Consider the following 57,671-nt stretch of genomic DNA (forward strand, 5'->3'; position numbering starts at 1 on the left):
GTGTATCTGTTATGGCTTAACCGGGATAAGGTTAAAGTTTTCTAGTCGACCTTCCAGATTGCGGTGCGCTTCAATCTCAGCGAAGAACGCCTGACCATTGCGTGTCGCTGGTTTAACGACTGAGTAAAATACAAAGTTCAGACCTGCAACAACCTGTTGCTGTGCAGCCAGGATGTCATAGTGTACACCCACTAGCGACTCTATCTGCTCTGCAGCCGCTTGCTCTGCTTCAGTGAAATCATCACGCAGTGCAACACCGTCGAATGAACCAATAGGTGGCACCAGTACAGGGCGGCTTAATACGCGCTCTGCAGTTTCTGTGTACTTGCCATCCAGCGCGTGGATCACGATAACTTCAAGTTTGTTTACTTTTGCCACATCCGGTGCAACGACCGGCTCAACCAAACAATAAAAAGCATAGTTAGTGCCGTTCACCAATTGCGACTGACCAGCCAATGGGGTGATTTTAACACCGTCACGCTGGTTGATGTGCTCAAACGCATTGATAAAGTCTTTGCTGAAATCTTTCGCCAGTACAACTGCACCATAGGCACCCAGGTTATGAACTGTTTGAGACATAATAGTTTCCTTATTATTTCCAGTAATCCCGCACCATGCGGGGCTTATTTAACTGGCCCTCAGTGTAGATGCGAATGAACCGCTTTGTGGTATCAGTTTAGTATCAGTTTGGTATCAGTTACCCAACCTTGAAACCTAGGCCATTAGGGTGAAAAAAAGCTGACAGCCTGTAGCATAATCTGAACACCTGAAGTGTTAATGGTATGTGGCAAAAGGCACCAATGGCTGCTAGCCTTTGATCCCAAATTCAGTGAGGAGCACGTCAATGGACGGCAGAGTGAAACTCAATTGTCATCGGCTTAAGGAACTTAGAAAAAGCCTGGGCCTGAGCCAGGAAAAACTGGCCTGCGCATGCCAGGATCAGGCTTTGTGTGTGTCTATTGCTACACTGAAACGCGCCGAATGTGGCAGCCGCGTCTATTATCGCACCGCTGGTGACCTAGCGCGCTTTTATCAAATCCCGGTTGCAGAGTTGCTAAGTGAGCAATCCAGTTAGCCCTCTGCAAGCTCACAGTCGCCTGCAATAAAGACCCTGGCAAACAACAAAGGGTGACAAAAATTGCTATGTTGGGGTAAATCTTGTACTCTTCCGGCCCGCATTCTTCAGAGTACACAATCATGAGCTTCAGCAGTCTCGGCTTATCTCCAGAAATCAATCAAGCCGTAGCCGATCAGGGCTACTCAACGCCAACTCCCATTCAGGAGCAAGCGATCCCCGCTATCCTGCAAGGGCGAGACATCATGGCGGCAGCCCAAACCGGCACAGGTAAAACCGCAGGCTTTACCCTGCCAATGCTGGAACTACTCAGTAACAAGCCAAAGGTCCAGGCCAATCAGGTCAGAGCGTTAATCCTGACACCCACACGCGAGCTGGCCGATCAGGTATGGCAAAGTGTCGAGCTATACAGCAAACATCTGACCTTATCTTGTCAGGTTGTCTATGGTGGGGTCAAAATCAACCCACAAATGATGAAGTTACGCAAAGGTGCCGACGTGCTGGTTGCAACACCTGGTCGACTGCTCGATCTGTACCAGCAAAATGCAGTGAAGTTTGACCAACTGGAGATGTTTGTACTCGACGAAGCTGACAGAATGCTGGATATGGGATTTATTCATGATATCAAACGTCTGATCAAACTACTGCCGCAGCGCCGTCAGAACCTGCTGTTTTCAGCCACCTTTTCTGATGAGATCCGCAATCTGGCAAAAGGCCTGATCCAGGATCCGGTTGAGATTTCCGTGGCACCGGCAAACAGCACCGCCAAAAGCGTGACCCAATGGGTTTACCCGGTTGATAAAAGCCGCCGCACCGCACTGCTCAAACACTTGCTAACCACCCATGACTGGCAACAGGTACTGGTCTTTACGCGCACTAAACATGGTGCCAATCGCCTGGTACGGGATCTGGAGAAAAGCAAAATTAACGCGGCTGCCATTCATGGTAACAAGAGTCAGAGTGCTCGTATGAAAGCACTTGCGGGCTTTAAGAGTGGCGAGTTGCGAGTGCTGGTGGCCACCGACATCGTCGCGCGAGGCCTGGATATTCAGGAGCTGCCACACGTTGTCAACTTTGACTTGCCAAATGTGTATGAAGATTACGTGCATCGTATTGGTCGTACAGGCCGTGCTGGCGCGACAGGCGAAGCCGTTTCCTTTGTCAGCGAAGACGTCGCCAGTGACCTGTTTGGCATTGAGAGACTGATCCAACAACTGATCCCTCGCGTTGTTGAGCCGGGCTTCGAACCACAAAATCCGGTACCTGAATCTAAGTTGGACACGCGCCCCATTAAACCCAAAAAACCTAAAAAACCCAAGAAGCCAAAAACCGACACGGCTCAGCAAGGTGGGCAAAACGGCCAGGCCAACAAACCAAAAAGCAACCACAAAGCGCACTCTGGAAATGACAAACAAGGCGCGCCAAAACGCCGCAGAAGACGACCGGCTAACAGCCAGAATAAACCAACGAGCCACAAACCGGCTGCACAGAAAAAGTCCAGCCCGGATAGCGGAGCTAAGTAAGGCGTTTAGCACGCTAACTGTGAGCAAAACACGATGCCACCGCGCAAGACACACCGTCAGGTAGTCTGCCTCCGTGGCATGTTATACTTACCCTTTCAACCAAAAAGAAACCAGCTATGAGCACCTCTACGCCATTTTCCAGCATCAATTTGTCAGCTGCTTTGCAAGAAAACCTGACCTCTCTGGGTTATCACACCATGACCGACATCCAGGCTCAGACACTGCCACAGATCCTGGCCGGTAAAGACGTCATAGGTCAGGGAAAAACCGGCTCGGGAAAAACGGCAGCATTTGCCCTTGGCCTGCTCCATAACCTCAGGGTTAAGCGCTTTCGGGTGCAGGCACTGGTTGTTTGTCCCACCCGGGAGCTGGCAGATCAGGTCGCCGTGGAGATCCGTAAACTGGCACGAGCCATTCATAATATTAAAGTACTGACCTTGTGCGGCGGCGCTCCGATGGGACCACAAATAGGCTCTCTGGAGCACGGCGCACACATTGTGGTAGGCACACCCGGACGCATTGAAGAGCATTTGCGCAAAGGCCGCCTGTGCTTAGATGAGGTCAATACCTTTGTGCTGGATGAAGCCGATCGCATGCTGGAAATGGGCTTTGAAGAAGCCCTGGATTGTATCGTGTCGCACTGCCCACAACAGCGCCAGAATTTGCTATTTAGTGCCACTTACCCGGCGAAAATCGAACAGCTGGTTGGCCACATTATGCGGGACCCGGTTAAGGTCGAAGTCGTCGCACAACATGATCACAGTACCATAGAGCAGCATTTCTATGAGGTGGCCGATAACAACGAGCGTGACGCTACGCTGCATAAATTGTTAAGACAATTTCAACCCAACGCTGCAGTGGTATTTTGTAATACCAAAGCACAATGTCAGGACATCAGCGAGATGCTTCAAAGCTATGGTTTTGACTGCGCTGCCCTGCATGGCGACCTGGATCAGAAAGACCGGGACAAAACCCTGGTACGCTTTGCTAACCGTAGCTTAACTGTGCTCGTTGCGACCGATGTTGCAGCACGAGGCATAGATGTGGACCATGTAGACATGGTGATTAACTACCACATTGCCCACGACCCTGAGGTACATGTGCATCGTATTGGCCGTACCGGTCGCGCCGGGAAAACCGGAGTAGCCTGCTCGCTGATGAGCTACAAAGAATCCCACAAAGTGAATATGCTGGAAGACTACCTCGACTTGCGTATTGAACCCACGGCACTGCCGGGGGAACAGGTACTCTCAGCTCAGATTAATCGCGCGCCTATGGTCACGATACAAATTGATGGCGGCAAAAAAGCCAAGTTACGCCCGGGCGACATTCTTGGGGCACTGACTGCCAACCAGACCTTACAAGGCGATCAAATCGGTAAAATCAAAGTCACCGCCATGTCCTCCTATGTTGCGGTGGAACGCAAGTACGCCAATCAGGCAGTCAAAATGATCAGTGAAGGGAAAATGAAAGGCCGCAATTTCCGGGCCCGGAAGCTTACTCGCTAACGATAATATTGCTGCTAAGTGGTGGCGGCTCATCCATTGAAGCCGCCACCACTGTTTCAAATTTGGCCTAACCACAAAAACACGATTGCGAATTATTTTCATTTACTATTTCCATTACAGTTTTGTTATGATATAACACACGCACTGAATGATTGGAGAAGAAAATGAAGCCAGATATCCACCCTGATTACCACTTAGTTGCCTTTCACGATACCTCGGTAGACAAGTATTTCATTGTTGGCTCTACCATTAAAACCGACCGCACGGTAGAAGTAGACGGAGTGACTTATCCCTATGTGCCTATCGATGTGTCGAGCGAGTCTCACCCTTTCTACACAGGTAAACAGAAACTGGTTGCCAGCGATGGCCGTGTTGCACAGTTTAACCGCCGCTTTAAGAATCTGGCTGGTAAAAAAGGATAATCACCATGAAAGTACTCAGCTCACTAAAAAGTGCCAAGTCTCGTCCAGGCTGTCAGGTAGTTAAGCGTCGTGGCCGTGTGTACGTGATCTGTAAGGATAACCCGCGCTTTAAAGCAGTTCAGGGCAAGAAGAAAAAACGCTAACTAACAAGTTTGATACAGCCGGCTCGTCAAGCAGCCGGCTGCCTGCAACGCCCGCCAGTATCACTCACCACAGACATGAAACAAGCAATAGCAGCACGACAAAGCAACCACTCTAGCTGCGTAAATGGCAGTACCAGAACGCTTGCAACCTGACTTATGCAGCTGGCTGGTTTCCAGTTTCCCCAATAACATTGTGGACATAGCTTAGAGATAGGACTGCGCCATAGGTTCCTATGTACAACGAAATGGCAGTCCGTACTCAGCGCTGCGACCACTGCTCTTGAGCAAAGTAAAAGTTTGTAAACATTAACGGTACATTAAATCAAAACTAACAACCAGGGTCTACGCTGAAAGAGAAACAACAAAAAAGGACCTGTAATTATGGTAAAAACTGCACATAAACGTACTCCTTCTGACGTCACCGTAGACATGAACCCTATGCTGGATATCGTATTTATTCTGCTGATTTTCTTTATTGTCACCGCCAGTTTTGTCAGAGAAAGTGCTCTGCCGCTCAACCGAACGGAGCAAGCGGTCACCTCTGTGGTACCAAACCTGACACCGGTATTTTCAATCGATGCTAAGAATCAGATTTACCTGAACAATAGGCAAATCGACCTCGACAGTGTCAGTATTAACATTGCCCGTCTCGGCGCAGAAGGGGATATCACCAGCATTAGTTTGCGAGCACACCCTGACAGCCAGCATGCCACGCTGGTTAGTGTACTCGATGCCATCAAAGCCCAGACCAGTGCGCCCGTCTCTTTGGGTGAAACACTGAACTAGACTCAATGCTGACCCGGCAAACCTGCCGGGTCACCTCACTGCTTTGCGACCTGCATAAACTTAACGCGCTTCATAGCGCCTTCAGTACTACCATGGCCTTACTGTTAGCCTAGGGGCTCAGGTTATTATTGCAAATTACGCATCATTAAGTGCCGGATATGCTCATGTGACCAGGGTTACTGCACCTTCTTCCAGATTTCCCGCTCCACAAACTTGCCATTTTCGTACAGCTCATGGTGCCACAAATCACCTTCCACTTTATAACTGAAGGCCATCGTCCTGCCCAACAAAGAGGTGACGTTGCCGTACTCATAGGTCTCAATAAACCTGTCTCCCTTCAGCACATAGGTCCCGCCGCCAGCGTATTTGAACTTGCCCTGGCTCTGGGTGATATAGCTATGATGCGTGGGCGTGATTAACTTAACAGAGGTTAATTCCGGGGCTTTGGCAGACACAATGCCCTCTTCCGTGGCATATTGCCCTTCAACAAACTCCCAGCTACCCAGTAATGGATTAGCCAATGCCGAGCCGCTCAGCAGCGCCGTTAAGATCAGAGATTTCATAGTAGTTCCTTGAATAACATAATGTACTTATGAGTTTTACATACCTAAGCCGGAAAAACAGTTGAGGATCTCTCAAGTAGGTACACGTCGCGCATGGCCTGCTTACGGTATCAATCGTCCCGATGCACCAGGCTTGAAATGTACGTTTTTACTCAAACCATGAAATAGACCAGGTGGCGTTCAGGTCTTGTTTTCAGACCCTGACTCACACACGAGGCTGATATGAGCACAACAAACACATCTCTTTGCGCACTAATTCTCTTCACCCTGACGGCATGCGGTGGAGGCGGCGGCGGTGACACAACCCAAACCAGTGCCAGCAATAATACGAGCACTGAGACAAATACAGATACATCAAGCGATACAAACACCAATACGTCAGACAATAATGCAGGGAGTTCAGGCGACAACACGAGCACAGATACAAGTACAAACACCACTGACACTGTGCAAGCTGAAGATACGGTAACGTACCAGCTTACCTTTACCAGAACCTGGGAAGCCGACAACTTTCCGACCAATTACCCGGGGAATTCACACTTCTCCCCCCTCGTCGGCCTGACGCACAATGCAGACGGCTTCATCTTTAAGCCCAATACAGCGGCGTCAGCTGGCATCGTTAGCATGGCTGAAACCGGTTCCAAATTTCAGCTTAAAGAGGAAATTAGCGCTATTCAGAATGCCGGGAATTCCAACTACCTGATTGACGAGTCGGGTGTGTCAGGCAGTGCAAAAAGCGTGACCTTTACGTTTGAAGCAAGTCAGGCGTTTTCGTTACTCAGTGTCGTGTCTATGGTTGCCCCCAGTCCCGACTGGTTTATTGGCCTGGAAAGTTTGCCCTTGTTCACAGACAATCAATGGCTTGAAAGCCAGACGATCCAGCTGAAGGTCTATGATGCCGGCAGTGACAGTGGCACACGTTTTGGATCAGCCAATCAGGCTACCAGCCCGGCTGAGCTCATAATGCTGCTGACCAGTGACCCCACGGACAGCGACTTTTCTGCTGGTGTGCACAGCAACTCAGGCACCTATATTGGCATGATCGAACTAAAGCTAATGCAATAATGTCGCCAATGCCTTTTTCTCAGGCGGGCAGACTGTGATCTTTAACATCTGCCCGTCCCACCTTCCTAAAAAGATAAAATAAGCTTATTTTTTATATAGTTAAATAAATCACCTAGCTCTTATTGAAGAACATTCCTTGTTTATCCTTATCGATCAGGACACCTTTGTGCCAATGCGTTGTTATAACCGGGCTAAAACAACAAACGGCAACGCACTAAGGGGCAATATTATGAAACTCTCCTCTTTTATACTCTGTACCACCTGTCTGGCACTTACTGGATGTGGCAGTGATAACACCGTAACTCACGCCTCAAAACCTAAATCAGCAGCAATGCCCGTGTCGCTCAGTGAAACAAAAGAAACCATTCGCTTTGATATCAATACCGACTATCAAAGTTTGCTTGATCAAGTCGTCGCGGCCGGGCTAACGGGGGTATCTGTCTATGTTGCCACACCCGGCTGGTCCGCAACCTATACCAGCGGTCAGGCCAACCAGGACACTCAGGCCCCGCTGAATCCGCAGCATCTGTTCCGCATTGCCAGTAATACCAAGAGCTTTGTTGCTACACTCACTCACCTGATGGCAGCACAGGGGCAAATTGACCTGGATAGCAGTATCAACACCTATCTGCCAGACAGTATTGCAACCCGCCTGCCCAATACCAGCACCATCACGGTGCGCCACTTGCTGCGACACACCAGTGGCCTGAAGGATTACCTGAGTGTGCCGCAGTTCTGGCACAAAACAAAAGCAGAACCCGATCATGACTGGCAAGTGACTGAAATGCTAAGTTATGTTTATGATGAACCCGCACAATTTGAAGTCGATAGCCACTTTGACTACTCCAACACAAACTACCTGCTACTCGGGATCATACTGGATGACTTGCTGGGCTATGATCTGGCGATTGCAATCCGCCAACAGATACTCGAACCACTGGGTATGACCGAAACCTATTACTATCAGCGGGAACCTCTGGGCGCTGAGCTTGTTCACGGCTATGAACTGGAGGAAGGTACACTAAAAAGTTATCGGCACATTAAACTGGGGTATCGTGCGGCAGATGGCGGTATGGTCAGTACACCCAAAGATCTCAGCCGGTTTTTCAGCGCCTTTGGCAAAACCCAGGCTCCGTTTACGGCTGCGATTAAAGCGCAAATGCTCAATAACCTGAATACAATGGATACAACCCGGGAGTATGGGGCCGGCATTGTGCGCAAAACAGAGCACAGTAATTTTGCGTCGTTGTCGGGCAAAGTGGCCTACATGCATGGCGGCTACAATAACGGTTATATATCCAGAAGCTATTATTACCCACAAGAAGACGTGAGCATCAGTGTGTTCTACAACCGCGTATTTGACCGCCACACAGAGCAGGACAAACATAAGATGGTTGAGAATTTTCGTGAAGCATTGCGCGCCAAAGTCTTCGCAGAACTATAAACACGCTAGCAGCCGGTGCTCAAACCGGCTGCTCCCTCACGCCTGACAGAGCCTGATTAGCAAATGACCTCAAGGGACACGTCGCTGTGGCGCTCCAGATTCAGGTAAGGATCAATCGCTGCAGTCATGAACGCGTTAATCTTGCCATCATAATGATGATTTTCAACCGCCCCATTTTTTGACACTGTGATCAGATCCAGTTTTTGTACCGGCGCTTCGAAGTCGGCATTCGCCAGGTCAAACCACACAACATTCAGCGTTCGGGCATTACTGAAATAGTAAGCAGGTTCACTGTGACTGGCGTAAGTGGACCACAGCGTATTTGAGATATTTGGGCTGTCACTAACCGTAAAGTTGTAACCCAGCGGTACAGACGCATTGGCAGCCACAGTTCTGGCCTGAGCCAGTGCGTCATCAATATGCGTGGGCGCGTCCATATGGTGCAGATAGAACGTTGCACGTTCAAATCGATCCGTCGAAAAAGCGCCCCCCGGGATGGTGTGGCTTGGGTTGCTGTTTTCTGCAGACCATTGCCAGGACCAGTAATCATTGATTTTTAACTGCTTATCAAAGCTCGGCTCATTGGTCATTATCTGATAAGCGCTGCTTTCATAACAAACAAACTCCCCGTCTACCACTTCAATGATGGCTGAATTGCCAGTGACATCTGACACAGACAGATGTAATTGCGCTGGTTTACCATCGCTGTTGGGGACCGCAGCGCCCACCAGTAAGATATCCTGTTTGCTAAATGCCTTCACAACTTCTTTTACAAAAACAAAGTTATCCAGCACATACTGTACCCACCGCAACACACTCAGCTGCTTTTTATGTGTACTGAAGGATTCCTGAGCATAGCTGGCACCAGAGTCATACAGCACATTCGCCACTAACCCCATAGAGTTCAGGCCATCCGACGCGGCCCAGCCACTACGATCATCGCCGACCATGGCCACGATGCTGCTATACGCCGAGCACCATTTGAGCGCTTCATCCATACCGCCATCCGATCCCGACAGGCCGGTTTTACTCAGCCCCTTATCAAACGCAAAGAAGCTGGTTGGGAGTGGATACATCCAATCCATATTACGGGCCGTCGCCAGATAGTCACGCTGGCAATTATTAAATACTCGGGTACACATCTCACACCTCATTATGTGCCATGACTATCGTTTGATAGCAGGCTATGTAGTTCTTTTCTCAGATACTAATCTGAGTTCACCCATAAAGACATTACGCAGGATTACAGCCCGGATCAGGGAATTTACCCGTCAGGTTGAAAATCTCTCATTTGCACTGTTCCTATAAACACGATTTTATAGACCTCTTTTTGATCGGTATTTCAGGGAAATGATCGCTATGATAGTTCGATTCAAGACTTTGCTGTGTGGTGTGATTACAAGCGTGTTGATGATATCTGCTAACATCGTCAGTGCGAAGGACCAGGCACCCATTTTGATGCCTGTCCCCGCTTCATTGGTACAGTCAGCGCAAGCTCTGATAATAGATCGCCCGCTGGCATTGTCGCTCACCGGCCTGTCTTCGCAGCGCAGTGCCTTTGTAAAAACTTATTATCAACAACAGTTCTCTGATTTTGGCTACCAGGTTGCGCCTGTCACCTTAGGATCAGCACTCCCCATTAATGTCACTGTGCAAGCACCGCAAGCCAGTACGAGTCATTACCCCCAGATCAACCAGAATGAACACTATCAATTGCGTATCAACAACACAGGTATTGATATCAGTGCCGCCTCTGATTTTGGCGCGCTGCACGCACTGGCAACCCTCAGCCAGTTACTCTATTTTGCCCGTGACAGCCGCGAGCTGGCCCTGTTACAAATAGACGATAGCCCCCGTTTCCCCTGGCGTGGACTGCTGCTCGACAGCGTCCGCCATTTTCTTTCTATCCCGGCGATTGAACGGCAACTACGCGGCATGGCTGCCGCCAAACTGAATGTATTTCACTGGCACCTGACAGATGATCAGGGCTGGCGATATGCCTCAGCAGCTTATCCAAAGTTGCATCAACTCGCGTCCGATGGCCAGTACTATACGCAGGCCGAAATCAAGCACATCGTTGAGTACGCCAGCAACCTTGGGATCCGTGTGGTGCCAGAGTTTGATGTCCCCGGTCACGCCTCGGCCATTGCGGTTGCCTACCCTGAACTGATGACACAGGTGAAGCCCTATCAGATGGAAGATGGCTGGGGTATATTTGAGCCTTTGTTAGACCCCAGCAAACCTGAAGTGTACGTCTTCATTGATGCAATCGTTGCAGAGCTGGCTGAACTCTTCCCGGACCCCTACTTGCATATTGGCGGCGATGAAGTACACCCAAAACATTGGCAAGACAGCAAGCGGGTCCAGGCATACATGCGCACACATAAACTCAACACCCCCGCCGACCTGCAAGCGCATTTCAACACCAAAGTACAAGCTATCTTGCGTCGGCATAACAAAAAAATGATGGGCTGGGACGAAATATTTCATCCCGCACTGGACCAGGATGTAATGATCCAGTCTTGGCGAGGCAAAGCGAGCCTGAGCCAGATTGCCGCACAGGGGTATCCGGCGTTGTTATCCGCCGGATTTTACATCGATCAGCCTCAGCCAACTGCTTACCACTATCGCAATGAGCCGTTTGATACCGATCTGCACACAGCACATCCGCTCAACGACAACGAAAAAATTCAAGCCTGGGATTTCACAATGCCCAGGCTCAAAGGCAGTGCCGTGCGTGGCAAACTGGTGCTAGTGTCTTCTCAGCAAACACTGAATCATGTATACCTGCAGCTCAATGATCGCCCCTTTAAACAAGCCCGACTGGATAGCCACCTAATTCCGCCCGGAGCGGGTTTATCACGACTCAACGCCACCATCGACAGCTGGATGGGCCCAACTCGTGCGGAACTCACACTGAACCCTGAATCAGGTTTAGCGGGCCGGATCCTGATTGGCAATGCTGTCTATCCGGTAACGGGGAAGTTAGATACACAGTTTACTCGGGCAGACTTTACCACTATGCACTTCCAGAGCGTGATGAGCGCGCAAGCACAAGGTAATATTCTAGGTGGAGAAGCGACTCTCTGGAGTGAACTGGTTACCGAACACAATCTGGATGTGCGCAGCTGGCCACGTCTGTTTGCCATCGCAGAGCGCCTGTGGTCTGCACGTCAGTACACCGACCCCGAAAACATGTACCACAGATTGTTGCCCATCTCTGACTTTGCCGATGCCATCGGCCTGCATCATCAAAAACAGTTCAGACAGGGACTCAAAAGGCTACTGGCAAAACACGATAGTTCGCAAAACCTGGCTTTGCTGATGCGCTTTGCGGAGCAGCTTGAACCAGCCAGCTACTACACACGTCATCATATTAAGTATCAACAAGGCTTGTATCATCAAAATGCACCGTTGGACTCTTTCGTAGACTACTTACCCATAGAAAGTCATACACTCATCACACTAAATCAAAAGCTTGCTCAATTTAAAGGTGGAGAGAAAACGGCACTAGAAGACATCTTGCGGACACTTCGAACCTGGAATGCAGATTATGCAGACTTAACGGCGCTGCTCACTAAAACGCCAAGTTTGAGGGCACTTCTACCACAGTTGAAGCTTGCTAAAACCAGCAATGAAATTGCACTATCAATTGCCAGACGCTGTAAGATCCAAACCCCAATTTCTCCGTCAGAAACGCGCCTGTTGATTGCCACACTCAGAGAGCCGCAAAGTCAGATGCAGGAGATAGTGGTTGCATCGACGCTTTTTACCGAGTCTTTGCTCGCGACATGCGGAGACCCAGTTCGATAGGCAAAAAGTGGATATAATGCCAATTCCACTTACTATCTGTTCAATTTGAAGGAGTAAATATGACGCTAGCGGTTACAAACTTCTTATTTAGAACATTGTCTCGCCTACAGGGATGTAGGTGCATCAGCGATAGCAGGACGCGAGTGCGGTGTTATCGAGCCTGGATTATCACCTCAAAATAGAGCACTTAATTGAGCAAATTGGTATAAATTTGGACTGAAAGTCATCGTTATCGCAATTCACATCATCGGATGGTTTTGACTTAGCTATGCAGGTCAGTCGGCAGACTGGCCTGCAATGGTGGATTGCTATTTTTAACGGTTAATATACGTCCCGCGATATAACCACATTGAGTCCATATTCTCATTGTGATTAACTAACCCCACTCCTGTCACGACCGAAGTGTTACCGGATGCAGGTGGGAAGTAAGATACTTCTATACCACCACTACCCGGGTCATAGCAGGTCTTCGATTGGTCATTCGACTTAACACCTGTTCCATAATAAATTCTGGTGCCTAAATTGCCTTGACTATCAAATTTGCGATAACTCACCCTCAGAGCAGCAATATCGTCCGAGCCATTAATCCGCCACTCCATTCCGGTAATTGCGATTTTGTCTTGTGTATTTACATACTGGCACTCAAGCTCATGACTAGGTTTACTGCCATAATTTGTACTCTCTAGCGGACCAAACTCACCATTACCGAGTATCTGGCGGTACCACAAAGTGATTGTTGTTACCGTCGTCTTGCCAGCACGGGCACCAATACCAACCAATACATGATCTGCCAGCAGCTCTGGCATTTGGGGTTGCTCTGGTACCATGGTGGCACGCTCACCGTATTTGTACACGTCTACGTCCGTGATGTAGTAACCTGAGTTATAGTCATTTGCATACACAGTGGATGCACTTAGCATGACCAAAGATGCTGCAATTGTTTGTACGCTTTTCATTAAATTTCTTCCTTATAAAATTAAAGCTTATTAAAACCACAAGCATACTCACATCAAAAACCCAAAAAAGAAACAAAAATTAAACATTTATTAATTTTTTATGACTTGGCGCAAAATTCTATAAGTAAATAGCCTAAGCAATTACTTCTTGTATGATTTTTCTTATCCATACATTTTTTTCATTCGCACTGCGCTTGCTCAACCACAACATAGCAATATCGAAGTCTGGTACAGGCAGCGGCGGCTCAAAGTACCTCAGCCCGGCATCCTCACACGCCAGCTGAGCCATTTTTAGCGGTACAATGGCTACTAACCGCCGCTGGCTGAGCAAGCGTTGTATGGTCAGGAAGTTGCGACTGGCGACCGTTACCCGGCGTGTCAGACCAGCCCTGGCAAGCAACTGATCGACCTGAGTTGTTAAGCGGCCATCCGGGCTCACCAGAGCATGCTCCGTCTGTGCAAACGTAGCCATACACATGGGAAGCTCTGTGGTAAATACCGCCGGATCCACCAGACAAACGTGACGCTCTGTGTACAGGACCTGACTGCTAAATGCCTGATCAGGTTCAGTGATACTGCCAATGACCAGATCCAGTTTCTCCTGTTCGGTCAGCGTCATATAGTTACTGCGATTCACGTTTACAAAACTTACTTGTGCATGAGGCGCGGCGGTGCGAATACGGTCATATATCAAAGGTGCAAAATTCAGCTCAGCATAATCCGTGAGACCAATACGGCATACGCCTTCATACAGCTCTGGTACAAAGTGTTTTGTGCGCAACAAGCCATCTGACACCGTATCCAGCAGCTGCTCAATTAATGGCGCTATCTGATGAGCGTACTCTGTCGGCTCCATGGTATGCCCTTTACGCTCAAACAACTCGTCATCCAGAAGACGTCTGAGCCTTGCCAGAGCATGGCTCATCGCTGACTGGCTGACACAGCCCTGCTCAGCCGCGATGCTGACGCTGCGACAGCGGTATAAATAAGCAAAGGCCACTAGTAGATTCAAGTCTACCTGCCGCCATGACACATCACTAAAGCTCACGGCCCAATCCCATATAATTCATAGATAAAATAAAAACTATTAATTTGAATCATTCTACGTCATTTTTTACTCTAGCGGCAATTGTGATAACAGAGCGCGCATTGTTATGTTTGCTATTTTTAAAACCTTCTTTTTACTTGGCTGGATAAGCTTTGGTGGTCCGGCAGCACACATAGGCTACTTCCGCCAAACCTTTGTGGAAAAACGCAAGTGGCTGGATGACGCCGATTATGCTCAGCTGGTCGCCCTAAGTCAGTTTTTGCCCGGCCCCGGTTCAAGCCAAGTCGGATTTGCTCTGGGCTACAAACGCGGTGGGTTGAGTGGTGGCTGCGCAGCCTTCATCGGCTTTACGCTACCGTCAGTCCTTATCATGGTATTGCTGGCGCTCATGGCCAGCCAGGTGACCGACACCAGTGTGTTTCAAAATCTGGTGCACGGGCTTAAGCTGCTTGCCATTGTGGTTGTCGCAGATGCCGCCTGGGGGATGTATAAGAACTTTTGTAAAAGCCCCCTCACTGTCGGCGTGTGTGTTATCACGGCCATCGCCTTGCTATTACTACCTGGTCTCTTTACGCAAATGGCGGTGCTGTTGCTGGCAGCCCTGATCGGCGCCTTTTACCTGCGCGGTAGTGCCCAAAAGGTGCACGCCAGTGCCACTTTCAAAGCAAGCTGGCTGCCTTTGATGGTGTTTGCAAGCTTATTTATTGCCCTGCCTTTTGTCGCCCACCTGAGTCCCTCAGCGGCCCTGTTTAATGATTTTTACCAGGCTGGCAGCCTGGTGTTTGGCGGCGGTCATGTAGTGCTGCCGCTGCTGCAAAATATTGTCGGCGACACCCTCAGTCAGGATGCCTTTTTGACTGGATATGCCGCTGCTCAGGCAGTGCCCGGCCCGATGTTTACGTTTGCCACTTATCTTGGCTACGCATTAATGCCAGCAAATCCCGTCACAGGTGCATTGGTGGCGACTTTAGCCGTATTTCTGCCTGGCTTTTTGTTACTACTGGGCGTGCTCAAGAACTGGCAACTACTCGCCAACCGACCCGCAGTGGCAGGTGCGCTGAGTGGTGTCAATGCTGCTGTGGTTGGCTTACTGGTGGCTGCACTGTATCAACCCGTCTTTACCAGTGCTGTAACTTCAGCACAGGATATTGCCCTGATTCTGGTCGGCTTTTATCTGTTAAAACACCTCAAGCTACACATCGTCTGGCTGGTCGTTACCTTTATGGTGGCCGGGGTCGCTCAGGGGTTCCTCTGATATCATTCAACGTGGTGGTCTGTGGACCACCCGTATTCCCTTATCACCCAATCTTAGCAACATCCCCCTCTTCAGGTTGAACTATCTCGTGTCTGCAACTAGCTTTTAGACGCATGATTGCAAACGCTCTGTGACTCTCTCAATTATTTTACCGAGGTAGGTGTATGGAAAGCTTCTTAGAAAAAATCGATATCAATCAATATTTACCTGTCGCCGTTGACTGGGCAACCAACCTGGTACTGGCATTATTAATACTGATCATTGGCATCTGGCTGGCGGGCAAGGCTTACAGAGCGGTTGTCTCTGTGGCGAATCGCTATGACAAACTCGATGATACTTTGTTTAAATTTTTTGGCAGTGTTGCCAAGTACACTGTGTTGGCCTTTGTTGGCATCGCAGTGCTCAATCGGTTTGGTGTACAAACCGCATCGATCATTGCTTTGCTCGGTGCCGCAGGACTTGCGGTAGGCCTGGCACTGCAAGGGACCCTATCCAACCTCGCGGCGGGCGTCATGCTGTTAATTTTCCGCCCCTACAAAGTCAATGACTTTATCGATACAGCAGGACAATTTGGCAAAGTGACAGAAATTGATATGTTTACGACCATCTTGCAAACCTTCGACAACCAACAAATCGTTATTCCCAACAGCCATATCTGGGGCAGTAAAATCGTTAACCACTCACATCATGCAATTCGGGGTGTCGATATGCGTTTTGGCGTTGCTTACAATGAAAACACGGATAAGGCCAGGGCTGTGATCCAATCCGTGTTGCAGGCACATCCCCATATTTTGTCAGATCCGGCCCCGTTTGTAGAGGTGGAGTCGCTCAGTAACAGCTCAGTGGACTTTTTAGTCAGACCATTTTGCGACGGCGCACATTATTTTGATGTGCTTTACTCCGTGCCTGAGCAAGTGAAAAAAGCCCTCGATGAGGCCAATATAGAGATCCCCTTCCCTCATCGTAAAGTGATTCTGGTCAACGAAAGCGACGCCTGACTTTGCTAAGTATGGATCAGCCTGTTGACGGGCTGCTCCATATACAACCGTATCTCACTCACAAACTTGGGGGCGCTGTGATTCCTTGTCTATAGTGTTATAGATAATCCACTACATACCAGGATGTGATATGGCGCTCTTCGGCTTTTCAAGAACAAAAACTACAGAACCACAAATCACCCTACCGCAAACATTGCCTTGGCTAAAGCTCGACCGGCACGGTAATATTCTCGCCACCAGCGAGGCTTTTAATACCGCACTGGCGTTTTCGAGCAGCGCCCCACCCAAGACATTGTCAGCACTGTGCAATCGTCACAGCGACTACCAGACGTTACATAACGCGCTGCAAAAACGTCAACATAACAACGCGCAAATCTGCACCATGCACAATATCGAGGGCACAGTGTTTCACGTCTCAGTACAATTGTGTCCGCTGGATGAGTCACACAGCTTTGCCGTGATCCAGGATGTGACAGCGCAGTATCAACCTTTGGTGGACACCTCCTCAGCCATACAGGCCTTGTCAAATGCGCAAGCCTGGGCAGAGCTGGACCTGCAAGGCACGGTATTGAATGCCAACGAGCATTTCCTATCCCTGGTGGATGCCACAAGACAACAATTGGTTAATCAGCATTATCAGCAATTTGTGGTCAATGAACAGCTCAATGACGCTTGCTGGGAAGCGCTTTGTGAAGGCCAGACGCTTGAGTGTGACCTAAAATGGCAAACTTCGGAGCAAACATTTGCCTGGCTGCATGCCAAACTGGTTCCGGTGCCGGATCCACACCAGCGCACTGCCAAAGTATTGTTGTTAGCCAGCGATATCTCTAAGCAAAAACATACGACAATCAATCTCAACAGTCAGGTTGACGGGATCCGCAATGCCCAGGCAGTTATTGAGTTTACCCTCGATGGCACCATAGTAACGGCCAATCAAAATTTTCTCGATGTGATGGGTTATCAGCTTGAAGAGATCCAAGGTCAGCACCACCGCCTGTTTGTCACTACAAAAGAAGCTGCCAGTGATGAGTATGCAGCATTCTGGCGGGCTTTAGGCAGGGGCGAACTTCAATCTGGCGAGTTTAAACGGGTCAACAAACACGGTGAAGCGGTATGGATCCAGGCGCACTACACCCCCTTGTATGACGAGAATGGTCGGCTCTGGAAAATCATGAAGTTCGCCTCTGACATAACCGCAGATAAACTGAATGCCTTTGAGGCACAAGGACAAATCGAGGCAATCAATCGATCTCAGGCGGTGATCCAATTCAATTTAGACGGGACCATTTTAGACGCCAACGACAACTTTTTGAGCGCCATGGGTTATAGCAAAGAGGAAATCATTGGCCAGCACCACAGGCTGTTTGTTGAGCCCAAGTATGCTCAGAGTGAGGAATATCAGCAGTTTTGGCAAGATCTGAAGAATGGCCATTTCCATTCCGGTGAATTTTTTCGACTGGGAAAACATGCCAAACCTATCTGGATTAGTGCAACTTATAACCTGATCCGTGATGATGAGGGCAACCCGCTGAAAGTGGTTAAATACGCCATGGATATCACCCACCAGAAGCAAATCACAGCGGATCTGGAAGGGCAAGTACAGGCCATTCATAAATCTCAGGCGGTCATTGAATTTGAAATGGACGGTACCATACTGTGGGCCAATGACCTCTTTTTAGCAACCATGGGCTACACACTCCACGAGATCAAAGGCCAGCATCACCGCATGTTTGCCACCCCGGAGCAGGCACAAAGCAACGAATATCAACAATTTTGGGCACAGCTCAATCGCGGCGAATTTGACTCGGGGCAATATATGCGGATCGCCAAAAATGGCCAAGAGATATGGATCCAGGCAACCTATAACCCAATCCTGGATCAACATGGCCGCCCAGTCAAAGTGGTTAAATATGCCACAGACATCACAGAACAAAAACAGGCTGTACAGCATATCAAAAACGCCATTTTTGCGCTTGAGCAAGGCAATTTAACCCACCGGATCACCGCTGAACTGGGAGAGGACTTCTCAGTGCTAACCCAGGCAATGAATGGTCTGTTCGACAAGCTCAGCGAGCTGGTTCAGACCATCAATAACGGGGCGGCCCAGGTGTTTGATATCGCCCGACAAATCGCCTCCAATAATGAAGAGCTCAATAGCCGTATAGAAAGTCAGGCAGCCAGCCTGGAAGAAACAGCTGCCACAATGGAGCAGCTGACAGCGACGGTGAAAAATAACGCGATCAGCGCAACCACAGCGTCTGAACGCGCAACAGTGGTCCGTGAAAAAGCGCTCAGTGGTAAACAAACCATTGAAGATGCCATCAATGCGGTTGGTAATATTGAAAGCTACAGCAGAAAAATCTCCGACATCGTTGGCGTGATTGATGAAATTGCCTTTCAAACTAACCTGCTGGCACTCAATGCGTCGGTTGAGGCCGCCAGAGCGGGCGAAGCTGGCAGAGGGTTTGCCGTGGTCGCCAGTGAAGTGCGTAACCTAGCACAACGCAGTGCCAGCGCAGCCAAAGAAATTAAAGCGCTCATCAAGAACAGTGTTGACGCCGTTACCGAAGGGAGCAAGCTGGTTTATGATTCCGGCACGACTTTCGATGAGTTGACTCAGTCGATTACACAAGTCAGTGACATGGTCTCGAACATTGACGATGCCAGCAAAGAGCAAGCATCAGGCATTGCCGCGGTATGCTCTACCATCGCACAAATGGATGGCATTACTCAGCAAAATGTCTCCCTGGTCGAAACTACGTCAAAGTCGGGCAAAACCATGGAGAGTCAGGCCCGGGTGTTGACCGATCAGGTTGCCTTTTTCAACCTCGAAGACAGCCGCTTATCTTAGCGGCTGTTCGGTTGATACTCACGAATAAAACTGTATTCAAATTTACCCGTATTGAGTTCAGCACAAACGGGCTCAAAGCCGTAGCTACGAATGCTGTCAATTTCTGCGCTGATGGGAGACTCATCGGTCAGCTGAGACAAGCCATTGATTAGCATCAATGCCTGGTTTTTATCATAGCGGCAACCAAACTCAATGGTTTTAAATAGCTTGGCATAGTCATCGCCAAGCTCTGCCGCCTCCTCAACTTGCTGACTTCCCTGACTCCCCCCGTTGATGATGCCCAGAATAAATAAAGCTCGGGGTTCAGCCCTTTGCTCCGTCAAATGGATCAGGATGGTTTTCGCCTTGAACTCAGAGTGCACAAACTGGCCCTTATTTCTGCCATATTCGTCTATCCGATAACCGCTAAAATAAGCGTACGCATAATGCAACGCTTGTCTGGTTGAGAGGGTTTTTAAGCCCTGAGGTGTGATGTCAATTTCGTTTTTCTGAGCGCGCAGTGCTCGCTGTTGCTGCTGTTCGTCTAGCTCCTGTGCAATCAATAACTGCTCCGCTGTCGTCACACCATATAGTGCCATCAGGCCGGTGGCCAGCGAAATACTCATTAAAACGGGTAACACAATGAAACAACGGTTTTTCAGCTTTTTCCGACTTGCATGCTGCTGTTTTTCCGCAAGCTCAAAAAAAGCCCGGTGTTCAGAAAATGGTACCTTTTTACGTGCCAAGCACACACTGGACCAAGCACCAATGACATATAAAATACCCAATACCATTAGCCAGGTATCGTTACTGACAATTAATTCCAGTGCCAGGGCCAGAAAAACCAGCCAGGCGTGCAGTACAAAAGCAATAACACCAAATACTTTCTGATAGCCCCGACCGTGAAACCGGATCACTAAGCCGACCAGCACACCACTGACGGCCAGCATCAAGGGACCAAAGTCTGCGTTTAATGTAAAAGCGCCAAACCAGGCAAATAAAATGGGAAACACCCACAATCCACCAGCAATCGCTGCACCCAGCGCGTTTTGTTTATTGAGCCGGTGCTCAACTTTGGCTAACTCGTCACAAGGAACCTGCATCTGACTTTCCTGTTTTTATTGTTGTTTTGTTTTTTATTGTCATATCAGCATAAAGCATAGGCCTGTGTAGGCCCATAGGAAGGCAGATGTATACAAATCAAAACGGTCCGATACATCTGACCAGCACTTGATTAGTGTGCTTTCTTCGGCCCCTGACGGACAAGGTCCTTGCCATTATCAAACACTTCTTGCGTCACCCAGCGGCCCAGGATCAACTGATGATTATCATCCAGCACAGCTACAAATGGCCGACCATTACTATTATTCGTCGCCAGCGCCACTCCTGCTGCGTTATTCAGACCTAACCCACCACTTTCTACCAGCTGTAAAAACGCTTCCAGTTCGTCCAGTGTGCTGATCAATTCTTTATCGTCAATCATGTTTCGTACTCAGTTGTCGCTAAAAGCGTGTAGCATATCAGGTCTGTCACTGTCTGCACCAGCATTGGTATGGAGATCTTCGTCAGCCCTGTTTCGTGACGTCATCGCTACCCTGCCCACCCCGGTGTTCGGCTCGCATGGCTGCTTTGATGGCCTCCTCAGTCTGAATGAACAGCTTACGAAAATCATGGTCGTATTGCTGGCCATCGCTACCATGTTGCCAGGTATCGTAGAGCTGCTCGGATGCTGCCTGCTCGGTTTCCCAGAAGGCTTGTTTTTTCTGCGCCGCAGTGTCTGGCGTAAAGCCCAGACAGGTAAGCGCCTGTGCCCCCAAATCGAGCGCAGAATGATACGTTTCACTGACAATCACATCCGCGCCGGCATGTTTCAATTCGTAGTGATGGCCTCGGTCAAATGCTCTGGCCAACACTGTCACCCCAGGGTGGCTATGCTTGACCGACTGCACCAGTGCTTTCGCACTCTCTCTGTCATCAATGGCAACAACCAGCAAGGCAGCTTGCTCAATACCCGCGGTATGCAGCAATTCAGGTCGTGTGGCATCACCAAAGTAGGCCTTAACCTGAATGCGGCGCATTGACTCCACCTGGGTTGCATCCAGGTCCATCACCACAGTGTGAACGCCATTAGCGATGAGTAAACGATTAACAATTTGCCCAAAACGACCAATGCCTGCGATGATCACCTGCCCGTGTTCATCAATCTCATCATACTCCTGTTGATTGGCCGTATGTTGATAGCGGGGCAAAATCACTTTGTCGTAAAGAATAAACAAAGTCGGTGTCAGAAACATAGACAACGCCACAATCAGCTGCAGCAAGCTCACCGTGTCGGATGGGATGACATGGTTTTGCAACGCGTAGCTTAACAACACAAAGCCAAATTCCCCGGCCTGGGATAAACTCAGCACAAACAACCAGCGGTCACTATTGTGGATTTTAAACATCATAGCGAGTCCCCAAAGTACCGCGGCTTTTACCAACATCACGGTCAGCGTCAGACTCAGGATCAAAAGTAAGTGCTCAGAGAGTATGGCAAAATTGATCCCTGCCCCCACAGTAATGAAAAATAACCCCAGCAACAGACCTTTAAAAGGCTCAATATTTGATTCAAGCTCATGACGGAATTCGCTGTTCGCCAGTACTACCCCGGCCAGAAAAGTCCCCAGTGCCGGAGACAGCCCAACCAGACTCATCAAAGTAGCGATGCCAATCACAAGCAACAACGCGGTTGCGACAAAGATTTCCCGTAATCCGGAGTTAGCAACATAATGGAACAAAGGACGACTCAGATAATGACCTATCACAACCACACCAGCGATACTGGCAAAAATAGCCCCCGCGTAGGCCCAGGCTGGCAAACCTGCAACCAGGCTCAGTGATTCATGATGTTCCGCTGTGGTTTGCAGCGCTTGCGCTGCACTCATTAACTCAGGTAAAGCCAAAACAGGGATAAATGCCAGTATCGGTATCACAGCGATATCCTGCATCAGTAACACAGAAAACGCATTTTGCCCGCCTTCCGTTTTTGTCAGACCTTTCTCATTCAATGTTTGCAACACAATGGCGGTCGACGACAAAGAAAAGACCAGACCGATTGCCACCGCAATGGAAAGTGGCTGACCCAGTAGCCAGGCAATGCAGGCAAGCAACAGAGCACTCGCAGCCACCTGCAAGCCACCGAGTCCGAGCAACCGATGACGCATTTTCCACAGCATCTGAGGGTGTAACTCCAGCCCCACCAAAAACAACATCATCACCACGCCGAACTCAGCAAAGTGTTGTATTGTCGCCGTTTCCTTGCCGACGACACCTGCTACAGGACCGATCAGCACACCGGCTATCAGGTAACCCAACACTGAGCCAAGTCCCAGGCGTTTTGCCAGTGGCACCATCACCACTGCCGCGGCCAGATAGATAAAAGCCTGAATAAAATAACCGGTCATGCGAGAGCGTCCTCCATGGTTAAATGCTTTACCATCGCGCAACGACCGAGGCCATTACCGGATGGCTGTTGCTGAAATGGTTTCATATTCAAACATCTCTATATTGCACGCAGATCTTTTACACTTTAGTACGAAACGGATGACTGTGCCGACGGCACACTGCGTTTGCACTTGTTCATACAATCACAACCTAGTCTGATTTTCGCTGTAGCTCACTGAATCATTGTGAGACATCCAAGCGTATAAATTTTAGTCACGCAAAGTCCCTATATCAGTATTCTCCCGGACCGTTTGGTGATAATCTGTTCACAGTCGCAGCTTTAAGGATAAACGTTATGCACTCTTCCCCTCGTTTTCACTATATAGATAACTTGCGTAGCCTGGCACTTTTGTTGGGCGTGGTGTTCCATGCAGCGCTAGCCTATGGCCCTTACTTCTCAAACATCTGGTTTACCGCCGATCCGAGCAAACATGTCGCTTTTGAGTACTTTGCTATCTGGTCGCACTTATTCAGAATGCCGCTGTTTTTCGCCATCGCCGGGTTTTGCGCCGCACTGCTGATCAGTAAACGCGGGGGGAATGCCTTTATCAGCAATCGCCTCAAACGCGTTTTTTTGCCCTTTGTGATATTTTTTCCGCTGACCATGTTGGTGCTAATTCATGCGCTTGGCTGGGGCGCAGAAATCGTCCATGAAAAGCCGGGCCTGTTTACCATTTTTCAGTCCGTCGACGAACCGCTCATCTCCACCATGCACTTGTGGTTTCTATGGAACCTGACCCAGTTCTGCTGCATCATCTGGTTATTGCAAAAATATACTCAGGTCTATCAATCCATACTCGCCTTTGTCGTGCGCCCCCTGTTTTTAGGAGTAGCTTTGCCGGTACTGCTCACGCTTGCCATGCACCAGCAGCTGGTGCCATTCCCGGCGCCCGATAAGCTGTATCCGCAACTCTGGTCCTACGGGTTCTATGGTATCCTGTTTTTAATCGGTGCCGGGCTCTATCATCATCATACCCGGGTAGAACAGTACGCCAGATACTTTACGCCTTTACTGATACTGGCTTGTGTGTCATTACTGCCTTACTTTTACCTGATGGACCCTCCCCCCTCGATAGAAACCATCATTCGAGCAGCGAATACCGGAGACATGACGCCAGAGCACATCAATCTCTACGCCGTGCTCGCACAATCGGTTGCCATCGTTAGCTGGACCGGTGTTGCCTTCCTGGCCGGATATAAATGGCTCAATCAATACAGTCAGCTGAACAAGTATATGTCCGACGCGTCATACTGGATTTACCTCATTCATGTACCGGTACTGATGTACATCCAGTTTCCACTGAGCAATACCACGCTGCCATTATTACTTAAGCTCGTCATTTCGGTCACCACCACCCTGGCTATCGGTTTGGTAGGTTATCAGTTATTGGTCAGACATACCTGGATAGGCGTTCTGTTAAATGGCAAAAAAGCAAAACCAAGCACCTCCCCTCAACAGGCTGAATCTATGTCTTAGAAGCACCTAGGCCTGTACTATGAGAGCTGGCTTTCTTTTTCTCAGATAATGCCAGCCAGACCAACCTGAGAGTGATAAGAGCAGCCTATTTCTCTCTTCTTAGTCAGGCCTCTATACATAGGGAGTATTGAAAAAGTACACTCCACCTGCACAGAGTGAATATCACGCTCTCTATGCAGGAGCATCTCAATTGTCACTAACACAATTAAGTCGCCTCAAAGGTAATTAACATCTAAAAACAACGAAACTGAGAAGTAATATGAGTGAAAAAGGAAATCACCAGGAGTGAAGAAAAGCCTGCACTATGGCTATTCCTACAATTTATGCGACACGATTAAAAACCATAGCGATATATGCGACGAGGCAGGCTTAGATGGTTTTGAGTGGCGGTCATGCAACGACATTAATGCTCATGTTACTTCAAAAAGCTCGGGCAGGGATGGTATCAAACTTGATTCCTGTGGTAGGCAAATCAATGTTGAATGCAATATAAGCTGGCCTTCGAGACATGCGATCAACATCTTACGCCCCAGATCACTCCATGTTTTAAAACCATTTATATCTGGCAACAAGCATCAATATCGTTTAAGCACAACATCTGATCAAACAATAAATACGCCATCCATCCATATTATCCATCCACAGTTTGCGGATAACGCATGGGGCAAAAATGGTGGCTATTGGACGGGTGATATCATTCCACATGTTGATTTTGGAAACCGAGTCTCCAGATTAGTACTGCCCGAAAGCACAGCACCCGATGTTACAGCCAGTACATTGTATACCGTCAACAATGAGCGCGGAGTACTACTTTCAAACCTAACAGGAGCAAATGCACCTGACAAAGAGGTTGAGCTGTTTTTCGTCAATACAAATACTACGCTTGAGCATGCAAATGGAAACCTCAGACTGAAAGGCCACTCAAACGTCACGCCACCTGTGGGAGGAAGCATGAAATTGAGATTCATTAATAACTTATGGCATGAAACCTATCGCAGTTTTTAGTATCGCCTCAGCGCATGCTGTAAAACCAGCATACTGATACAAACAATCAACCTATTGGTTACTTTAATATAGTGAGGTCAACCAATAGGTTTTTTAATCGCCACCAGGGCACACCTGTGTCTGAATATAAAAAGTAAATTAAAAGCGAAAAACCACCCGACACATCCACCAACACTTACTCAATGATAACCACAAACAATTGATAAAAAAGCTTATTTTTATCTTATACAAACAATTTGGTATAAGCAGGCCCATTCGAACGACCGAACATCCTCTTCACGGCACACTTGAAAGCATATTCACCGTTACGAGGCCGTCACAATGGACAAAATACTTAATACGACTTCTGGATCAGAAGCAATAAAAGAGGCAGGCGCAGCCACATCGCACAGAGGTATATCAGCGCACACTGCTGGCAAGACGCTCAGTTGCACTGCCATATTCTGGTTTATTTCCGTGTTACTCGGGCAATGGTTTTTCTTTTACTACATCATTAAGTTTTACGGATTTTCCGTGATCAATGACAACATGGAAATCTGGAACCGCTGGGAGGTTATGGGTGCAACCCCTTACCATGTGGGAGACTTTGCCGGTAATCTGGCATTTGCAGCGCACACAATCGGCGCAGGCATCGTTGCGTTCGGCGGCGTATTTCAACTTATTCCTAAGATGCGCAACCGCTTCCCTACTTTCCATAAAATCAATGGCTACGTCTATCTGCTTACCGTCATTCTGTTGGCTTTCTCAGGGTATTACCTGGTGTGGTTCAGAGACGCAAGCCCGATCGAACTGGGCGACATAGGCACCAGTATCAATGGCTCTTTGATCCTGCTGTTCTCTTATTTAACGGTACGCAGCGCAATTAAAAAAGACATCGCGAGCCACAGAAAATGGGCTATCTGCTTGTTCCTTGTATCAAATGCGCAATGGTTCCTGAGAGTGGGCGTGTTCAGCTATCTGGTCACCGGTACCACCCTGGGTCTTGATCCCGCATTTGGTGACCCGTTTTTCCCAATGTGGACCTTTGGCTGCTTTTTAATCCCGCTACTGACCGCCAAGCTCTACTTTTATGCACAACAAAGCGGCGGTGCACAGGTGAAGTTGGCGGCCAGTGTCATCTTATGTGTACTCACACTGCTTATGCTGATCGGTATTATGGGGTATACGCCATTTTTGCTATCCGTTATGTCTGAAGATCCTATCTCCTTCTGATCCCTCAGCACCGACACAATCACAAAAAAGCAGGCCGATGGTATCATCGCCCTGCTTTACTTTAATAAAGCCTGTTTAACCGTGGTTATAACTGGTTGACATCGACACGCAGGGTATCCAAATGTGCACTAATGGCTGGATTAACCGTGTTAGAGGTGCCGCCACCCAGGTGTTTGGCAAAAAAGCGCTCCATTGCCACAATAGAGGCCAGTTTATTATTTTGCTTCATAAACCCATGCCCTTCGTCTTTTGCCAGAATATATTCGAGGGGGTGATTTTTAGCAGCCAGCGCTCTGGCAATATTATCCGATTCAACCTGTGTCACACGCGGGTCGTTTGCCCCCTGCACCAGCATCAAAGGTGCTTTGATTTGATCGACAAAGTTAATCGGTGAACGTGATTCCATATCTGCTCTGTCCTTTGCAATCTCTGGGTCACCTACTGAGACATACCAGGTCCCCAGATAAGGGCGGTAGTGTGCGGGGAAAGACTCCATCAAAGTCACCAGGCTGGATGGACCAACATAGGAAATCACCGCTTTATATACATCTGGTGTAAATGTCGCACCAGCCAATGCGGCATAGCCGCCGTAGGAAGCCCCCATGATACCCACGCGTTGCTTATCAGCAATGCCCTGCTCTATCAGGTAATTCACACCATCCGTTAAATCATGCTGCATTGTGCCTGTGCCCCAGTTTTTCTCGCCCAACTGAATAAAGCGCTTACCGAATCCCAATGAGCCGCGGAAGTTAGGTTGCAGCACGGCATAGCCGCGGTTAGCAAAATAATGCGCCACAGGAACAAAATAACCGCTGCTGTAGCCCCATTGATCTCGTGCCCAGGGACCGCCATGTGGCAACACTATGGTTGGCAGGTTCTTACTCAAGTTTTTAGGTAAAGTCAGATATGCCTGGATTTCAACACCATCTGATGCCGTATAAGTAATAGACTTTCGGTCTCCCAACAACTCAGGATCAAACCCTGGAGCCTCATTCAACAGGCCTGTCAGCTTATCCTGAGTCGGATAATACACATATTTTTGATCCGGGCGGTCAGCAAAAGACACCGTTAGCAACCACTGCTCTTCCTTATGGTTTATTTTATCTACTTTTAATTCAATATCTTGTGAGAAACGGTTGTGTATCTGTTGTAACGCTTTAGCCGCTGTGTCGGTCAGTGGGTAATTACGCAGCTTACCCCCATAGTAAGATACAATCAGTGGCTGCCCTTGCTCGTCAAATACAACATGGTGCAGATCAGAACTTTGCTGGGGGTCAAGGTGGACCGTCTCTGTCGACTTAGTTGCTAAATCTACTTTAATCAGTTCCTGTTTATCACGTCCTTCAATGCTGCCTGCAATAAAAGCGGTATTGGTTTGCTCATCAAAGCTGATGATCTCCAGGATCTCTCCCGGTGCAGTGGTCATCACCTTGAGCCAGCGCCCGTCTGTGAATGTGTACATGCTTCTGGAGTTATCAGCGTTGAGCGCCAACCCCAGTGCCACCTGACCCGATTTATTCAGCTGTGTCTCAAACAGACTCACACTGTTAGTCTGAGTTTGCGTCAGTTCGCCCTTATCCACCGTCAGGTGAAAATAATCAATGCGCTCCGGTGTTACGTGATTGGCGGCGACAGCCAAAATATTTGCATCCTGCTCAGACTGTCCCAACAGAATGTAATCGACCTCATCATTATGAGTGAGTCTCGTCATAGTGCTGGCTGTCAGATCTGTACTATTCAGCGCCAGTTTATAAATCTGGCTATTTTCATTGCCCTGATGATCCTTAGAAAACAAGATCTCGTTGCGATTGGCAGACCAGATAAAACTGTCAACCGAATCGATGAGGTTAGTCACAGGTACAGGTATCGCATCAGACTTATCGGCAGCCACCACAAACAGGTTATGTGCGCCGTTGTGCATTTTCAGAAATGCGATCCACTGGCCATCCTTTGACATCGAAATCGACTTTTTCTCACTGGTGCTGAATAAACTCTCTACATCCACAAATGCCGAAACATGCTGAACCGACTCTGCCTCGCTCACTGGCTGCTTGTCGCTCAGCGTACAGCCTGACAACACAGCCGTAGTGCCCAGTACGGTACTCAGTGCAACACTCAACGCTAATCTGGTTACTGTGCTTTTATTTTTCATCATGTCACTCCTTCTCTTTGTTGAAAATATCATTACACGGATTTTTATTATTGTAAAACGATAATTTATTTTCTTTTTTCAGAAATTAGTTTCTGTGTGATATGATTCTTATCAAGAACAACATAGAAACAAGGGATCTTTATGGTCAAATCGACAGACAAAATTCAGCGCTGGTGCGGCACCTTCCGTGCTGTGGTGCTGGGTATCAGTGGCTTGATATTTTCGTTTCTTATTTATCACCTGATCATCAATGGTGAGGTACGGTATATAGAAAGCGAGTCATTCAATTTATTGTGGAAAAGTGAGCAAATCAGTCACAGCATATTGTTTAGTCTCACTCTCCCCTTACTGGCTGGGATGCTGCTCAGTGTGTACTGGATAATCAGGCTATTAAAGCTCTTTAGTGGCGGACAGTTTTTTCATAACCACTGCTACACCTGCTATCAGGGGTTTATCTGGACAAAAATTGCATTGGTCCTCTATTCGTGTGGCCTGAATTTTTCTCTGGATTACTGGTATCACACACTCTACCACGCGAACCAGGTAGTGCTGAAAATCCCTTTTGGTGAGCTCACGACGCTCGGACTCTTCGCTGTGGTGGCCTATCTGCTTAAAGCAGCAAAAGAAATCGAAGATGAAAACAAGGAGTTCGTTTAAGCTATGGAGATTGTTGTGAACTTAGATGTGGTGATGGCAATGCGCAAAGTGTCATCCAAAGAGCTGGCCAAAGCCATAGGGATCACCGAAGCAAATTTGTCTTTGCTCAAACGCGGTAAGGTGAAGGGGGTGCGCTTTGAAACACTGGCGCAGATCTGTCGATATTTAGACTGTCAGCCCGGCGACTTGTTGGCCTTTAAACCAGACGAAGCGTAATCATTTAACAGGGTTGCAGGCCGCTGCAACCCTGGTTTTATGCGTGGGCCTTAAAATTGCGCCACAAACTGCAAGCTGGTTTCTTCACCAGCATCACGATCAATGTACTCAGCTCTTAGGTAGTAGCTGTCGTTAAAGAAGTACTTACCTTCCAGTGCTAAATCAGAGTCATAAGAGCCTACGCCCACAGCAATATTACGGTTAAAGTAATAGTTTACCAAAGCATTGGTATACGACTCATCGGTGTATCCTAAATCGACCTCATGATGAGATACATCCACGCTGATATAGCGCTCTGCATCCAGATGCATAAAGTAACGGCCAGATACCGTGTAATTGTCCATCTCATCATCTGTATCAATGGTTACACCCAAATAGTCGGTGTCATTGAGCTGATGATTGTACTCGGCTTTTAACCAGGTGCTGTCAGCGCCCAGGTCAGACTCATTGCGGCGAACACTCAGCTTCAGCGTGTCGTTATACAGATATCCAATCCCGTATGTGTAGTGGTCATCCATTTCACCCAGGTCACTAACCCGACCAATCACAAACACTTCTTTGTTGAAGTAACCTTCACCCGCAAAAGCGAAACGGTCCACATATTCGTCGTTGTAATAACCCAGTGCAACATTACTATCCGTATCCAGATAGCCATAGTCATCCCAAACGCCTGAGCTTTGCTGCGGAGCAAAGAAATAACGGCTGCTAATCATCAACGCATCGTTATCATACGCACGGTCCTGATCGGTATACGTGACGCTGTTAAACCATTGTTTAGTCTCGGTAGCGTGGGCTGATGTGGCGGTGATGACGGCAAGTGCCGCAAGTGTGAATAGCTTTTTCATAAAAAACCTTTATTTCCATATAGTAAAGCAGTATTGCTCACCACTGTAGTGAGCGCGGCGCATCATATAGAAGCGAAACTGAATGCGCAATGACTTTCTCAGGTTTTACCGAATTTCGCTTTACAGGTAATATGTTAGCCCGACGCGCTGAGTAAACTGAATTTTATATATGACGATAGTAATCATTGAAGACGAGCCCGCCATTGCCGATACGCTGGTCCACATTCTTGAAATGGACGGGTTCGACGTGCACTGGTTTACAACCGCTGGGGCTGGCTGCGAGTACTTACAGCAACACCCTGCCGATCTGTTGATCCTGGATGTTGGCCTGCCGGATGGAAACGGCTTTGACGTGTGCAAACAACTACGTCAGTATTCCGCTATTCCGATCATCTTCCTCACAGCACGCAGCGATGAAATTGACCGTGTGGTTGGCTTAGAAATTGGTGCGGACGATTATGTCACCAAACCCTTTAGTCCCAGAGAAATGCTCGCCCGGGTCAAACTCAGACTCAAAAAACTACATCCGCCTCTGACAAGTGTAGCGACGGAACAAGCACCCAAGTGGCAGGCCAAGAACTTTGATTATTACTACAAAGGGGCGGCACTTGGGCTGACAGCATTAGAGTTCAAACTGCTTGATGCACTTATCACCCATACACCGCGCGTTCTGAGCAGAGCCCAGCTACTGGATGCAACCCAAGCACCGGCTGATTGCGGTTATGAGCGCAATATCGACAGTCATATCAAAGCCATTCGGGTCAAAATGAAGCGTTATGACTGTGCAGAGTCGTTAAAAACCAAGCGAGGATTTGGCTACTATTTCGAGGGCTCAACGTGAAAGCACGACACTGGCCACGTATTCCGCTGGGGCTGAGATTTTTCATGCTTTATCTGATATTGGTTCTGCTGACGACTTACGTGATCAGCAATACGATGCTCAGAGAGATTAAGCCAACCATACGTCAGGCAACCGAAGAAACCCTGGTCGATATGGCCAACCTGCTCGCCGTTGTCGTGGCAGAAGATCTGGCTCAAGGTACCACCAGCAACAGCCGTCTGGTTGAACTGATGAAAATATATGGACAGCGAGAAGTCGATGCCGCTATTTGGGGAATTGAAAAGACCACTATGTCACATCGCATTTATCTCACGGATCATCGCGGTATTGTGGTTGCTGATTCCTGGCAGCAAGATGTCGGTACTGACTTTTCGCAATGGAACGACGTATACCTGACTTTGCGCGGAGAATACGGCGCCCGATCCAGTGCCACCGACCCAGACGACCCCCTGTCAACGGTTATGCATGTCGCCGCCCCGGTGATTTACCAGGATCAGATCATCGGCAGTCTCACCGTTGCCAAAGCAAACCGTTCGGTTCAGCCATTTATCGAACACAGTCAGCAACGTATAGTGAAATGGCTCGCTCTGCTAAGTTTACTCGCACTTCTGATTGGCGCACTCATCGCCTGGCGGATCAATTCAGCGGTGAGTAAACTCGCTAACTACGCAAGAAAAATGGGCCAGGGCGAGCAAGCTGATAAACCCCAATTCAGGGTCTTTTACGAGTATCGCCAACTCAGTGACGCCGTAGAACAAATGCGTAATCAACTCGATGGTAAGGTTTATATAGAACAATATGTTGAAACTTTAACACATGAATTAAAAAGTCCACTGTCTGGGATCAAAGGGGCCAGCGAACTACTACAGATGCCGTTGAGTGATGATAAACGTCATCAGTTTGCACACAATATTGAGCGCGAAACCCAGCGAATGCAGCAGCTGATCGACAGGCTTCTGGAATTGGCCCGGCTGGAACAGTTGCCCACGTTGAATACCCGACAATCTGTGTCAGTTGCACCTCTGCTTCACCAGTGTGAGCAAATCCTGGCCCATCGGGTAGTGCAAAAATCGGTTACCTTCACCACGACACAGGCGCGGATATCAACGGTCAATGGCGATCCCTTTCTGTTACAACAAGCGCTCCTTAATTTGCTGGAAAATGCCCTGGACTTTGTTCCCTCACACGGAGATATCAGCCTGTCTGTCACCTCTGCCGGCAACACATGTTCGTTCAGCATCTACAACACCGGCCCGGCAATCCCAGACTATGCGCTGCCCAGATTATGTGAGCGATTTTACTCCCTGCCTCGTGCCAACGGCGCAAAGAGCACCGGACTGGGTCTCAATTTTGTGGAGCGGGTTGCCAAACTGCATCACGGTAAGTTGACCATCAACAACCGCGCGCAAGGCGTGGAAGCCACACTCACCATTAAAACTCCATAGAGTCTCCACATATCCCCCATTCTGACACCAATTATCTCGGTTAACCTGTCGACAAATCAGGCCTAACCGAGATACTTATGACACAACAAATTACCGAAAAGACAGGGATCAAATTAGCCATCATCGCCGCAATCATTTTATTGCTGATGATTCCCATCGCCATGATCACCGACTTGATCGACGAGCGCTCCGCCACTGAACACACTGTACAACAGGAAATTGCCCGCAGCACCAGCGGAACTCAATCTCTGATTGCCCCCTTTATTTACGCTGAATATGAGGTATCCACAGAAGTCGATGGCGTACATACGCGCATAAAGCACCAGCGTACCTTTCTCCCCAAGCAATTGATGGTAAAGGGATCGCTCGACACGTTCGAAAAGTACCGCAGCATATACAAGGCACAGCTTTATCGTGCAGACTTGGCGCTCACTGGTCACTTTGATCCCAAACAGCTAAGTGATTTGGCTGACCTCACACCAACCCGGGTCGCCATGGTGTTAGGCGTCAGCGATATCCGGGGCATTGGCCTCAACACCCAGATTTCACTCAACGGGCAAACCCACTCACTGATCCCCGGCACCACATTAAATTCTATAGAAGAAGGCGTGCACATTGCGCTGCCCATCACAACATTGCGCGATAACGCTTTGGCGTTTGATATTCAATTAGATTTGCAAGGGATGACTTCATTGTCGATCGCGCCCCTGGGCGCTCGAACTGAAGTATCATTAGACGCCAACTGGCCACACCCCAGCTTTCAGGGAGAATATCTGCCCGTTCACTCTGAGATCACTGACACCCATTTTAGCGCCAGCTGGCAAACCAGCTATTTTGCCACCAATATGAAAGAGCTATTTTCGCGTTGTATTTTTAAGCACCAGTGCGAACAGTTAGAAGCACGCAATATGGGCGTGCGCCTCGTGGAGCCGGTTGACCATTACCTGAAAAGTCATCGTGCCACAAACTATGCACTGTTGGTGATTATTTTAGTGATATCGAGTTTCTTTCTGCTGGAACTCAGTAAGACCAAAGCCATCCACCCGGTACAATACGGGTTTGTCGGGCTGTCGCTAGCGGTCTTTTATCTGTTGCTGATTTCTCTGAGCGAGCATCTGGGCTTTGCCTGGGCTTATGCGCTATCAGCACTGGCAGCCATCCTGCTGTTGGTCAGCTACATTTGGGGGATACTGCAAAGCGCAAAGCTCAGTGCTGCTTATCTCATTGCTTTGAGTGCCCTGTATGCCATGCTCTACGCCATGTTAAGCGCCGAACATTATGCGCTACTGCTGGGTAGCCTGCTGTGCTTTACGGTACTCGCGGCGGTTATGCTGGCGACCCGACACGTCAACTGGTATGGCACAACGCAGGCTGCTAGTGGACCCCCCCACGCTCAACACAGCAACTCACCCGCTCAATAATCACCAGAGCATGTTGCAGGTTTAGTCCGACATCACTGGCTTGCCATCAATTAACACCACAGTTATCTGATGGCACGCACACATGAGAGCGCAATCACAGCGCCAATTAACAACCCAGCACATGAACAATAAAGAAAAACAACACTAATATACGTGACTTTCCCGTAAAAACTCAAAGATCCATAAAGTACAGCAGCTGGATTACTCCACGGCAGATAAAAATTGAGCAAACACCTGTTGATGACACCATGTAAAAGGTACACTTACATTTTATCTAAAAAGGACTAACCATGTTAAAAAAAGCAATAACCTTAGCACTTGCCCTGACAACCTTGAGCACAACAGCCAGTGTAACGAATCACAATGGTGAAATAGCCAATATGAGAACCTGGGTGTCCGGTTCGAATACTTATGGAGTCTGGGTTAGTTTGAAAAGTAACCCAAGTATTTGCCCCGGTGGTTTTTACCTGCCTCATACGTCTGACAATAAACAACTGGTTTACAGCACCTTACTCGCAGCACGCTTGTCTGGCAAAGCCATTATGATCCAGGCTGCAGACAGCTCCTACAAAATTGGCGATCGATGCCGCATCAACTACGTTATGCTTTAAAAATCGCCAACCTGGGTGTTTAAATTAAACACCCTCATACTTCTCGATGACCCAGATAGAACAACCCCGTCCAAACTCATTATTGCTCCACATTTTTGCTATATACTAAACACTGGGTAAGAATAGATTAGGAAATACAATGCGCCATTTAACACGTGCCATTTTAGCGAGCGCTATGCTCACCACACTATCCGGGTGTGATCTTGGGGGTGACGATAAACTCCCTATCGTGATCCCGGTTGAACAGAGCAAAAGCAATATTGCCATTACCAAGATATCCACAGGTCCACTAGAAACACTGGAACCCAATACCGCTGTGCAGGTCTTTTATGATGTAGACATCAGCGGCTTTAAGGATATCGACGTTGATGTGCACTTCTACCTGGTGCATGCAGCAGAATTAGATACCTCTGACGGTGAAGAAGCTGAAATCGAAGAAGCCCATAAAGTAGGCGCATTGGAGTTAATTCAGGTCACTGAAGGCAGTCACAGCTTTGAAACGGAAATCACCATTCCGGATACCCTGCTGGGTGGTCATTATCACTTAATCGCACAGATTGACCCGCATGATGATCATGCCGAGGACATTGAAGAAGACAACCACCCATCGGTTGACCACGCACCTTTCTCTGAGGGCGAGTTTCCTTTCGCTGACATACAGGTAAGGGTACCAGAAAGCCATGATTACAAGCTGCTAAACGCAGAATTTGGTCAACAAGCGTTGATCCTGGATGTACCAAATAATACCGACGGTACCAGCGAGCACCATTCTGACCTGGTCGGCTACCTGACTGCGGACTATGAAGGGGGCAATCTGGGCAGCACCGCGATTACCGTGGAAGTTTTAGTAGACGGTAACTGGCAACCGACCCACTTCTGGAATACCGAAAACACCGCTTATGAGGCGCAGCTAACGCATAATTTCACAGTCGGCTTGCACGATGAGCACATTGGTTTTGACATTGCACTGGATGACGCGCTGCTCACTCAGATTTATCAGGGCTACGACGCGACTCAGGAGCAGTCTTTACAGGTTCGCTTCACTCTGACGGATTTGGCTCAGAATGCCGAAACCATTACAGACAACAATGTGATCGAAACTGAAATCCCGCTGTACTTCTTTACCGGTGACAACACGGACACCGAGCAGAGCCTGGCAAAGCGCGATGCGCAATACGCAGTGGGACTGGCTAACATCAAGCTTGAGAAAGAGTTTGATAAATCTTATGGCAACAAGTCTAAGTTCAGTGTCGGTGTTGATTTAAGTGGCCAGTTGTTTATTGTTCCAACTGGTGATCCGGGTGGCCGGATCGCAGGTGAAGGCATCGTTGAAGCGTACTTTTTCAATGCTAAAAACACCTTATTCAGTATTTCATATGACGGCAGTGCTTATATCAGCGGACAGAACACAGGCTATGCATCGGAAATGATCATCTTCAATAACGTTGCGTTTGAAGATGAGAAATACACCACCAAGTATGAAAAGTCATGGGAAAAATCCTGGGAAGAAGAAAAAGTTCTGGCGCAGGCGCGCTTTACCATAGGTCCGGTGCCTATGAGTGTTGAAGCAGGCGTGACAGGTAGCCTGGGCTTTGAGCTGACCGTAGGGTATAACGCTGAGCTTTATGCCGAGGGCGACTTGTTCCATGTTGACTTTAACGCCTTTGGTCGTGGTGGTGTGAATCTTGGCTTAGTCTCAGCCGGTATCCAGGCGATTTTGACCTTGATCGACAATACTTTTGCCATGGAGTCCAATGCGGGCTTTGCCCTGGTCTCTAACGGTAACAAAGCACCACACATTTATTATGGTATTGAGCTGAAGAACGACCTGGATGTGATTTCAGGTAAATTTGGTTTATACGCCGAGACCATTGGCGTGAAATGGTGTAAGAAATGGGGGATCCCTTATCCGTGTGGTAAGAAAACCCACCGCTACGACCTGTGGCTATACCAGACACCAAGCGTGTATAACAAATCCTGGACTTTGTACTCCAAAGAGGACGAAATCGAACTATGACCTCGTGTCGATTGACTCTGCTTGCAGCGCCCTGGGTGGCGCTGACAAGCGCGCAGGTAATGGCTGGTGCATTCTGCCAGCCGCAATACCAGTTTGACATCCAAAGCCAAACCTCCTTTGACTACATTAAGCTGCAAAGTGCCCCGCAAACCTCTATGGTGCATTTACAAGGTAAGCTGTCGCTCAAACCGGCGCAAAAAGGAGAAGAATACAACTGGTGGGCGATTAAAGCCGATCAGGTCGTTGCGGTTCAGGGCAAAGAACGTATGCCGTTGCCTAGTTATGAACACCCGTTTGCCTTTAAACTCACCGACAAAGGCCTGATCAGTGACTTTCACTTTGCAGGTCAGCTCGACCAGCAGACTCAGGACAAGCTAAAAGGGTTAGCTTACTATCTTCAATATCAAAGAGATATTAGTGAGGTAAGTAAAGAGCCCGATACGCTGGGCCAGTATCAACCCGCTTACCAACAGGTCGATAAGCAGTTAAAAATGGTCAAACGACATTACAGCGACTTTGACCGCACTCAGCTGACGACCTTTAATCGTATCGACATACTCGATTCTGCGCACCTGATCACCCCAGATAGCTGCTTTTTGGTGCACCGGGAAGGTCAGGAGGCCCTGGCCCTGTCAGGTACCGATCTGCGATTTGGCTCGCAACAAAACTATACCCTGACGCAGCTTAGCCAGCCTTTTAACAGTGCCTTGTACGAATTAGGCACCGATCTGACTACCTGGCAACGCACCACAGCCGAGCTCAGCGAAGCAGAAAAGGCGCGTCTGGCAGCCGAGTTACAGCAGCTGATCACCGGTCAGGATATCACTCAGATAGATGCCCATACGCTGTCTATTCTGCTGAAAAAATACGACGCTGTCATTGGCACTTTGGCGCCGTTGATGCTTTCAGGCACACTCAACGACAAGGCTCAGATGCGCCTGTTCAATGCACTGGGCCAACTAGACTCAGCCACCAGTCAGCAGTTACTCAGCCAGCTGCTACAGGCTGAGAAGCAACCACTCACTCAGTTTCGTGCACTGCGCGCACTGACCCAGGGCAGTGCACCATTGTCACAACAAGCCACTGATATGCTATTGGAAATGCTGACAAATGGATTCAGCACCTTAGACTCAGAAGTCGAGTCCAGTTTCTATATGTCACTCGGCACCTTACTCAACAACCGCCGTGCATCGGATACCGCGATGCAGTTAAGCCTGGCAATCACTGAACAGATCACGCTGGGCGAAAACGAGGGTAAAACTGCCAACCTCATCACCGCTTTAGGGAACAGTCGTGATCCCCAGCATGAGCCGCTGCTCAATGCGCATCTGTCTGACAGCAGTGCCCGTATTGAGAAAGCCTCCATCCGTGCGCTGGGCATGATGCAAACCGACGCGGCTTATCAGAATCTGGAACAGCACTTTTTTAACGCTCCAGCGCGCAATAAAAAGGCGTTGATCAGTGCATTAGGGAATTATCAGATGAGTGCCAAAACCAGTGACACTGTGCTTAATATGGCAGTGAATGATAAGGACGATACCATTCGTTTGGCTGCTATCAATGCATTGGCTACCCAGCAGCAAAAAGACGCGATCAAGCCCGTGTTACGCCAGGCGCTGCAAAACGAAACCTCGCGACGTAACTTTAAGGCCATCATAAAACTGTTACACAGCAAAGAGCAACAGGCGCAATAGCGCCTTTTGTTCATCATCCCAGCCAAACCGCGATACGATATCACTCCTGCTCGCCGGGTATTTGAACAAAATGAGCGCTTGCCAACCCGCAATGTGGCACACAAATAGTCGATAAGTGGTCGATCTTAATCCCGTTTGCTTTGGTTGATGGGCCTGAACGATTCAATGCCTTAAGATCAAGAGTTCAGGGCATATCACAACGCATGCTGACACAAACCTTGCGCGATATGGAACGCGATGGCTATGTCAAACGCACCGTTTATGCAGATGTTAAGGTTGAGTATGAACTCACCGAGCTGGGACGAGGGCAGGCTACGTCGGCCTGGCAACTGGTGTCGTGGGCCGACGATCACCTTGATGAAATTACCGTAGCCCGCGCCCGTTACGATGAAGCCAGTCAGTCTTGATCGTTAAGTCTCTCGCTGCCTGATCGCGGTAACCTGTTCATAGCCAATGCCCCAGTTGTCAGTCGAGACTTCATCAATAACCACAAAGGTAGTCTCCGGGCTTTTCCCTAATACATCGACCATCAACTGGGTAGTGCCTTTGATCAATGACTGCTTCTGTGCATTTGTCACCCCTTCATCGGTGACACGAATGTGAATATAAGGCATAACTACTCCTGGTGAGTGTGCGGTAAATCCGCATACATTTTGTTGACTATTCGCCACTGGTCCTGTTCTTTCAACAAGCCCAGAAAGTCGACGTAAGTATGTTCAAACAACGGGCATAACACCTTGACCATGGCCTGTTGCCCAAGCAAGTCAACCGCCAGCACCTGGTAAGCAAATTCATCGCCTTTGTCCGCTGGTGAGGTGCGATGGCTGACCAGCTTTAGCCACTCATCCAGACTGCGCCTCAAACCCGGCGTTTTGAGCCAGCAGTCAGGATGAAACAGAGGACGTAATGCCTCACTACTCCCGTCATGTAACCCCTTGAAATAGCTGTGTACTATGGCCAGGACCTGACTCAGATCCGCTTTCATTTCAGCGTGTTCCATTATGCCCCCTGTGCTTGTTCAGCTTGCAGCGCTGCCACAAAGCCTGGCATGCGCTTTACTGCTTCAATCATCTGTGCAGTGCGCGGTGGGATCACGATGTCGACCTCAAATGCAGCCCCCCAGCGCGAATACACTGCCAGCAAAATATCGGCAACTGACGCGTGCTGCCCACCCAAAAATGGCTGAGATTGCAACTGAGATTCGACCTGCAGCCATAGCTGATTGATCCCCTTCGCAGCTGCTTCAAACAGTTGCTGGCGCACAGTGCCATGCTGCATAACACGCGCAATAAAAAACAACCTGGAATAGGCCGGATGCATAGTGGCATTGGCAAACAACAATTGCTCAATCGCTCGGCGACGAGCTGGCCCCTGCTCAGTGGGAAACAAATGGCTGGGATGCTTACTAGTGAGATGCAGCATAATCGCGGCCCCTTCAACAAGTTGTTCGTCTCCATCAATGAGTACCGGAACCTGTTGGGCAGGATTCACGGTTGAAAAGTCACTGAGGGTATCGGCACGGATAAGCGTCACATCCTGCTCTAGTTCACGTAATACGGTGTTCACGGCGAGTGAACAGGCTTCCTGAATGTAGTAAAGGGTGTACATAATCATCGTCCTTCTTATCGGATAATACAGACGAGTTTGGTGTGCTTCGTCTGCGGTTATTTTCAATGCCTTTAGTCTATGACCTGCTCTTTGTTTGATATATAACTACAAAAGAAACCGAGTGTTCACTCATAAGAAACAATGTATGCTTAAGTCAATACAATCCGTGGCCAATAAGGACAATTTATATGAACAAACTACGTGCTATTGAGCTCTTCGTGAAATTGGCGGAAGTGGGTAGCTTTACCCAGGTTGCTGAACAATTCAGCACATCAAAATCGATGGTCAGCAAAGAAATAAGCCGTCTTGAAGATCAACTTGGCGCACGCTTGTTACATCGCACCACCCGCAATATCCAGCTGACTCAGGTCGGTGAGGGTTATTTGCAACGTGCCAGGGATATTCTCAATAAGCTGGAGGAGGCAGACACCTTTGTTCAGTCAACACAGCAGGCCCCCAGGGGGAAGCTAAAAGTGAACTTACCTATGGTGCTGGGGATAACGGACTTGGGGAAAATGTTTGCAGACTTTATGCAGGCTTACCCGAAAATAGAACTCGACATTCATCTTGGTGATGAGGATATTGACCTGGTTGAGCAAGGGTTTGATCTGGGTCTGCGGGCCACCAGCCGGCCCATTGACAGCAATTACATCGGCCGTGAAATCACCCGGTTTGACTATCACATTTGCGCCAGTCCAGCATACCTGGCGACACATCCAAACATTACTCATCCTCGCGATTTGACTCAGCATAACTGCTTTGAATACCGTTATTTTAAAGGAAAAAATATCTGGCCGCTGGCTGAAGGCGTCAAAATTACTGGCACATTAAAAGCGAACAATGTTCTGTTTATGCTGGAAGCCATTAAATCCGGCCTAGGGATAGGTATATTGCCGGAATTTGCCTGTCGGCACGCCATTGAAGCCAAAGAAGTGGTGAGTATTCTGCCGGATAGTAAGAAACCGCAACTCACCCTACTTGCTCTCTACCCAGCCCGTCACCACGTACCGGCCAGCGTGTTGCAATGCATCCAGTTTTTACAGCATTGGTTTACACACCAGTATCCAATCAACCAGCGTGTCATTTGAGCACAGCACCATTCACCTGGATCACACCGGGATATCGATTATCCGCAATTGTTGAGACTCATCTCCCTGCGCCAGCACTGTCCCTTGGGGGTCAACAATGAGGCTGTTGCCAATGAAACGGACCCCGGTACTACAGTCATGATCCATACCCAGGCGATTGGCGGCTATCACATAGACACTATGGTCTTTGGCGGCCTTTTTGATAACTTCCAGGCTGTCCTCCCCACAAAAGTTAGACGGATTAAGAATGATCTGCACGCCCTGTTGTTTGAGCGCCTCCAGCCCATCTTCAAACCAGATGTCGTAACACAATAAAACACCGATTTTTACCCCCTGAACTTCATACACGCAGAAATCCTTACCTGGCACAAATCGTAACTGATCCGTTTGCGCTAGATGTACTTTGCGGTGAATGCCAAGTAAACCGTCTGGACCTGTCAGCAGTGTACTATTGTAGAGCTGATCTTCGTGGCACTCAGCCAGGCCGGCAACAATGCAGGCCGACTTTTCCTGCGCCACGGTTTGCAATAACATTGAAGATGCCCCCTGATACAAATCTTCTGCCAGCTCACTCACTTGCTGACGATCGAAGAATATGCTCCCCGTGGTGCACAACTCAGGGAGCAACAAGAGATCAAATTCATGAGACATCATCAGCGCCTGCTTGATGGCGTCACGGTTTTGTTCAGGCTCGGCAAATGCCACGTCGAACTGAAAAAAGCCCACTTTCATCACACTTCCTTACTTATAAAATTTGGTCAAACTGGCGAAACGTCAGATTAAAACGGGGACCGGCCCCTTCTGATGCCCGCGGTACTGCATGTTGGTAGCGTGACTGAAAGCCCTCACCCATGACAAACAGGGAGCCATTTGCCAGCTCAAGCGAGTGCACTTCCTGATGATCTTGTGTATTGCGTATCAGGAAGGTACGTTTTGCGCCTATGCTCAAAGAGGGAATGACATTGGTGGAGCCAAACGCTGGCAAATCACAGTGAAAATCCATCCACTCTTCTCCATCTGGATAATACAGGCACACACACACAGGAAAAACTAACCCGGTCAGCGCTGTCAGACGCTGATGGATCTGCTCGATTAACGGAAACCAGGGTTGTTGTCTGCCATGGAACCAACCAAATTGCCCAGATTGGGCAAGTTCGGGCTCTAACAGATTGACTTTCCATGGTAAAATTTCGGATTCTGACCCATCCCCCATGGTAATGGTTTCAGGCTGTGACAGGTCAAAGTGCTCTGTCAGCCACTGAAACAAAGCCTGGCTTTGTGCGTCAGTTAAAAAGTTGGGGTCATAGCTCGAGTCACATTGTAATGACAGCGTCATGGCGCGTTCCTTTTGGTGTTTCTGTGTAGACTTTCACTGATCCTGCCTGCGCTGTCAATAACAGAGGATTACATCTTTTGTGATTGGCCTTTTGCACGCACGCTAGGTAAAATGTCGGCCCTTGAAATAAATGCCAGTCGCAGGTTATCCGTGTTAGTGAATTACGCTCCCCCTACCAATCCTTATCTTGATATTCTCCATCAGGACGAGCATATGCTGGTATTGAATAAACCCAGTGGCCTGCTGAGCGTGCCAGGGAAAGATCCGAAACACTGGGACAGTGTGATCAGCCGGGTTAACCTTGTCTACCCCAATGCGAAAATTGTGCATCGTTTGGATATGGCTACATCCGGGGTACTATGCCTGGCAATGAACAAAGCCGCACATCGCTTTCTCAGCATTCAATTTCAGGACCGCCTCACTGCCAAGCGCTATATTGCGAGGGTGCATGGCCACCTGCAACAAACCAGTGGTTCAGTGGATCTACCACTGATCTGTGATTGGCCGAACCGCCCGAAACAAATGGTTTGTCATGAAACAGGCAAGCCCTCATTGACACATTTTGAGGTGCTGACGCACGAAGCACACGCCACCCGGGTTAAGCTAACACCTATCACCGGGCGCTCGCATCAGCTGCGTGTACACATGCTCTCGCTGGGCCATCCAATTTTAGGCGATCGCCTCTACGCTCAGGGCGAGGCACTTGCTGCGGCCCCAAGGCTTCAGCTTCATGCCGAAATGCTCCAGATCCGTCACCCCGACAGTGAAGACATGATGACCTTTATTGCCCCGGTGCCGTTTTAAACAAATCCAGCGCACTGGCTGTCATGGCACGCACGCCGGTTTTAATGGTCAACGGGTAGTCCGGTGCAAACTTGCTGGAATGCAAAGACGGCAAAGACTCGCCTGAGAATTGGGCCTGTCGGTAAGCTTCGGGCTCCACACCGCCCAGCCAGAATATCGTTGCCGGTATGTTTTCCGGTGTACGACCGTACAGACCAAAATCTTCCCCCGCCATCACAGGCTCTGCTTTGACGACTTGCGCATCACCCAGTTCCTTACGAATGCTTTGTTCCACCCGTACTGCCAGTTCAGGTGTGTTATAGGTTGACGGAATGCTCTCTTCTTCATGCACATACACGATAGGGGCAAGCTCAGGGGGTAAGCCAGCACTTTGCGCTACGCCCTTCGTCATGCGTTCCAGCGCGGCAATTTGTTGCTCGCGCACCGCCGGATCATAAGAGCGTAAAGTCAGCTGAAGCTTCACTTCGTTAGAGATGATGTTGTGTTTAGAGCCACCATGGATCGAACCCACCGTAATCACCGAAGGCTTTAAAGGTGATATCTCCCGACTGGTAATGGTTTGCGCTGCCAGCACGATACGCGATGCCAATACCACCGGGTCGATTGTGGTGTGCGGATAAGCACCATGCCCGCCTTTACCGCGCACAGTAATGTCAACCGAGTCGACATTGGCCAGTGCATAGCCTGGCGCAATGGCCACCTGACCCGCTGGTAATGAGGCACTCACATGCAGGCCAAGTACATGATCAGGCTTCGCAAAACGGCTAAACAAACCTTCTTTAAGCATGGCTTTTGCCCCTGCCCCTACTTCTTCTGCCGGTTGCGCCACCATCATCAAGGTCCCCTGCCATTGATCACGGTTATTAGCCAGTTGCTGTGCTGTACCGATAAAGCTGGTCATGTGAATATCATGACCACACCCGTGCATCACACCCACCTCATTATTACTGGCATCTTTTACTCTCACTTTTGAAGCATAAGACTTGCCGGTTTGCTCTACGATGGGCAGACCATCGGTATCAGCACGGATCATCACAGTGGGTCCCTCGCCATTGCGCAGCAGGGCCACAACGCCATGTCCGCCAATGTTTTCGGTCACCTCAAAACCCAACTGTTTTAGCTCTTTAGCAAGGCGTTTGGCGGTTTGCGATTCCTGATAAGACAGTTCAGGATTCTGATGCAAATGCAAATATAGCGCTTCAAGCTCAGGCAACGCCCGGGCGACTTCAGTGTTCAGTTGATACGCTCCTGCGCTGTGACTCGCCAGCGCCAGCGATAATGCAGATAGTAGTGTTTTCATCATTGTTATTCTTACTGTTTTTTTGGATTTATCAGCTTGCGAAGAAATCGCACGAATTGCAACCACTTTGCGTTATCAGACTCTGTGTGAGGTTAATAAACCACCCGATCCGGCCTTTATTTATGCCTAACCTTTGCTAAGCTTAAATTCTGAACAACCATCTCAATACGGCCGTGAAAACGATTACTATCAACGACTTAAAACCAGGCATGTTTGTTGTTGGTGTCACCCAGCAAGCGGGCAATGTGCGAGTCAAAAGCCAGGGCTGGGTACGCACCAAAGGGGCAATTGGTGCACTGCAAAAAGCTGGCGTGCTGGAAGTGGAAATCGATCCAGACAAAACCCTACAGACCAAGCAGCAAAAGCAAGCACGGTCGGATGAATGCCCACATGAAGAAGACGTCACCGTGCACGATCCCTGGCACAAAACCACCAGTGTCGAGGCCGAGCTGGATCTGGCCACCACTTTATACGAAGAAGCAAAAGGGTTGCAGGAAAAAGCCTTTGCAGATTTCAAAGCAGGTAAAGCCATCGCCGTTGACGAGTTTAAACAAACCGCGTCTGGCTTTATTGACTCCATATTTCGTAATCAAGATGCCCTAGCCTGTATTGCCCGGATCCGTGAAAAAGACAGCTATTTACTGGAGCATTCACTGAATGTGTCCATTTTAATGAGTATTTTTGCCAAACACCTGGGCCTGGAGCGTGACATCATAGAGCAGCTGGCCACCGGTGCCTTATTACATGATATCGGCAAAATTAAAATATCCAGCCAGATCCTCAACAAACCCGGAAAACTCAGTGACGATGAGTACCGCTTAATGATGGAGCATGCCAGATACAGTTATGAAATTGTCGGGGAAAGTGGCTTAGGTCAGATAGCCACTGAAATTGGAGGCTTTCATCATGAGCGACTGGACGGCAGTGGCTACCCCTATGGCAAAAAAGCCGATGCACTTTCTCAGTATGTGCGCATGGCTGCCATTGTTGACGTATACGATGCCTTAACAGCAGAACGCGTGTATAAGGTAGGCCTGACACCGATCCGTGCCTTTCGTATTTTAAAAGACGGCACCCCCAAACATTATGACGCCGATCTGCTGGCGCACTTTATCAATTGTATTGGCGTATACCCGGTCGGCACCCTGGTGAAGCTGAAAAGTGAACGCATTGGCATTGTTGCCTCAAGCAATCCGCAAGAGCCGCTCAAGCCTGTGGTGAAAGTGTTTTATCATGCCAAAAACATGCTTTATACCGAAGTAAAAGACATAGACTTGGCTGATAAGCGGGTGACTGATGAACTGGAAGCGGCGATAAAACCGGAAGAGTTCAGCATTGACCTGATCCGATTTTTCCGCCACACCATGATGCCCTGAGTAACAACTACTCTGCGGGCCAATCCTGCATGGCCTGCAGCGTAAACTCTATGCCATCAAAATCGAACATGGCCTGCTCCGGTGTGATCTCCACCAGTTGCAGCGCTCCCATGTTATCTCCTTCATATAACTCACGATTATTAAGCTTGATCCAGCGCTTTTCAGCATCAGTGGCATAAATATGTGCCTGATAACGTAACCTTGGCAAACTATTTTGTAGCTGCACAGGCAACAACTCAACCGGCGTCGCACGTGCCGACCCTCTGGTGCTGGATAACACCTCAGAGGCAACCTGCTCAGACTGCGGAGCAGTGTCTTCTACAGCCTGTTCAAACGCTTTTTTTAGCTCATCCGGTACACCAGCCAGTGCCTGAGCTTCCTGACGCTCCGCTTCTTGGCGGGCCGCGTTCGCACGGGCTTGCTCCAGGGGGACCCCAAGCACCCGATAGCCACTCAGATCTTCCAGCGGTTGTTGTAATGGTTGCCCCTGATTGGCCGTGAACATCGCAGCATTGTTGGGCTGATAAGCCTGTTGTGTCGCCGCATACTGATTCCCGACAGACTGCTGTACAATCTGGCCATTGGCTGAAACGGGCACCAACTGCTGTGAATACACCGGCTGTCCCTGAGAATCGAAGCCTACCTGAACAGACATCCACTGATAATGGATCTGACGCTGCGCGCTGTGCATCACAGGGTTAGTAGTCTGATTGACCGGCTGACTGATAATTTGTCCGGGCTGCACGACAACCTGGTTGCTAACTGGCACCTGAGTCACTGGCGCAGGTGCCATCACAGGCACTGCCGCCTGAGTTTGTGTTGTTTGAGGCGATAGACTGCTTTGCGGATTGGCTTGCTTATCCTCAGCCGCCACACTTGCTTCATCACCTTCATCTGCGGTACTTGCCAGCACTTCAGTTTGGGGAACACTCTGAACCGCTTCTCCCACAAAGTAACCGGCACTTAGCGAGCACACACTGATCAGCGCCCCACCCAAAGTAAGGCTTAAACGGCGATAAAAACGGACCTGTTGCTCATGACGTGATTGTTGATAATCCTGCTCAGAGTCGATTTGTTGAGATTGTTTTAATGCATTGATTAGGTACGACATATCACACCACTAAAAAATATAAGAAAGACCGATGCCACAAATAAACATGGCAGCTACCCAACCAGATACCAGCACCGGCATATTCACCGGCTTCTTACTGGACTGTGGCACCAGATCCAACGGCAGGGCCTCTTTGGCAGCCTGCACTGCAATCGCTTTGGTGACCAGCTGCTGTTGTGCGGAATACGCTCCTAGTAAACAGCGGTCTGCCAGTAAGTTAATTAGCCTTGGGATCCCGGCAGTAACCTGATGCATGTAAGCAATGGCCTGAGGCTCAAACAGGCTGGTCTGACAGCCTGCCTTATTAAGGCGGTGCTTCACGTAAGCAAAGACCTGAGATTCCGTCAGCGGTAATAAGTGATAGCGTGCCGTAATCCGTTGTGCCAGCTGACGCAATTCATTGCGCTTCAGCAGCTGCTGTAATTCCGGCTGGCCCACCAGCACAATCTGTAACAGTTTTTTATGGTCGGTCTCCAGATTAGTAAGTAATCGCAACTGCTCTAGCACTTCAGCAGCCAGGTGTTGCGCTTCATCAATGATCAGCATGGTGTGACCACCCTGATGATGGTTATCCAGCAACCGCGCCTTAATCACATCGGTGAGAGATTTGAGGGTGGCATTATCCGCGTCATAGTCAATATTCAGCTCGTCACAGATACTTGCCAGCAATTCCATTTCCGACAACGCCGGATTCAGAATAAATGCCACCTGCGTGGAATCAGGCAATTGCGCCAGCATGCTGCGGGTTACGGTTGTTTTACCTGTGCCAACTTCACCGGTCAGCAGCACAAAGCCACCGGCATCACCCAGGCCATAAGTCAGATGAGCAAGCGCTTCCTTATGGCGTTCGCTTAAGAACAAAAACTCCGGGTTTGGTGCTATCGAAAACGGCTTTTCGGTCAGACCAAAATAACGTAAATACACGGCTCGTCTCTTTCTTGTTAGAATGGGGCCTATAATGGCAAAAAAACAGCACAAGTGAAAACCTTGTTTGCATTTTCAATACGGAATTTACCATGAAAATTTACCTGGTCGGCGGCGCAGTGCGCGATGAACTCCTCGGACGCCCTATTCTGGAACGCGATTACGTGGTCGTTGGCAGCACACCCGAGCAAATGGAAGCGCTTGGTTATCAGCAGGTTGGCAAGGATTTCCCGGTGTTTTTACACCCTGAAAGTAAAGATGAACACGCACTCGCCCGAACTGAACGAAAGCAAGGTCAGGGCTATACCGGGTTTATCTGTGATTTCGCGCCCAACATTACGCTTGAAGAAGATTTAATGCGTCGCGACCTCACGGTCAATGCCATTGCCCAGGATCAGGACGGCAGTCTGATCGACCCGTACCAAGGCCAGCAAGACCTGAATGCTCGGGTGCTGCGCCATGTCAGCGATGCATTTGGAGAGGATCCGTTGCGGGTATTACGGGTTGCCCGCTTCGCCGCCCGCTACCATCACCTTGGCTTTACCATTGCCCCAGAAACACAGGCCCTGATGCAGCGCATGGTGAATGATGGTGAACTGGCGACACTCACCAAAGAGCGGGTGTGGCAGGAAATTGAAAAATCACTCAAAGACGGTGCCATTAACATTTTTTCTGACGTACTGGCCAGCCTCAGCGCACTCCCCCTGGTAATACCATGGCTGGACGAGTGGACAAGTGCCGACAGCCAAAGCCTCAAAGCCCACCTTGCTCAGCTTAATCCACAAGATAATGACTTCCTGCTGATGAGTTTTGCCTTATGGCAATGTCAGGCACAACTGGACGGTTACAATCTGGAGCAGGACTTTAAAGTCCCCAAAGCCTATTGTGAGGCTCTGCGCGACCTGCAGGCAGTATTACCTGTATTACAAGGTGCCCAGTGGCAACCCCAGACCATTATGCAGATTTTCGGCTTGCTGGACGCATCACGCCGCCCACAGCGACTGACTTTGCTCTGTAAAGTCGCCAGAACGTTCAGTGATGAGCTGGCCAGTCGTTGCGATATGCTAGCGCACGCACTTTCGCTTGCTGCAAATGTAAAAGCACAGGATGTCATTGCATTAGGCTTTAAGGGCCCGCAAATCAAAACCGAAATGGACAAGTTAAAAGTACAGGCCATACAAGTTTTGTTTGACTGACAACAGCCTTACCTATTGCAGGCAGCTAACCCTCCGCGCCCTTTGTACAGTCATAACTCCCGGCCATCGTTATGACTGTAACCGAATACTAAACTCCCCCTTAACAACCCACCCAGTAGCTGCATTACACAATCAATGACGGCCCAGCTGACAAGCTGCCTGAAACGGTTTGCCTCAGGTAAAAACCCACAGATTACTGATATATATACTTTTAAAATAAAAAAGCCTAAATTCAGTCTAACATCAAGGTAACGTCATGCCTTTTATCTCAGTCTGGTTACAGTGTGATTCCAGCACATTTGCTGTTGTAACCAAGCACGAGAACATCGAGAGGAATTCGCATGATAAAACGCACCCTGACACTATCACTGTTACTGCTGTCTTTTAATCTGCTGGCCAGTATGAAAACGGTGCCCTATGAAATACCGCGCACTCAGGTTGTGCCGCTGACTCAAACTGATACTAACCACCAATATCAACTCATCATCCAGCTTCCGGAAAATTACACAGCGGAAAAACACCATCCCGTACTGTATTACACCGATGCCGCCTGGCACATCGAAATGCTGGCATCTGCCGCCTACTTTTTAATGGAAGACGCTATCCTGGTCGGGATTTCCTGGCAAACCAATATGCCAGCTCCCCTGATGAAAGAAGCGGGAGCCCATGTCAGCCGCTTTAGAGATTACTCCTTTGCGCCGTCGAGCAACCCCGAGAATCAGGCAAAGTATCAATTTGGCGGGGCCAAGGCACACATCGACTTTATCCGCAGTCAGGTCAAGCCCTACATTGAACAACACTATCGCGTTAAACCCGACAGCGACAGTTACTTTGGGTACTCCATGGGTGGGCTGTTTGGCGCTTACACACTCCTGACACAGCCCGATACCTTTGATAATTATCTGCTGGGCAGCCCTTCAGTATGGCGGCTGGCGCAACTCATTAACACCCGCACTAAAGCCTTGAGCAAAGCGAAGGCCAATGTTTACCTGTCCCACGGCACAGAGGAAGCCAAGCTGAGCCCGCACATAAATGACTTTTATCAATTTTTAAATCAGCAAAATAACCCTTCTATGCATGTGGAACTGGCCGTCATAGATGGTACGCACCAAACTGCCGCGCCATTGACCGGTGTCCGTGCCGTCAAATGGCTATCAGAGCGCACTTCAGCAGGGGGATCGCTATGAAATCCAACGCATTGATAATCGCCATCGCCAGCATGCTGATAGCGAGCGGCCAATCTCACGCAGAAGCGGAATTCGCCCCCGTCACGGGGCCTCTGATGGGCCAGACACCACCCGGCATGGTTGCCGAACCCTTTGCGCCGGGTCTGATCTCCAAAGGTGACTGGGAACTTGAAGGGGTATTTGCACCAGGCATGCAGGAGTTTTACTTTACCCTTGACCGGGGCGTCTATGCGGGTCCTGAAAAAACGGGCTTTCGTCCAACCGTGATTGGCTTCAGGCAACAAAACAACAAGTGGGTCAAGTTCACCGAGTTTTTACGCACCGGCGAGGTCAGCTTCTCACCCGACGGTCAGCGTATGCATATGGCAGAAGACTACCGGGATCGTCAGGGCAATAACTGGTCAGAGCCTCAGAGTCTGGGCCCGATGTTTGACCGCGAAGACTGGGGAATTATGCGCTTATCCGCTTCCAGCAAAGGCACTTATGTCTTTGATGATTACAAAAGCGAGGTCGTCCGCATTTCTGAACTAGTGAACGGTCAGCGACAAGCGCCGCGGGTCATGAACAAAGTGGTCAACTCAGGTGAAATGACCGCCCATCCTTTTATTGCCCCCGATGAGAGCTATCTGATCTGGGACAGCATACGCAAAGACGGCTTTGGTGATTCCGACCTCTATATCAGCTTTAAACAAAAAGACGGCAGCTGGGGGCGCGCAATCAACATGGGCCCTGCCGTCAACTCAGATAAATGGGATGCCTATGCTACTGTCACACCTGATGGCAAATACCTGCTATTTAATCGCGGTGTCAGTGACGACAACAAGAATATTGATATCTACTGGGTTGATGCCAGCATCATTGACACCCTCAGAGCACGACAGTAAATAGCACATGCGCCGTTATCACCGTATCAAACCCAATGACACGCGTGATAACGCGCCTTTCGTCAGGCTCAGCAAGAGATAAGCACCCCAGTGGAATGGCTTGGCACGTGCTACCGGGTTGGCCAGCAAGCGCAGTGCATGGCCATACAAACGATGCCTGATATTACGCTTGGCCAAATCACAGATATGCGTGGCTACGTATTTATGCGCCATAGCAATGTGCGTGACCTCGCCATCTTTAACGGCTGTCAGCAAACGTTCCGCAAAAGGACACAGCTGCGTTGGTGGCGCTTTATCGCAAACACTGCCTGGTGCTCCCAGAAAATAAAAGCTCTCAATGGCCGGTGAGTATGCAATGCGCGATTTCAAGGCCGCCTGAACATAAAAGCTCTGATCTTCACCCATCCATTCCCCCACAGGGAAGCAACCCAATTGATTAAAGGCCCCCTTCTCAACCACCAGACTCGACATGGTAAAAGGCAAGTCCCCATTTGCCGCTACCTCAAAATAATTGTCCATTTCATACCCTTCTGGTGTCCAATCAGTCAGAGCGATTTTAGCGTCAATGTATTCACCACTGTCGAGCACTTTCTGATAGCGAGAGGCGAACAGCCCGGCCGCAGGAAAACGTTGGATCAATTCTGCCATGCGTGCCAAAAAGAAAGGACTCCAGGTGTCGTCGGCATCAAGAAACGCCACGTAATCTGAGGAGGCCGCTTTAACGCCATTATTGCGTGCGACAGAGACCCCCTGATTGGCCTGACGTACCAGTCGCAGGTTTGGCAGACCCAGATCAAGCACTTTTTGCGGGCTGTCATCGGAAGAGCCATCGTCTACTACTATGATTTCCGCAGCCTGATGATGCTGGGCATGAACACTTTGCAGTGCCCGGACGATGCACCCGCTCTTATTGTACAGTGGAATAACGACTGTGAATTGAATCGTATTCATAGTTTTCGCTCCAGTTAGAAAGAGATAAGGTGATAGCCTGGTTAAGGGCCAGACTGGGGGCATCGAAACCTCGCTCCAGGCCGCGATACATCACCCGAAATAAGGTATCCGGACTAAATTCATTGGCGTCAAACGCATACTGCGGCGGCAAGCCAATTTGTTCACACCACTGTGTACACTTGGCGTGATATTGCAGACTGATAAACGGTGTTTGTGTCATGTAGGCGTATATTTGCGCATGCAGCCGCATGCCAATCATCACCCGGAACATCGCCATGCACTGTAAGATACTTGCTGGGTTCGGCACATAGCTGACCCGTTTCACATTCACATACTCTGGCAGGCGGGCGACTATTTTGTCGTGAATGGCTCTGTCGCTGCCTTTTGTTTGATCATTCAAGTCAACCAGATAAATGTCTTCATTAGTAAAGCTCCACGCTGTCGTAATGAGGTCAACCGCTTTCGCAATACGACGCAACTCGTTGTGTTCATTCACATTGCCAAACGCATCAATAGACTGTGGGCAAAAATTAAATGCAACCCCCTGGCGCTTAACCGGATTCAATTTACCTCGTAGGTGATGCAGTAAGGAAGGCGCAAGATCAAACGTGTGCTTCAGGTTCGCATGAGGCGCCAGCGCCTCGGCAATGTCATAACTTTGTTTATCACGTAAGGTAACCAGCCCACATTCATACAGAAACTTTTTACACTGTATTTCATCATCCAGGGTTTTGAATGGCTCAATACCAACACCCAGTGCCATGGACTGCTTACGACCACTCAGTGCCATCATATGACGTTTAAGGGCAATGTCGCGGCTACTATGTAGCACAGAGCCACCACCAAAAATAACGTGCTGTGCCCCATACGCATGGCGGTAATGCCATAACCGCTGGTGACCACGAAACAGCAGTGGTAGCTGTCCAACGCAGCCAATCTGATTCACCAGTGCGTCGTCGTCAGGGGCACTGACAGTGATCTGTTCACTGCCCAGAAAATGCCGGGCTCCCATTGCTGATGCCAGCATAAGCGCATCGTCACCGCTGTTGCGCATGCCGTAGTAACCGACAATATATGCTTTGTTTTTTGCTGCCATTGTGCTGCCTCGTTAAGTTAATATACTTACGGTATTGCAGCTCTCATGCCAGAATTCAAACCACTGTTTTTAAATGATTTATTGAAAATTCAAGCCAGTTACAAATGCTTAATTTGCAAAAGGCGATGCGTTGTCCGGAGTGAATTATCAAAATAAAAAAGCGGGTTTGCAAAAAGAAAGCCACCGACTAAGCGGTGGCTCTACATGAAAAGACAGGTGTGATTCACAGTGTGCTCCCTCGATGAATTTAGTAGGCTCCTTTGGCACCAATGACGCAAGGAATGGTCTTGAGCAAAATGGTGACATCGTTCAGCGCACTTTGCTCACTGATATAGCGCTTATCCAATTGCACCTGCTGTGCAAAAGTCGTGTCGGCCCGGCCGGTGACCTGCCACAAGCCAGTCAGCCCCTGCTCACTGTTAAGACGACCTAACTCATGTGGTTGGTATGCGTGTACTTCTTTCTCCAGCGCAGGGCGCGGACCTATCAACAGCATGTCTCCCCGTACCACATTCATCAACTGGGGTAACTCATCGATTGAGTACTTACGGATAAAAGCGCCAATACGGGTAATACGCGGATCATTGCGATATTTAGCGCACACACCTTCACGGTCGCTTTGTGCCGGGTCCGGATTACGAAAACGCGGATCCTCTGGCATGTACATAGAACGAAACTTATACATAGTAAAACGGCGGCCCAGTTTACCGACCCGAACCTGCTTATATACACATGGGCCCTGACTTTCCAGCTTGATCAGCGCTATAAGCACCAATAAAAATGGGCTTAGTAACAGTAATCCGGTGATCGCAGCCAGGCGCTGCAAACAGGCTGGAATACCATGGTGACGACCATCTGTTTTGGTTAGCTCAGAAGCAGATGATGACATTGTATTGTACTGATTTTCTGTGGTTTTTTTGATGCTATACATGATTAAAGTCCTCGCAAAGCTTGTTGTAAAACATAAACACGGAATAGGAAAATCGGGTTACCGAGCACATAGCGGTTAAACTTGGCTTTGGGCTCCTGGATAAGACGCCAAACCCATTCAAGGCCCAGCTCTCTCATCCACATGGGGGCACGCGCTATTTTGCCGGAGAAAAAATCGAATAAGCCGCCGACCGCCAGCGCACACTGCGCCTGGAGTTTATGTTTGTTGTTATCTATCCAGAGTTCCTGACGAGGCGAGCCCAATGCGACCAGTACAATATCGGCACCACTTTGATTGATACAGTCGACAACATGTTCATCATCATCGAAGTAACCGTGGTGCGCACCCGCGATACGCAACCCCGGGTATTGTTGACTCAAGTTGGCAGCGGCTTTGTGTGCAACACCGGGCTGTGCACCGAGTAAAAACAGAGAACGTTGATTTTCAGCAGCAGCCTGACAAAGCCCGGGCAGCATGTCGGTGCCATTGTTGTTGTCGGCCAGGTTCATGCCCGCTTTTCGGGCCGCGATCCGCATGCCCGACCCATCAATAAAGTTCCGGTCACTGTTTTGCAGAACTTGATAAAGCTGTGCGTTACCAGCCGATAAATTAACCGAGTTAACATTGATGTAGTAAGCCGACTGGCACCCTTGTGTATCTGTTTCCGCCGAGTCTTTTACGACCCAATCCACTGCAACCTGCATACGCGTGTTGCTAAACGGAATTCCAAACAATTCACTGCTCGACGGGGTACTTGTGGGTTTGCGATACAAACCCAGACACAAGAGCACCTTAAATACTAATAAAATATCTGCAAACAAAGACTGGTTGTGCTGCGCATGGAGCAACGCGAGCGGCTTATCCACACTGAGCCCGGTCAGGCTATGTAACCAGAGACAATCGAATAGTCCAGGCTGACCACAGGGTGAGTGTAAACGCGCCACCCGGGGCATGCTCACGCCGTCACGTAGCAGCGGGTTACCAACAAACCGAATACGACCACTCACAACATTTAACAGCGCTGCGCTGCGCTTGAACACACCAACCTGCCAGCCCAACAAAGACACAGGCTGAGCACTCACGTCTATCCAGGTCTGGCGTCTCAGTGGCGCTTTGAAACAGATTAGCGCAGCCAGAGAATTGAAGCAGAATAATGGCACTAAAACGGTAGCTAACACCAATGCAGCGCTGACTCTGAGTGCTTTACGTGCACCTGACTCACTTGCGTGTGATGAATGTTTGGTTAAGTACGTAGACATCGCTTCCTCCGCTGTTCAGTTGATTACACCGAATATATAGCGAGGACCATGCCAAAATTAAACCTTTGATTTAATATGAATTTAAAATTTTTCTGGGGTTCTATTCTCAGCTAAATTGCATTGCATTTTGAGAATTTTCTTATTTTGAAAAGCGTCGATGTGACGCTTATAAAGAGGAAAAATAACCCGGATACAACGTCTGGATTTGGCTCAATGCCGCTGGAATGCGCAGCTGCACCACGGCGAGCTTATCCGCTTGCTCGTCCGGGCGGGACAGACTATGCCCGAGCAGCAGACGTGAACATTTGAAAATCAACGTATGGAAGCATTTGTCCACTATTGAGCACTTCAGTGGTCCGTAATTAAAGTGACGAATATAGTCATCCAGGTGTGGCTCACAGGTGTTATTCCAGCGCCGTTCCAGTTCACCGACGCCCTCGCAATCCTGTGCATAATGGATCACATGGCCATTTTCTCCCCAGCCAATTCCCCGAGATTCGGGCACCGGCTGAGTCATCGCAATTATCAGTGTATCCAGCCACTCAATTGACTGTGGGCAATTGCGCATCAGCATCACGCCTGAGTTAAACGCACCACTGTAACCCCGAGCCAGAAAAAGGAACTTATCGGCGTCATCCAGTTTATCCAGTGCCGGGCACGCAGGCTGGATACAGGCATCCGCATCAACAAACATCACCTGTTGGTAACCCGCCTGTAACGCCGCTTTCAGCAAAAACAACTTCAGCCAGCAACACTCGGCGCCCAGTCGATTCAGCCAGGGTCGTGTGACCACCACATAATCATAGCCCATGCGCTTGGCATATTGACGCTGACTGTTCAGATAACGCCGGTAGCGCCACTGATACCCATTCAATGCCACGCTAAATATCAAAGTGTCTGTTTGAGACGATTGCATGCCGACCTCCTTTATCTTCCATCTCTCATGAAGCAAGTATTGCACCGTTTATAAAAAACACCGCATAGGCTGGTATTTCATGCTGACGGTTATTCGCTGTCGGTCGCATTTTTTGTTTGCAAAGCGCAATGCAGTGCAATTTGCAAAAAATCCCTACCCTACAGACATTTAAAAATTAAACAACTGATAATTAAGTAATTTATTCTTGGCACGTTTCATGAAATATCCAGCACAGAAGTACAAGATTGACTTAAATTGGAGCGAATATGATGAAACTGCTTAACCCACTTTACCCGTTAATGGCCTCCGGGCTAATATCCTTTGCAGCCTCTGCTGTCGAACTGATTGATGGCCAATATGTTTGGCAATTTCAGTCGGGCGAAGCCTGGCCTACAGGCTATAACCAGTCCACCGGTAAACCCGACTCACTAATCTATGCACGTGACGAATATAGTTCGGAGTTCTTCCAGCGGATCCAAAACGCACTGCCTGAAGCGAGAGTTAATGAGGCCTTCATCACAGGTGACGAAGGTTCTACCATACACCTGGTTGAAGACGCCGAAGTGTTTGTGACTTTCATTCATGAAGGCGCGGGTTATAAAAACTCATTCGGCTACTTTACCTTCGACCCGGACAATCCGCCCCAGACACCCGAAGAGGTGCGTGAAACCATCATCTTTCCGAACCTCAGCTACCCACACCTGACCAATGGCCACCGACTGAGTCTTGGTGAGTTTCCGGCTGGTACCAGCATTGGCTTTTTTATTGCGGCAAACGGCTTTTGGTATTACACCGGTGTAAAACCATTTCAGATCCCTTATTACTATTCATTGTCTGATCTCAACCCGGAAAGCAACGCAACCTTACGTCAGCACTGTGTATTGCTGCTGGATGAAGAGGAACAAGAGGTCGTCATCGGCTTCGAAGACTTACCCCGTACCTGGGGAGATAACGACTTTAATGATGCCGTCTTCAGCGTAAAAAGCTCACCCGCATCTGCCATCTCAGCGCTCAACCTGACGGTGATGCCAGAGCAAAACGACAGCGATGCCGACGGCATTGAAGACGAACAGGACGAATTTCCTGACGACTTTAACCGGGCCTACAGTCAATATTATCCGAGCGCAGAAGGGGTCACGACACTCGCATTCGAAGATAACTGGCCTGCTCGTGGCGACCACGACATGAATGACCTG

54 protein-coding genes (1 of these 54 only partly in view) are annotated in these 57,671 nt (G+C 49.0%); 31 read left to right on the top strand and 23 right to left on the bottom strand.

Features of this window, described 5'->3' with window-relative positions; translation table 11 throughout:
• Nucleotides 1-9 precede the first annotated feature (9 nt).
• Nucleotides 10-579, bottom strand: coding sequence for a hypothetical protein (locus AT705_RS08115; protein WP_058796207.1), 570 nt, complete (start codon nucleotides 577-579; stop codon nucleotides 10-12).
• Between the two features lie 265 nt (nucleotides 580-844).
• On the opposite strand from AT705_RS08115, the gene AT705_RS08120 reads away from it, so the two are divergent.
• The 6 genes from AT705_RS08120 to AT705_RS08145 all read left to right on the top strand — a co-directional run bounded on the left by AT705_RS08120 (nucleotide 845) and on the right by AT705_RS08145 (nucleotide 5,457).
• Nucleotides 845-1,075, top strand: a complete 231-nt coding sequence (locus AT705_RS08120) for a helix-turn-helix domain-containing protein (protein ID WP_010384180.1) — start codon at nucleotides 845-847, stop codon at nucleotides 1,073-1,075.
• A gap of 122 nt (nucleotides 1,076-1,197) precedes the next feature.
• Nucleotides 1,198-2,598: a DEAD/DEAH box helicase gene (locus tag AT705_RS08125; RefSeq protein ID WP_058796208.1), complete on the top strand. Its 1,401-nt coding sequence runs from the start codon at nucleotides 1,198-1,200 to the stop codon at nucleotides 2,596-2,598.
• Nucleotides 2,599-2,714: 116 nt separating this feature from the next.
• Entirely contained in the window at nucleotides 2,715-4,106 is a 1,392-nt protein-coding gene (gene dbpA / locus AT705_RS08130) for an ATP-dependent RNA helicase DbpA (protein ID WP_058796209.1), read from the top strand.
• Nucleotides 4,107-4,270: 164 nt separating this feature from the next.
• Entirely contained in the window at nucleotides 4,271-4,528 is a 258-nt protein-coding gene (locus AT705_RS08135; RefSeq protein ID WP_010384175.1) for a type B 50S ribosomal protein L31, read from the top strand.
• A 5-nt stretch (nucleotides 4,529-4,533) separates the two neighbouring features.
• Nucleotides 4,534-4,671, top strand: a complete 138-nt coding sequence (gene ykgO / locus AT705_RS08140; RefSeq protein WP_046003577.1) for a type B 50S ribosomal protein L36 — start codon at nucleotides 4,534-4,536, stop codon at nucleotides 4,669-4,671.
• A gap of 381 nt (nucleotides 4,672-5,052) precedes the next feature.
• Nucleotides 5,053-5,457, top strand: a complete 405-nt coding sequence (locus tag AT705_RS08145) for an ExbD/TolR family protein (RefSeq protein WP_058796210.1) — start codon at nucleotides 5,053-5,055, stop codon at nucleotides 5,455-5,457.
• A gap of 176 nt (nucleotides 5,458-5,633) precedes the next feature.
• Here the strand turns inward: AT705_RS08145 and AT705_RS08150 are convergent, their stop codons facing one another.
• Nucleotides 5,634-6,020: a hypothetical protein gene (locus AT705_RS08150; RefSeq protein WP_049863628.1), complete on the bottom strand. Its 387-nt coding sequence runs from the start codon at nucleotides 6,018-6,020 to the stop codon at nucleotides 5,634-5,636.
• A 222-nt stretch (nucleotides 6,021-6,242) separates the two neighbouring features.
• On the opposite strand from AT705_RS08150, the gene AT705_RS08155 reads away from it, so the two are divergent.
• Together AT705_RS08155 and AT705_RS08160 are read left to right on the top strand one after the other, a co-directional pair.
• Entirely contained in the window at nucleotides 6,243-7,085 is an 843-nt protein-coding gene (locus AT705_RS08155; protein WP_058796211.1) for a spondin domain-containing protein, read from the top strand.
• A gap of 229 nt (nucleotides 7,086-7,314) precedes the next feature.
• Complete coding sequence (locus AT705_RS08160) at nucleotides 7,315-8,529, top strand: serine hydrolase domain-containing protein (protein ID WP_058796212.1); 1,215 nt, start codon at nucleotides 7,315-7,317, stop codon at nucleotides 8,527-8,529.
• A 56-nt stretch (nucleotides 8,530-8,585) separates the two neighbouring features.
• Here AT705_RS08160 and AT705_RS08165 read toward each other — a convergent pair whose 3' ends face one another.
• Nucleotides 8,586-9,671, bottom strand: a complete 1,086-nt coding sequence (locus tag AT705_RS08165; protein ID WP_058796213.1) for a linear amide C-N hydrolase — start codon at nucleotides 9,669-9,671, stop codon at nucleotides 8,586-8,588.
• Nucleotides 9,672-9,888: 217 nt separating this feature from the next.
• On the opposite strand from AT705_RS08165, the gene AT705_RS08170 reads away from it, so the two are divergent.
• Entirely contained in the window at nucleotides 9,889-12,342 is a 2,454-nt protein-coding gene (locus AT705_RS08170; protein WP_058796214.1) for a family 20 glycosylhydrolase, read from the top strand.
• 314 nt (nucleotides 12,343-12,656) lie between these two features.
• On the opposite strand, the gene AT705_RS08175 is transcribed toward AT705_RS08170, so the two are convergent.
• Nucleotides 12,657-13,298 carry a hypothetical protein gene (locus tag AT705_RS08175; RefSeq protein WP_049863624.1) on the bottom strand — a complete coding sequence of 214 codons (642 nt, stop codon included), beginning with the start codon at nucleotides 13,296-13,298 and terminating at the stop codon, nucleotides 12,657-12,659.
• A 133-nt stretch (nucleotides 13,299-13,431) separates the two neighbouring features.
• Nucleotides 13,432-14,310, bottom strand: coding sequence for a LysR family transcriptional regulator (locus AT705_RS08180; protein ID WP_237113800.1), 879 nt, complete (start codon nucleotides 14,308-14,310; stop codon nucleotides 13,432-13,434).
• A gap of 142 nt (nucleotides 14,311-14,452) precedes the next feature.
• Between AT705_RS08180 and chrA the strand changes: the two genes are divergently transcribed.
• The 3 genes from chrA to AT705_RS08195 all read left to right on the top strand — a co-directional run bounded on the left by chrA (nucleotide 14,453) and on the right by AT705_RS08195 (nucleotide 19,450).
• Nucleotides 14,453-15,601, top strand: a complete 1,149-nt coding sequence (gene chrA / locus AT705_RS08185) for a chromate efflux transporter (RefSeq protein WP_058796216.1) — start codon at nucleotides 14,453-14,455, stop codon at nucleotides 15,599-15,601.
• Nucleotides 15,602-15,765: 164 nt separating this feature from the next.
• Nucleotides 15,766-16,599, top strand: coding sequence for a mechanosensitive ion channel family protein (locus tag AT705_RS08190; RefSeq protein WP_058796217.1), 834 nt, complete (start codon nucleotides 15,766-15,768; stop codon nucleotides 16,597-16,599).
• A 130-nt stretch (nucleotides 16,600-16,729) separates the two neighbouring features.
• Entirely contained in the window at nucleotides 16,730-19,450 is a 2,721-nt protein-coding gene (locus tag AT705_RS08195) for a methyl-accepting chemotaxis protein (protein WP_058796218.1), read from the top strand.
• On the opposite strand, the gene AT705_RS08200 is transcribed toward AT705_RS08195, so the two are convergent.
• From AT705_RS08200 to AT705_RS08210, 3 genes are all read right to left on the bottom strand, one after another.
• Nucleotides 19,447-20,532: a hypothetical protein gene (locus AT705_RS08200; protein ID WP_058796219.1), complete on the bottom strand. Its 1,086-nt coding sequence runs from the start codon at nucleotides 20,530-20,532 to the stop codon at nucleotides 19,447-19,449. The genes AT705_RS08195 and AT705_RS08200 overlap by 4 nt on opposite strands.
• A gap of 131 nt (nucleotides 20,533-20,663) precedes the next feature.
• A complete protein-coding gene (locus AT705_RS08205; RefSeq protein ID WP_010384156.1) occupies nucleotides 20,664-20,912 on the bottom strand; it encodes a hypothetical protein in 249 nt (82 codons plus the stop codon).
• Between the two features lie 82 nt (nucleotides 20,913-20,994).
• On the bottom strand, nucleotides 20,995-22,875 hold the full coding sequence (locus AT705_RS08210; RefSeq protein ID WP_058796220.1) for a monovalent cation:proton antiporter-2 (CPA2) family protein: 1,881 nt from the start codon (nucleotides 22,873-22,875) through the stop codon (nucleotides 20,995-20,997).
• 335 nt (nucleotides 22,876-23,210) lie between these two features.
• Here AT705_RS08210 and AT705_RS08215 point away from each other — a divergent pair, with 335 nt between their 5' ends.
• The 3 genes from AT705_RS08215 (at nucleotide 23,211) to AT705_RS08225 (ending at nucleotide 26,609) form a co-directional block, all read left to right on the top strand.
• A complete protein-coding gene (locus AT705_RS08215; protein WP_058796221.1) occupies nucleotides 23,211-24,392 on the top strand; it encodes an acyltransferase family protein in 1,182 nt (393 codons plus the stop codon).
• 285 nt (nucleotides 24,393-24,677) lie between these two features.
• A complete protein-coding gene (locus AT705_RS08220) occupies nucleotides 24,678-25,397 on the top strand; it encodes a hypothetical protein (RefSeq protein ID WP_058796222.1) in 720 nt (239 codons plus the stop codon).
• A gap of 321 nt (nucleotides 25,398-25,718) precedes the next feature.
• The gene (locus AT705_RS08225; RefSeq protein ID WP_058796223.1) at nucleotides 25,719-26,609 is read left to right on the top strand and encodes a DUF2306 domain-containing protein; all 891 of its coding nucleotides are present in this window, start codon (nucleotides 25,719-25,721) and stop codon (nucleotides 26,607-26,609) included.
• Nucleotides 26,610-26,694: 85 nt separating this feature from the next.
• Here AT705_RS08225 and AT705_RS08230 read toward each other — a convergent pair whose 3' ends face one another.
• Complete coding sequence (locus AT705_RS08230; RefSeq protein ID WP_237113801.1) at nucleotides 26,695-28,764, bottom strand: S9 family peptidase; 2,070 nt, start codon at nucleotides 28,762-28,764, stop codon at nucleotides 26,695-26,697.
• Between the two features lie 138 nt (nucleotides 28,765-28,902).
• Here AT705_RS08230 and AT705_RS08235 point away from each other — a divergent pair, with 138 nt between their 5' ends.
• Complete coding sequence (locus tag AT705_RS08235; protein ID WP_058796225.1) at nucleotides 28,903-29,418, top strand: hypothetical protein; 516 nt, start codon at nucleotides 28,903-28,905, stop codon at nucleotides 29,416-29,418.
• A 3-nt stretch (nucleotides 29,419-29,421) separates the two neighbouring features.
• Nucleotides 29,422-29,634, top strand: a complete 213-nt coding sequence (locus tag AT705_RS08240; protein WP_010384149.1) for a helix-turn-helix domain-containing protein — start codon at nucleotides 29,422-29,424, stop codon at nucleotides 29,632-29,634.
• A 50-nt stretch (nucleotides 29,635-29,684) separates the two neighbouring features.
• Here AT705_RS08240 and AT705_RS08245 read toward each other — a convergent pair whose 3' ends face one another.
• Nucleotides 29,685-30,479, bottom strand: a complete 795-nt coding sequence (locus AT705_RS08245; protein ID WP_049866513.1) for a putative porin — start codon at nucleotides 30,477-30,479, stop codon at nucleotides 29,685-29,687.
• 169 nt (nucleotides 30,480-30,648) lie between these two features.
• On the opposite strand from AT705_RS08245, the gene AT705_RS08250 reads away from it, so the two are divergent.
• The 7 genes from AT705_RS08250 to AT705_RS08280 all read left to right on the top strand — a co-directional run bounded on the left by AT705_RS08250 (nucleotide 30,649) and on the right by AT705_RS08280 (nucleotide 38,915).
• A complete protein-coding gene (locus tag AT705_RS08250) occupies nucleotides 30,649-31,320 on the top strand; it encodes a response regulator (protein WP_058796226.1) in 672 nt (223 codons plus the stop codon).
• On the top strand, nucleotides 31,317-32,765 hold the full coding sequence (gene creC / locus AT705_RS08255; protein ID WP_082668949.1) for a two-component system sensor histidine kinase CreC: 1,449 nt from the start codon (nucleotides 31,317-31,319) through the stop codon (nucleotides 32,763-32,765). Before AT705_RS08250 ends, creC begins: the two co-directional genes overlap by 4 nt.
• Before the next feature lie 77 nt (nucleotides 32,766-32,842).
• Nucleotides 32,843-34,186 carry a cell envelope integrity protein CreD gene (gene creD, locus AT705_RS08260; protein WP_058796227.1) on the top strand — a complete coding sequence of 448 codons (1,344 nt, stop codon included), beginning with the start codon at nucleotides 32,843-32,845 and terminating at the stop codon, nucleotides 34,184-34,186.
• Between the two features lie 290 nt (nucleotides 34,187-34,476).
• Entirely contained in the window at nucleotides 34,477-34,797 is a 321-nt protein-coding gene (locus AT705_RS08265) for a hypothetical protein (RefSeq protein WP_058796228.1), read from the top strand.
• A gap of 139 nt (nucleotides 34,798-34,936) precedes the next feature.
• The gene (locus AT705_RS08270) at nucleotides 34,937-36,814 is read left to right on the top strand and encodes a hypothetical protein (protein WP_058796229.1); all 1,878 of its coding nucleotides are present in this window, start codon (nucleotides 34,937-34,939) and stop codon (nucleotides 36,812-36,814) included.
• Nucleotides 36,811-38,508 carry a HEAT repeat domain-containing protein gene (locus AT705_RS08275; protein WP_058796230.1) on the top strand — a complete coding sequence of 566 codons (1,698 nt, stop codon included), beginning with the start codon at nucleotides 36,811-36,813 and terminating at the stop codon, nucleotides 38,506-38,508. Before AT705_RS08270 ends, AT705_RS08275 begins: the two co-directional genes overlap by 4 nt.
• Nucleotides 38,509-38,648: 140 nt before the next feature.
• The gene (locus AT705_RS08280) at nucleotides 38,649-38,915 is read left to right on the top strand and encodes a winged helix-turn-helix transcriptional regulator (RefSeq protein WP_237113802.1); all 267 of its coding nucleotides are present in this window, start codon (nucleotides 38,649-38,651) and stop codon (nucleotides 38,913-38,915) included.
• A gap of 3 nt (nucleotides 38,916-38,918) precedes the next feature.
• Here AT705_RS08280 and AT705_RS08285 read toward each other — a convergent pair whose 3' ends face one another.
• The 3 genes from AT705_RS08285 to AT705_RS08295 are packed head-to-tail and all read right to left on the bottom strand — an operon-like array spanning nucleotide 38,919 to nucleotide 40,116.
• Nucleotides 38,919-39,122, bottom strand: coding sequence for a tautomerase family protein (locus tag AT705_RS08285; RefSeq protein ID WP_058796231.1), 204 nt, complete (start codon nucleotides 39,120-39,122; stop codon nucleotides 38,919-38,921).
• 2 nt (nucleotides 39,123-39,124) lie between these two features.
• A complete protein-coding gene (locus AT705_RS08290) occupies nucleotides 39,125-39,508 on the bottom strand; it encodes a nuclear transport factor 2 family protein (RefSeq protein ID WP_058796232.1) in 384 nt (127 codons plus the stop codon).
• A complete protein-coding gene (locus AT705_RS08295) occupies nucleotides 39,508-40,116 on the bottom strand; it encodes a glutathione S-transferase family protein (protein ID WP_058797939.1) in 609 nt (202 codons plus the stop codon). The genes AT705_RS08290 and AT705_RS08295 overlap by 1 nt, the downstream gene beginning before the upstream one ends.
• A 188-nt stretch (nucleotides 40,117-40,304) precedes the next feature.
• Here AT705_RS08295 and AT705_RS08300 point away from each other — a divergent pair, with 188 nt between their 5' ends.
• On the top strand, nucleotides 40,305-41,204 hold the full coding sequence (locus tag AT705_RS08300) for a LysR family transcriptional regulator (protein WP_058796233.1): 900 nt from the start codon (nucleotides 40,305-40,307) through the stop codon (nucleotides 41,202-41,204).
• 21 nt (nucleotides 41,205-41,225) lie between these two features.
• Here the strand turns inward: AT705_RS08300 and AT705_RS08305 are convergent, their stop codons facing one another.
• Nucleotides 41,226-41,936 (bottom strand): nitrilase-related carbon-nitrogen hydrolase, encoded by a 711-nt coding sequence (locus AT705_RS08305; protein ID WP_058796234.1) that lies wholly within the window; start codon nucleotides 41,934-41,936, stop codon nucleotides 41,226-41,228.
• A gap of 13 nt (nucleotides 41,937-41,949) precedes the next feature.
• Nucleotides 41,950-42,540 carry an alpha-ketoglutarate-dependent dioxygenase AlkB gene (locus AT705_RS08310; protein ID WP_058796235.1) on the bottom strand — a complete coding sequence of 197 codons (591 nt, stop codon included), beginning with the start codon at nucleotides 42,538-42,540 and terminating at the stop codon, nucleotides 41,950-41,952.
• Between the two features lie 150 nt (nucleotides 42,541-42,690).
• Here AT705_RS08310 and rluA point away from each other — a divergent pair, with 150 nt between their 5' ends.
• Nucleotides 42,691-43,344, top strand: coding sequence for a bifunctional tRNA pseudouridine(32) synthase/23S rRNA pseudouridine(746) synthase RluA (rluA, locus tag AT705_RS08315; RefSeq protein WP_208856779.1), 654 nt, complete (start codon nucleotides 42,691-42,693; stop codon nucleotides 43,342-43,344).
• Here the strand turns inward: rluA and AT705_RS08320 are convergent.
• Nucleotides 43,322-44,647, bottom strand: coding sequence for an amidohydrolase (locus tag AT705_RS08320; RefSeq protein WP_058796237.1), 1,326 nt, complete (start codon nucleotides 44,645-44,647; stop codon nucleotides 43,322-43,324). The genes rluA and AT705_RS08320 overlap by 23 nt on opposite strands.
• A gap of 170 nt (nucleotides 44,648-44,817) precedes the next feature.
• Between AT705_RS08320 and AT705_RS08325 the strand changes: the two genes are divergently transcribed.
• Nucleotides 44,818-46,020, top strand: coding sequence for an HD-GYP domain-containing protein (locus AT705_RS08325; protein WP_082668951.1), 1,203 nt, complete (start codon nucleotides 44,818-44,820; stop codon nucleotides 46,018-46,020).
• A gap of 7 nt (nucleotides 46,021-46,027) precedes the next feature.
• Here the strand turns inward: AT705_RS08325 and AT705_RS08330 are convergent, their stop codons facing one another.
• Nucleotides 46,028-47,131: a general secretion pathway protein GspB gene (locus AT705_RS08330; protein WP_058796238.1), complete on the bottom strand. Its 1,104-nt coding sequence runs from the start codon at nucleotides 47,129-47,131 to the stop codon at nucleotides 46,028-46,030.
• Nucleotides 47,132-47,140: 9 nt separating this feature from the next.
• On the bottom strand, nucleotides 47,141-48,055 hold the full coding sequence (locus AT705_RS08335) for an ExeA family protein (protein WP_058796239.1): 915 nt from the start codon (nucleotides 48,053-48,055) through the stop codon (nucleotides 47,141-47,143).
• 92 nt (nucleotides 48,056-48,147) lie between these two features.
• On the opposite strand from AT705_RS08335, the gene AT705_RS08340 reads away from it, so the two are divergent.
• The 3 genes from AT705_RS08340 (at nucleotide 48,148) to AT705_RS08350 (ending at nucleotide 51,322) form a co-directional block, all read left to right on the top strand.
• Nucleotides 48,148-49,251 (top strand): tRNA nucleotidyltransferase, encoded by a 1,104-nt coding sequence (locus AT705_RS08340; protein WP_058796240.1) that lies wholly within the window; start codon nucleotides 48,148-48,150, stop codon nucleotides 49,249-49,251.
• A gap of 341 nt (nucleotides 49,252-49,592) precedes the next feature.
• Nucleotides 49,593-50,438 carry an alpha/beta hydrolase gene (locus AT705_RS08345; protein WP_082668952.1) on the top strand — a complete coding sequence of 282 codons (846 nt, stop codon included), beginning with the start codon at nucleotides 49,593-49,595 and terminating at the stop codon, nucleotides 50,436-50,438.
• Nucleotides 50,435-51,322 carry a PD40 domain-containing protein gene (locus AT705_RS08350; RefSeq protein ID WP_058796241.1) on the top strand — a complete coding sequence of 296 codons (888 nt, stop codon included), beginning with the start codon at nucleotides 50,435-50,437 and terminating at the stop codon, nucleotides 51,320-51,322. The genes AT705_RS08345 and AT705_RS08350 overlap by 4 nt, the downstream gene beginning before the upstream one ends.
• Nucleotides 51,323-51,340: 18 nt before the next feature.
• On the opposite strand, the gene AT705_RS08355 is transcribed toward AT705_RS08350, so the two are convergent.
• The 5 genes from AT705_RS08355 to AT705_RS08375 all read right to left on the bottom strand — a co-directional run bounded on the left by AT705_RS08355 (nucleotide 51,341) and on the right by AT705_RS08375 (nucleotide 56,475).
• Nucleotides 51,341-52,273: a glycosyltransferase family 2 protein gene (locus AT705_RS08355; protein WP_058796242.1), complete on the bottom strand. Its 933-nt coding sequence runs from the start codon at nucleotides 52,271-52,273 to the stop codon at nucleotides 51,341-51,343.
• A complete protein-coding gene (locus tag AT705_RS08360) occupies nucleotides 52,230-53,369 on the bottom strand; it encodes a polysaccharide pyruvyl transferase family protein (protein WP_058796243.1) in 1,140 nt (379 codons plus the stop codon). Before AT705_RS08360 ends, AT705_RS08355 begins: the two co-directional genes overlap by 44 nt.
• A gap of 247 nt (nucleotides 53,370-53,616) precedes the next feature.
• The gene (locus AT705_RS08365; protein ID WP_058796244.1) at nucleotides 53,617-54,300 is read right to left on the bottom strand and encodes a sugar transferase; all 684 of its coding nucleotides are present in this window, start codon (nucleotides 54,298-54,300) and stop codon (nucleotides 53,617-53,619) included.
• 2 nt (nucleotides 54,301-54,302) lie between these two features.
• The gene (locus AT705_RS08370) at nucleotides 54,303-55,559 is read right to left on the bottom strand and encodes a WecB/TagA/CpsF family glycosyltransferase (RefSeq protein WP_058796245.1); all 1,257 of its coding nucleotides are present in this window, start codon (nucleotides 55,557-55,559) and stop codon (nucleotides 54,303-54,305) included.
• A 166-nt stretch (nucleotides 55,560-55,725) separates the two neighbouring features.
• Nucleotides 55,726-56,475, bottom strand: coding sequence for a hypothetical protein (locus tag AT705_RS08375; RefSeq protein WP_058796246.1), 750 nt, complete (start codon nucleotides 56,473-56,475; stop codon nucleotides 55,726-55,728).
• A 266-nt stretch (nucleotides 56,476-56,741) separates the two neighbouring features.
• Here AT705_RS08375 and AT705_RS08380 point away from each other — a divergent pair, with 266 nt between their 5' ends.
• On the top strand, nucleotides 56,742-57,671 hold the 5' portion of the coding sequence (locus tag AT705_RS08380) for an LruC domain-containing protein (protein ID WP_237113803.1). The gene runs 696 nt beyond the window's last position; 930 of the gene's 1,626 nt are visible here — the first part of the coding sequence; its start codon is at nucleotides 56,742-56,744; the stop codon falls past the right edge of the window.

Origin of the sequence: Pseudoalteromonas rubra (genome assembly GCF_001482385.1) — a bacterium.
GTDB lineage: Bacteria > Pseudomonadota > Gammaproteobacteria > Enterobacterales > Alteromonadaceae > Pseudoalteromonas > Pseudoalteromonas ardens.

Excerpts from the sequence above, each read along its gene's own strand:
- AT705_RS08330 (WP_058796238.1), bottom strand. The coding sequence starts at position 47,131 with ATGTCGTACCTAATCAATGCATTAAAACAATCTCAACAAATCGACTCT.
- AT705_RS08275 (WP_058796230.1), top strand. The coding sequence starts at position 36,811 with ATGACCTCGTGTCGATTGACTCTGCTTGCAGCGCCCTGGGTGGCGCTG.
- AT705_RS08200 (WP_058796219.1), bottom strand. The coding sequence starts at position 20,532 with ATGCAGGTTCCTTGTGACGAGTTAGCCAAAGTTGAGCACCGGCTCAAT.
- AT705_RS08145 (WP_058796210.1), top strand. The coding sequence starts at position 5,053 with ATGGTAAAAACTGCACATAAACGTACTCCTTCTGACGTCACCGTAGAC.
- AT705_RS08375 (WP_058796246.1), bottom strand. The coding sequence starts at position 56,475 with ATGCAATCGTCTCAAACAGACACTTTGATATTTAGCGTGGCATTGAAT.
- AT705_RS08245 (WP_049866513.1), bottom strand. The coding sequence starts at position 30,479 with ATGAAAAAGCTATTCACACTTGCGGCACTTGCCGTCATCACCGCCACA.
- AT705_RS08230 (WP_237113801.1), bottom strand. The coding sequence starts at position 28,764 with ATGATGAAAAATAAAAGCACAGTAACCAGATTAGCGTTGAGTGTTGCA.
- creD (WP_058796227.1), top strand. The coding sequence starts at position 32,843 with ATGACACAACAAATTACCGAAAAGACAGGGATCAAATTAGCCATCATC.
- AT705_RS08205 (WP_010384156.1), bottom strand. The coding sequence starts at position 20,912 with ATGATTGACGATAAAGAATTGATCAGCACACTGGACGAACTGGAAGCG.
- AT705_RS08215 (WP_058796221.1), top strand. The coding sequence starts at position 23,211 with ATGCACTCTTCCCCTCGTTTTCACTATATAGATAACTTGCGTAGCCTG.
- AT705_RS08290 (WP_058796232.1), bottom strand. The coding sequence starts at position 39,508 with ATGGAACACGCTGAAATGAAAGCGGATCTGAGTCAGGTCCTGGCCATA.
- AT705_RS08160 (WP_058796212.1), top strand. The coding sequence starts at position 7,315 with ATGAAACTCTCCTCTTTTATACTCTGTACCACCTGTCTGGCACTTACT.
- AT705_RS08240 (WP_010384149.1), top strand. The coding sequence starts at position 29,422 with ATGGAGATTGTTGTGAACTTAGATGTGGTGATGGCAATGCGCAAAGTG.
- AT705_RS08155 (WP_058796211.1), top strand. The coding sequence starts at position 6,243 with ATGAGCACAACAAACACATCTCTTTGCGCACTAATTCTCTTCACCCTG.
- ykgO (WP_046003577.1), top strand. The coding sequence starts at position 4,534 with ATGAAAGTACTCAGCTCACTAAAAAGTGCCAAGTCTCGTCCAGGCTGT.
- AT705_RS08115 (WP_058796207.1), bottom strand. The coding sequence starts at position 579 with ATGTCTCAAACAGTTCATAACCTGGGTGCCTATGGTGCAGTTGTACTG.
- AT705_RS08170 (WP_058796214.1), top strand. The coding sequence starts at position 9,889 with ATGATAGTTCGATTCAAGACTTTGCTGTGTGGTGTGATTACAAGCGTG.
- AT705_RS08120 (WP_010384180.1), top strand. The coding sequence starts at position 845 with ATGGACGGCAGAGTGAAACTCAATTGTCATCGGCTTAAGGAACTTAGA.
- AT705_RS08355 (WP_058796242.1), bottom strand. The coding sequence starts at position 52,273 with ATGAATACGATTCAATTCACAGTCGTTATTCCACTGTACAATAAGAGC.
- AT705_RS08235 (WP_058796225.1), top strand. The coding sequence starts at position 28,903 with ATGGTCAAATCGACAGACAAAATTCAGCGCTGGTGCGGCACCTTCCGT.
- AT705_RS08190 (WP_058796217.1), top strand. The coding sequence starts at position 15,766 with ATGGAAAGCTTCTTAGAAAAAATCGATATCAATCAATATTTACCTGTC.
- AT705_RS08310 (WP_058796235.1), bottom strand. The coding sequence starts at position 42,540 with ATGACGCTGTCATTACAATGTGACTCGAGCTATGACCCCAACTTTTTA.
- AT705_RS08305 (WP_058796234.1), bottom strand. The coding sequence starts at position 41,936 with ATGAAAGTGGGCTTTTTTCAGTTCGACGTGGCATTTGCCGAGCCTGAA.
- AT705_RS08210 (WP_058796220.1), bottom strand. The coding sequence starts at position 22,875 with ATGACCGGTTATTTTATTCAGGCTTTTATCTATCTGGCCGCGGCAGTG.
- AT705_RS08165 (WP_058796213.1), bottom strand. The coding sequence starts at position 9,671 with ATGTGTACCCGAGTATTTAATAATTGCCAGCGTGACTATCTGGCGACG.
- AT705_RS08250 (WP_058796226.1), top strand. The coding sequence starts at position 30,649 with ATGACGATAGTAATCATTGAAGACGAGCCCGCCATTGCCGATACGCTG.
- AT705_RS08270 (WP_058796229.1), top strand. The coding sequence starts at position 34,937 with ATGCGCCATTTAACACGTGCCATTTTAGCGAGCGCTATGCTCACCACA.
- AT705_RS08350 (WP_058796241.1), top strand. The coding sequence starts at position 50,435 with ATGAAATCCAACGCATTGATAATCGCCATCGCCAGCATGCTGATAGCG.
- AT705_RS08370 (WP_058796245.1), bottom strand. The coding sequence starts at position 55,559 with ATGTCTACGTACTTAACCAAACATTCATCACACGCAAGTGAGTCAGGT.
- AT705_RS08225 (WP_058796223.1), top strand. The coding sequence starts at position 25,719 with ATGGACAAAATACTTAATACGACTTCTGGATCAGAAGCAATAAAAGAG.
- AT705_RS08135 (WP_010384175.1), top strand. The coding sequence starts at position 4,271 with ATGAAGCCAGATATCCACCCTGATTACCACTTAGTTGCCTTTCACGAT.
- AT705_RS08175 (WP_049863624.1), bottom strand. The coding sequence starts at position 13,298 with ATGAAAAGCGTACAAACAATTGCAGCATCTTTGGTCATGCTAAGTGCA.
- AT705_RS08340 (WP_058796240.1), top strand. The coding sequence starts at position 48,148 with ATGAAAATTTACCTGGTCGGCGGCGCAGTGCGCGATGAACTCCTCGGA.
- AT705_RS08365 (WP_058796244.1), bottom strand. The coding sequence starts at position 54,300 with ATGTATAGCATCAAAAAAACCACAGAAAATCAGTACAATACAATGTCA.
- AT705_RS08265 (WP_058796228.1), top strand. The coding sequence starts at position 34,477 with ATGTTAAAAAAAGCAATAACCTTAGCACTTGCCCTGACAACCTTGAGC.
- AT705_RS08345 (WP_082668952.1), top strand. The coding sequence starts at position 49,593 with ATGATAAAACGCACCCTGACACTATCACTGTTACTGCTGTCTTTTAAT.
- AT705_RS08295 (WP_058797939.1), bottom strand. The coding sequence starts at position 40,116 with ATGTACACCCTTTACTACATTCAGGAAGCCTGTTCACTCGCCGTGAAC.
- AT705_RS08285 (WP_058796231.1), bottom strand. The coding sequence starts at position 39,122 with ATGCCTTATATTCACATTCGTGTCACCGATGAAGGGGTGACAAATGCA.
- AT705_RS08300 (WP_058796233.1), top strand. The coding sequence starts at position 40,305 with ATGAACAAACTACGTGCTATTGAGCTCTTCGTGAAATTGGCGGAAGTG.
- AT705_RS08320 (WP_058796237.1), bottom strand. The coding sequence starts at position 44,647 with ATGATGAAAACACTACTATCTGCATTATCGCTGGCGCTGGCGAGTCAC.
- dbpA (WP_058796209.1), top strand. The coding sequence starts at position 2,715 with ATGAGCACCTCTACGCCATTTTCCAGCATCAATTTGTCAGCTGCTTTG.
- AT705_RS08125 (WP_058796208.1), top strand. The coding sequence starts at position 1,198 with ATGAGCTTCAGCAGTCTCGGCTTATCTCCAGAAATCAATCAAGCCGTA.
- AT705_RS08150 (WP_049863628.1), bottom strand. The coding sequence starts at position 6,020 with ATGAAATCTCTGATCTTAACGGCGCTGCTGAGCGGCTCGGCATTGGCT.
- chrA (WP_058796216.1), top strand. The coding sequence starts at position 14,453 with ATGTTTGCTATTTTTAAAACCTTCTTTTTACTTGGCTGGATAAGCTTT.
- AT705_RS08195 (WP_058796218.1), top strand. The coding sequence starts at position 16,730 with ATGGCGCTCTTCGGCTTTTCAAGAACAAAAACTACAGAACCACAAATC.
- AT705_RS08360 (WP_058796243.1), bottom strand. The coding sequence starts at position 53,369 with ATGGCAGCAAAAAACAAAGCATATATTGTCGGTTACTACGGCATGCGC.